General features: G+C 67.7%; 38 protein-coding genes and 1 tRNA gene. 18 read left to right on the forward strand and 21 right to left on the reverse strand.

All coding sequences use genetic code 11. The features are described from left to right. Nucleotides 1–253 precede the first annotated feature (253 nt). From NHN26_RS14765 to pdxH, 5 genes are all read right to left on the reverse strand, one after another. On the reverse strand, nucleotides 254–3,910 hold the full coding sequence (locus tag NHN26_RS14765) for a vitamin B12-dependent ribonucleotide reductase (RefSeq protein ID WP_253090135.1): 3,657 nt from the start codon (nucleotides 3,908–3,910) through the stop codon (nucleotides 254–256). 492 nt (nucleotides 3,911–4,402) lie between these two features. Then, a tRNA-Pro gene (locus tag NHN26_RS14770) sits at nucleotides 4,403–4,479 on the reverse strand. Nucleotides 4,480–4,521: 42 nt separating this feature from the next. Further along, complete coding sequence (locus tag NHN26_RS14775; RefSeq protein ID WP_253090136.1) at nucleotides 4,522–5,010, reverse strand: DUF192 domain-containing protein; 489 nt, start codon at nucleotides 5,008–5,010, stop codon at nucleotides 4,522–4,524. Next, the gene (locus NHN26_RS14780; protein WP_253090137.1) at nucleotides 4,974–5,516 is read right to left on the reverse strand and encodes a cold-shock protein; all 543 of its coding nucleotides are present in this window, start codon (nucleotides 5,514–5,516) and stop codon (nucleotides 4,974–4,976) included. The genes NHN26_RS14775 and NHN26_RS14780 overlap by 37 nt, the downstream gene beginning before the upstream one ends. A gap of 119 nt (nucleotides 5,517–5,635) precedes the next feature. Then, nucleotides 5,636–6,241, reverse strand: coding sequence for a pyridoxamine 5'-phosphate oxidase (pdxH, locus tag NHN26_RS14785; protein ID WP_253090138.1), 606 nt, complete (start codon nucleotides 6,239–6,241; stop codon nucleotides 5,636–5,638). A gap of 100 nt (nucleotides 6,242–6,341) precedes the next feature. Here pdxH and fabI point away from each other — a divergent pair, with 100 nt between their 5' ends. The 5 genes from fabI to trpE all read left to right on the forward strand — a co-directional run bounded on the left by fabI (nucleotide 6,342) and on the right by trpE (nucleotide 12,306). Further along, on the forward strand, nucleotides 6,342–7,160 hold the full coding sequence (gene fabI / locus NHN26_RS14790) for an enoyl-ACP reductase FabI (protein WP_253090139.1): 819 nt from the start codon (nucleotides 6,342–6,344) through the stop codon (nucleotides 7,158–7,160). A 22-nt stretch (nucleotides 7,161–7,182) separates the two neighbouring features. Then, entirely contained in the window at nucleotides 7,183–7,689 is a 507-nt protein-coding gene (gpt, locus tag NHN26_RS14795; RefSeq protein ID WP_253090140.1) for a xanthine phosphoribosyltransferase, read from the forward strand. A 3-nt stretch (nucleotides 7,690–7,692) separates the two neighbouring features. Further along, complete coding sequence (locus tag NHN26_RS14800) at nucleotides 7,693–8,871, forward strand: aminotransferase (RefSeq protein WP_253090141.1); 1,179 nt, start codon at nucleotides 7,693–7,695, stop codon at nucleotides 8,869–8,871. A gap of 68 nt (nucleotides 8,872–8,939) precedes the next feature. Then, nucleotides 8,940–10,787, forward strand: coding sequence for a peptidylprolyl isomerase (locus NHN26_RS14805; protein ID WP_253090142.1), 1,848 nt, complete (start codon nucleotides 8,940–8,942; stop codon nucleotides 10,785–10,787). A gap of 4 nt (nucleotides 10,788–10,791) precedes the next feature. Then, a complete protein-coding gene (gene trpE / locus NHN26_RS14810; protein WP_253090143.1) occupies nucleotides 10,792–12,306 on the forward strand; it encodes an anthranilate synthase component I in 1,515 nt (504 codons plus the stop codon). 17 nt (nucleotides 12,307–12,323) lie between these two features. Here the strand turns inward: trpE and NHN26_RS14815 are convergent, their stop codons facing one another. The 5 genes from NHN26_RS14815 to pufB form a co-directional block, all read right to left on the reverse strand. After that, the gene (locus tag NHN26_RS14815) at nucleotides 12,324–16,028 is read right to left on the reverse strand and encodes a translocation/assembly module TamB domain-containing protein (RefSeq protein WP_253090144.1); all 3,705 of its coding nucleotides are present in this window, start codon (nucleotides 16,026–16,028) and stop codon (nucleotides 12,324–12,326) included. After that, on the reverse strand, nucleotides 16,028–17,791 hold the full coding sequence (locus tag NHN26_RS14820) for an autotransporter assembly complex protein TamA (protein ID WP_354595942.1): 1,764 nt from the start codon (nucleotides 17,789–17,791) through the stop codon (nucleotides 16,028–16,030). Before NHN26_RS14820 ends, NHN26_RS14815 begins: the two co-directional genes overlap by 1 nt. A 108-nt stretch (nucleotides 17,792–17,899) precedes the next feature. Then, nucleotides 17,900–19,312: a PucC family protein gene (locus tag NHN26_RS14825; protein ID WP_253090146.1), complete on the reverse strand. Its 1,413-nt coding sequence runs from the start codon at nucleotides 19,310–19,312 to the stop codon at nucleotides 17,900–17,902. A 157-nt stretch (nucleotides 19,313–19,469) separates the two neighbouring features. Beyond that, entirely contained in the window at nucleotides 19,470–19,652 is a 183-nt protein-coding gene (locus NHN26_RS14830; protein WP_132693876.1) for a light-harvesting protein, read from the reverse strand. 15 nt (nucleotides 19,653–19,667) lie between these two features. After that, nucleotides 19,668–19,823 (reverse strand): light-harvesting antenna LH1, beta subunit, encoded by a 156-nt coding sequence (gene pufB / locus NHN26_RS14835; protein WP_132693877.1) that lies wholly within the window; start codon nucleotides 19,821–19,823, stop codon nucleotides 19,668–19,670. A gap of 389 nt (nucleotides 19,824–20,212) precedes the next feature. Here pufB and NHN26_RS14840 point away from each other — a divergent pair, with 389 nt between their 5' ends. Then, nucleotides 20,213–20,539 carry a hypothetical protein gene (locus NHN26_RS14840; protein WP_253090147.1) on the forward strand — a complete coding sequence of 109 codons (327 nt, stop codon included), beginning with the start codon at nucleotides 20,213–20,215 and terminating at the stop codon, nucleotides 20,537–20,539. Between the two features lie 167 nt (nucleotides 20,540–20,706). Here the strand turns inward: NHN26_RS14840 and ndk are convergent, their stop codons facing one another. Further along, nucleotides 20,707–21,129 (reverse strand): nucleoside-diphosphate kinase, encoded by a 423-nt coding sequence (ndk, locus tag NHN26_RS14845; RefSeq protein WP_132693879.1) that lies wholly within the window; start codon nucleotides 21,127–21,129, stop codon nucleotides 20,707–20,709. A 130-nt stretch (nucleotides 21,130–21,259) separates the two neighbouring features. Here ndk and NHN26_RS14850 point away from each other — a divergent pair, with 130 nt between their 5' ends. Genes NHN26_RS14850 through NHN26_RS14860 form a run of 3 tightly spaced genes read left to right on the forward strand, consistent with a single transcriptional unit; the run spans nucleotide 21,260 to nucleotide 24,384 of the window. Then, nucleotides 21,260–23,119 carry an ABC-F family ATP-binding cassette domain-containing protein gene (locus NHN26_RS14850; RefSeq protein WP_253090148.1) on the forward strand — a complete coding sequence of 620 codons (1,860 nt, stop codon included), beginning with the start codon at nucleotides 21,260–21,262 and terminating at the stop codon, nucleotides 23,117–23,119. A 3-nt stretch (nucleotides 23,120–23,122) separates the two neighbouring features. Next, nucleotides 23,123–23,743: a MarC family protein gene (locus NHN26_RS14855; RefSeq protein WP_253090149.1), complete on the forward strand. Its 621-nt coding sequence runs from the start codon at nucleotides 23,123–23,125 to the stop codon at nucleotides 23,741–23,743. A 59-nt stretch (nucleotides 23,744–23,802) separates the two neighbouring features. Continuing rightward, nucleotides 23,803–24,384 carry a retropepsin-like aspartic protease family protein gene (locus tag NHN26_RS14860; protein ID WP_253090150.1) on the forward strand — a complete coding sequence of 194 codons (582 nt, stop codon included), beginning with the start codon at nucleotides 23,803–23,805 and terminating at the stop codon, nucleotides 24,382–24,384. A gap of 6 nt (nucleotides 24,385–24,390) precedes the next feature. Here NHN26_RS14860 and NHN26_RS14865 read toward each other — a convergent pair whose 3' ends face one another. Next, on the reverse strand, nucleotides 24,391–24,849 hold the full coding sequence (locus NHN26_RS14865) for a DNA polymerase III subunit chi (RefSeq protein WP_253090151.1): 459 nt from the start codon (nucleotides 24,847–24,849) through the stop codon (nucleotides 24,391–24,393). Nucleotides 24,850–24,969: 120 nt separating this feature from the next. Here NHN26_RS14865 and NHN26_RS14870 point away from each other — a divergent pair, with 120 nt between their 5' ends. From NHN26_RS14870 to NHN26_RS14885, 4 genes are read left to right on the forward strand one after another with little or no spacing between them, the layout of a single operon-like run. Further along, nucleotides 24,970–25,914 (forward strand): MBL fold metallo-hydrolase, encoded by a 945-nt coding sequence (locus NHN26_RS14870; RefSeq protein WP_253090152.1) that lies wholly within the window; start codon nucleotides 24,970–24,972, stop codon nucleotides 25,912–25,914. Further along, nucleotides 25,914–26,471 (forward strand): thioredoxin family protein, encoded by a 558-nt coding sequence (locus NHN26_RS14875; protein WP_253090153.1) that lies wholly within the window; start codon nucleotides 25,914–25,916, stop codon nucleotides 26,469–26,471. The genes NHN26_RS14870 and NHN26_RS14875 overlap by 1 nt, the downstream gene beginning before the upstream one ends. Next, nucleotides 26,468–27,130, forward strand: a complete 663-nt coding sequence (gene gph / locus NHN26_RS14880; RefSeq protein WP_253090154.1) for a phosphoglycolate phosphatase — start codon at nucleotides 26,468–26,470, stop codon at nucleotides 27,128–27,130. Before NHN26_RS14875 ends, gph begins: the two co-directional genes overlap by 4 nt. Further along, a complete protein-coding gene (locus NHN26_RS14885; RefSeq protein ID WP_253090155.1) occupies nucleotides 27,127–27,825 on the forward strand; it encodes an HAD family hydrolase in 699 nt (232 codons plus the stop codon). Before gph ends, NHN26_RS14885 begins: the two co-directional genes overlap by 4 nt. A gap of 4 nt (nucleotides 27,826–27,829) precedes the next feature. Here NHN26_RS14885 and NHN26_RS14890 read toward each other — a convergent pair whose 3' ends face one another. Then, nucleotides 27,830–28,099 (reverse strand): hypothetical protein, encoded by a 270-nt coding sequence (locus tag NHN26_RS14890; protein WP_253090156.1) that lies wholly within the window; start codon nucleotides 28,097–28,099, stop codon nucleotides 27,830–27,832. Nucleotides 28,100–28,187: 88 nt separating this feature from the next. After that, nucleotides 28,188–29,354, reverse strand: coding sequence for a M20 aminoacylase family protein (locus NHN26_RS14895; protein WP_253090157.1), 1,167 nt, complete (start codon nucleotides 29,352–29,354; stop codon nucleotides 28,188–28,190). A gap of 298 nt (nucleotides 29,355–29,652) precedes the next feature. Here NHN26_RS14895 and NHN26_RS14900 point away from each other — a divergent pair, with 298 nt between their 5' ends. After that, the gene (locus tag NHN26_RS14900; RefSeq protein WP_253090158.1) at nucleotides 29,653–30,732 is read left to right on the forward strand and encodes a YeeE/YedE family protein; all 1,080 of its coding nucleotides are present in this window, start codon (nucleotides 29,653–29,655) and stop codon (nucleotides 30,730–30,732) included. Here NHN26_RS14900 and NHN26_RS14905 read toward each other — a convergent pair. From NHN26_RS14905 to NHN26_RS14920, 4 genes are all read right to left on the reverse strand, one after another. Then, nucleotides 30,665–31,951, reverse strand: coding sequence for a DUF3422 family protein (locus NHN26_RS14905; protein ID WP_253090159.1), 1,287 nt, complete (start codon nucleotides 31,949–31,951; stop codon nucleotides 30,665–30,667). The genes NHN26_RS14900 and NHN26_RS14905 overlap by 68 nt on opposite strands. Before the next feature lie 265 nt (nucleotides 31,952–32,216). After that, a complete protein-coding gene (locus NHN26_RS14910; protein ID WP_253090160.1) occupies nucleotides 32,217–33,653 on the reverse strand; it encodes an NAD(P)(+) transhydrogenase (Re/Si-specific) subunit beta in 1,437 nt (478 codons plus the stop codon). A gap of 15 nt (nucleotides 33,654–33,668) precedes the next feature. Next, nucleotides 33,669–35,243 (reverse strand): Re/Si-specific NAD(P)(+) transhydrogenase subunit alpha, encoded by a 1,575-nt coding sequence (locus NHN26_RS14915; protein ID WP_253090161.1) that lies wholly within the window; start codon nucleotides 35,241–35,243, stop codon nucleotides 33,669–33,671. 135 nt (nucleotides 35,244–35,378) lie between these two features. Then, on the reverse strand, nucleotides 35,379–35,834 hold the full coding sequence (locus tag NHN26_RS14920; RefSeq protein WP_253090162.1) for a methyltransferase family protein: 456 nt from the start codon (nucleotides 35,832–35,834) through the stop codon (nucleotides 35,379–35,381). Between the two features lie 172 nt (nucleotides 35,835–36,006). Here NHN26_RS14920 and kynU point away from each other — a divergent pair, with 172 nt between their 5' ends. Next, the gene (gene kynU / locus NHN26_RS14925; RefSeq protein WP_253090163.1) at nucleotides 36,007–37,200 is read left to right on the forward strand and encodes a kynureninase; all 1,194 of its coding nucleotides are present in this window, start codon (nucleotides 36,007–36,009) and stop codon (nucleotides 37,198–37,200) included. Then, nucleotides 37,158–37,685, forward strand: a complete 528-nt coding sequence (locus tag NHN26_RS17620) for a GNAT family N-acetyltransferase (RefSeq protein ID WP_253090164.1) — start codon at nucleotides 37,158–37,160, stop codon at nucleotides 37,683–37,685. The genes kynU and NHN26_RS17620 overlap by 43 nt, the downstream gene beginning before the upstream one ends. Nucleotides 37,686–37,816: 131 nt before the next feature. Here NHN26_RS17620 and NHN26_RS14935 read toward each other — a convergent pair whose 3' ends face one another. Genes NHN26_RS14935 through NHN26_RS14945 form a run of 3 tightly spaced genes read right to left on the reverse strand, consistent with a single transcriptional unit; the run spans nucleotide 37,817 to nucleotide 40,333 of the window. Further along, nucleotides 37,817–38,593, reverse strand: a complete 777-nt coding sequence (locus NHN26_RS14935) for a gamma-glutamyl-gamma-aminobutyrate hydrolase family protein (RefSeq protein WP_253090165.1) — start codon at nucleotides 38,591–38,593, stop codon at nucleotides 37,817–37,819. A gap of 25 nt (nucleotides 38,594–38,618) precedes the next feature. Next, the gene (locus tag NHN26_RS14940) at nucleotides 38,619–38,795 is read right to left on the reverse strand and encodes a DUF2256 domain-containing protein (protein ID WP_132693898.1); all 177 of its coding nucleotides are present in this window, start codon (nucleotides 38,793–38,795) and stop codon (nucleotides 38,619–38,621) included. Nucleotides 38,796–38,803: 8 nt separating this feature from the next. Then, entirely contained in the window at nucleotides 38,804–40,333 is a 1,530-nt protein-coding gene (locus NHN26_RS14945; RefSeq protein WP_253090166.1) for an FAD-binding domain-containing protein, read from the reverse strand. Nucleotides 40,334–40,430: 97 nt separating this feature from the next. Between NHN26_RS14945 and pepN the strand changes: the two genes are divergently transcribed. Beyond that, nucleotides 40,431–42,989, forward strand: coding sequence for an aminopeptidase N (pepN, locus tag NHN26_RS14950; RefSeq protein ID WP_253090167.1), 2,559 nt, complete (start codon nucleotides 40,431–40,433; stop codon nucleotides 42,987–42,989). 91 nt (nucleotides 42,990–43,080) lie between these two features. Further along, nucleotides 43,081–43,956, forward strand: coding sequence for a 1-acyl-sn-glycerol-3-phosphate acyltransferase (locus NHN26_RS14955; RefSeq protein ID WP_253090168.1), 876 nt, complete (start codon nucleotides 43,081–43,083; stop codon nucleotides 43,954–43,956). Nucleotides 43,957–44,213: the final 257 nt, after the last annotated feature.

Below are 44,213 nucleotides of genomic sequence, written 5' to 3' on the forward strand. Positions count from 1 at the left end.
TGGCTTCAAGCGCCACCTTCGCCTTGAAGTCCGCGCTGTAGTTCTTCCGTTTGCCAGCCACGCTGTTCGTCCTCGTCTTCCTCGGCGGCAAGCTTAGCAAACTGTCCAGTTTCTGGGGACCACCTCAAAGCCAAGAGCGTTCATCTGATCCTTTTCTGATTTATGCCCCGGAGAAATTTTGCCCCGAATGGGAGGATTTATCCCCCCATTCGGGAGAAACTATCCCCCAGGGACACTGCGCCCCCCCCTATACTCAACTGCATCCGCTCGTTGCCCCGCAGGTGTTGCATTTCAGGCAGGTGCCGTTGCGGACCAGCGTGTAGTTGCCGCATTCGCCGCAGGGATCGCCCTCGTAGCCCTGCATGCGCGCCTTGGCGCGGGGGTCGAGCGCGGCGACGGCCGTGGCGGTGCCGGTCTGGGGCGCGAACCCCCCAACCGCGGCCAGCGGGTCGGCGGCGTCGAACGCGCTGGCGGCGATCCCGCCCTGGAGCACGACCAGCTCCTGCGGCAGCCGCTTGCGCAGATAGCCGGTCGAACTGATCTGGCGCAGCACCTCCAGCGATTTCGAGGCCGCGCTTTCCGAAACGGGGGCCACGTTCGGCTTGCCCTCGGCATCGCCGCCGCCCAGATCGTCGAAGGCCGCGCCCGTGGGTTTCACATGTGCAAGGTCTGTCCGGTCGAGATAGCTGACCGCGAGTTCGCGGAAGATGTAGTCGAGGATCGAGGTCGCGTTCTTGATCGTCTCGTTGCCCTGCACGATGCCGGCCGGTTCGAACCGGGTGAAGGTGAAGGCCTCGACGAACTCTTCCAGCGGCACGCCGTATTGCAGGCCGACCGAGACCGCGATGGCGAAGTTGTTCATCATCGCCCGGAAGCCCGCGCCTTCCTTGTGCATGTCGATGAATATCTCGCCCAGACTGCCGTCCTCGTATTCGCCGGTGCGCAGATAGACCTTGTGGCCGCCGACGATGGCCTTCTGGGTATAGCCCTTGCGCCGTTCGGGCAGCTTTTCGCGGTTCGAGCGGACGATCTCCTTGACGATGACCTTCTCGACGATCTTCTCGGCGATGACCTGGGCCTTTTCCTGCGGCGTGCCGGTGGCGAGGATCTCCTCGGCCTCCTCGTCGTCCTCGACAAGGGAGGCGGCCAGCGGCTGGCTGAGCTTCGAGCCGTCGCGGTACAGCGCGTTGGCCTTCACCCCCAGCGACCACGACAGTTCATAGGCCGACAGGCAATCCTCGATGGTCGCGTCGTTGGGCATGTTGATCGTCTTCGAGATCGCGCCCGAGATGAAGCTTTGCGCCGCCGCCATCATGTAGATGTGGCTGTTGACCGACAGGAACCGACGCCCCTTCTTGCCGCAGGGATTGGCGCAGTCGAAGACGTGGTAATGCGCCGGGTCCAGATGCGGCGCGCCTTCCAGCGTCATGGTTCCGCAGACATGGTCGTTCGCGGCCTCGATCTCGGCCTTCGAGAAGCCCAGGTGGCGCAGCAGGTCGAAGGACGGATCGGTCAGCTTGGCCTCGGGGATGCCGAGCACGTCCTTGCAGAACGCCTCGCCCAGGGTCCACTGGTTGAAGACGAAGCGGATGTCGAAGGCCGACGGCAGCGCCGCCTCGATCTTGTCCAACTCCGCCCGGCCGAAGCCATGGCCGATCAGCGCGGTGTGGTTGATGCCCGGGCAGTTGCCCAGGCTGCCGTGGCCCACGGCGTAGGCGACGATCTCCTCGATCTGGGCCGGCCCGTACCCCAGCGTTTCCAGCGCCGCCGGAACCGAGTGGTTGATGATCTTGAAGTAGCCGCCGCCGGCGAGCTTCTTGAACTTCACCAGCGCGAAGTCGGGCTCGATCCCGGTGGTGTCGCAGTCCATCACCAGGCCGATCGTGCCGGTGGGCGCGATCACGCTGACCTGCGCGTTGCGGAAACCATGCTTTTCGCCCAGCGCCAGCGCCTCGTCCCAGGCGCCCATGGCGAGATCCACCAGCCGCCGGTCGGGGCAATGGGCATGGTCCAGCGGTACGGGGCGGACAGCGAGACCCTCGTAACCTTCGGTCGCGCCCTTGGCCGCGCGGCGGTGGTTGCGGATGACGCGCAGCATGTGCTCGGCGTTGCGGGCGTGGCCCGGGAACGGCCCCAGTTCGCCCGCGATCTCGGCCGAGGTGGCATAGGCGATGCCGGTCAGGATCGCGGTCAGCGCACCGCACAGCGCGCGGCCCTCGTCGCTGTCATAGCCCAGCCCCATGTTCATCAGGAGCCCGCCGATATTGGCATAGCCGAGGCCCAGCGTGCGGAAGTCGTAGCTGAGCTGCGCGATTTCCTTCGACGGAAACTGCGCCATCATCACGCTGATTTCCAGCGTCAGCGTCCAGAGCCGCGTGGCGTGGACATAATCCTCGGCCTGGAACGCGCCGTCGCGGTAGAAGGTCAGCAGGTTCATAGAGGCGAGGTTGCAGGCCGTGTCGTCGAGGAACATGTATTCCGAGCACGGGTTAGACGCCCGGATCGCACCATCGGCCGGGCAGGTGTGCCAGGCGTTGATCGTGTCGTGGAACTGGATTCCCGGATCGGCGCAGGACCAGGCCGCATGTCCGATCTGGTCCCACAGCTCGCGGGCCTTGACGGTCTTGGCGACCTTGCCGTCGGTGCGCCGGATCAGTTCCCAGTCGGCATTTTCCTTGACCGCGCGCAGGAAGGCGTCGGTGACGCGGACCGAGTTGTTCGAGTTCTGGCCCGACACGGTCGCATAGGCCTCGCTGTCCCAGTCGGTGTCGTAGGTCGGGAACTCGATCGATGAATAGCCCTGCCGGGCATAATCGAGCACGCGCTTGACATAGGCCTCGGGGATCAGCGCCTTTTTTGCGGCGCGGATCGCGGCCTTGAGCCCGTCGTTCACGGCGGGGTCATAGGCGTCGGTCTCCTTGCCGTCCCAGGCGCGGATCGCGGCGAAGATCGCGTTCAGGTGCTTTTCGTGGATCTTGGAGCCGGCAACGAGGCTTGCTACCTTCTGTTCCTCGATAACCTTCCAGTTGATGAACTGCTCGATGTCGGGGTGATCCATGTCGCAGATCACCATCTTGGCCGCGCGCCGGGTGGTGCCGCCCGACTTGATCGCGCCCGCCGCCCGGTCGCCGATGCGCAGGAAGCCCATCAGCCCCGACGACTTGCCGCCGCCCGACAGCTTTTCGCCCTCGGCGCGCAGGCTGGAAAAGTTGGTGCCCGTGCCCGAGCCATACTTGAACAGCCGCGCCTCGCGGACCCACAGGTCCATGATGCCGCCCTCGTTCACCAGGTCGTCCTTGATCGACTGGATGAAGCAGGCGTGCGGCTGGGGGTGCTCATAGGCCGATGTCGACCGGGTCAGCTTGCCGGTCTTCCAGTCGACGTAGAAATGCCCCTGCCCCGGACCGTCGATTCCATAGGCCCAGTGCAGCCCTGTGTTGAACCACTGGGGCGAGTTCGGCGCGGCCATCTGCGCGGCCAGCATGTAGCGCATGTCATCGTAATAGGCACGGGCATCCGCCTCGGTGGTGAAATAGCCGCCCTTCCAGCCCCAATAGGCCCAGGCGCCCGCCATCCGGTCGAAGACCTGCTTGGCCGAGGTTTCGCCGCCATAACGCTGATCCTCGGGCAATTCGGCCAGCGCCGCCTCGTCGGGCACCGAGCGCCAGAGGAATTCGGGCACGTCCTTTTCACGCACGCGCTTGAGCCGCGCGGGAACGCCCGCCTTGCGGAAATATTTCTGCGCGATCACGTCCGAGGCGACCTGGCTCCAGCCCGCGGGCACCTCGACGGCATCCAGTCGGAAAACCACCGTGCCGTCGGGATTGCGGATCTCCGAGGTCGTGGTGGCGAACTCGATCGCGCCATAGGCGGCGCTTTCCTCGGTGGTGAATCTGCGTTCGATCTTCATTCGTCTGCCCCGTCTGTCCTGTCCCGGGCTCGACCGCCTCAGCGGCGTCGCGACCCCGAATTCCATACCCTCGGACAACAACCCGTCCCCGGCCATTGGCCGCCGGTCTGCGTCCCCACGATGGGAGAGCACCATTTGCCTGCTGTCCTGCCCGGCCCACCCCACAACATCTTGTGTTCAGATGGCCGATTTACACAAGCTGACGTATCTCCCCCCCAGACGTCAACGCAATTTTCAAAGTTCTCTACAAGTTTTTGGGGTTGACCCGATGCCGCCCTTTCGACCGGACGATTCACGTTGCGCGGGCAGTCCGCGCCCCGCTGCGCAGCCTTGGGCAGAAAACCTTGGGCAAAGAGGGAGTTACACGCTCAGGTTGAGTCGCATGGCCGCTGAATGAAGCGGGGCCGGTAAGAGAAATTAACGCAGGCTCAAAGGGTTAATTTATCCGGCACCAACAGAATCAGGGATCGCAAGGGTGTCTGATCAGGGAACTGGTCGGGGCGGCGGGATTCGAACCCACGGCCTTCGGTACCCAAAACCGACGCGCTACCAGGCTGCGCTACGCCCCGTGGCCGCCTCCATAGCGCCCGGCGCGGCCCAAGGGAAGCGATTTAGGGACAGGGCCAGGCCGCGCCCGGGCCAAATGCGGGATGTCGCAGTTCGCTGCCCGGACCGATCCCCAACCGCCCGGCAAGCCCGCCGTTGATTTCCAGCACGGCCAGAACCCCCTCGCCCCCGTCGATCGGCGTGCGGTCCAGCGGTCGGGCGTTCAGGTGAACTTTCAGCACCAGCCCCTCGGGGCCGACGAAGATCATGTCGAGCGGGATAAGGGTGTTCTCCATCCAGAAGGCCACATGCTGCGGGCGGTCATAAACGAACAGCATCCCCGCCGAGGCGGGCAGCGTCTCGCGATGCATCAGACCGCGCGCCCGCTCGGCATCGTCGTCTGCGATCTCGACGGAAAACCGCGCGGTTCCCCATTCGCCGCGCAGATCCACATGGCTCTCATCGCATTGCGCAGCCGCCAGACCGGCCGCGCCCCACACCAGAAGAAATGCAGGGATCAGCCCTGCGAACCGCCCGAAACCGCGCTTTCCCATGGCCCCACCATCACCGCCAGTTGTCCGCGCTGGCCTTCGGTCACGCGGATCGCGATCGCCTCGCCCGGTTGCAGGTCGGCCAACCCCGACCGCCGCAAGACCTCGATATGGACGAACACGTCCTGCTGGCGGCCGAACACATTGGCAAAGCCGAAGCCCTTGGACTTGTCGAACCACTTCACCCGGGCGGGTTCAAGCGGCAGCGCCGCCAGTTCCGCGGCATCGAGCCTAAGCGCGTCCTCAAGGACCGGACTGTCGCCGGGCGCGGGCGGGTCGATGCGCAGGACCTCGGTCGCCTGCAACCCGCGCGCCGTCTCCTGGACCAGGAGTTCGACGCCGGAGCCGTCGGAAACAGAGCTTTGCCCGAAATTGCGCAGGACATTGGCGTGAAGCAGGATGTCCGGCCCGCCGGACTCGGACACGACGAACCCGAAGCCCTTGGTCGGATCGAACCATTTCACTTGCCCCTCGACGCGCCGGGGTGGCGTCTCGTTGTCCCTGGTCATGTTCCCCTAACCGGATGCACCGATCCCCTCCCCGGCACTTCCATTTCACAGACCCTGACCGCGATGCAAGCCGATTCCGGGGTCTCACACAGCCCGCCGCCATTCACGAAGCGCGAATGTCAGGGGTAGAGCCGGACGACCTCCCATGCACCGTCCACGTTGTCGCGCCGCCAGCGGAACCGGTCGTGAAGACGGAAGGCGCCGTCCGCCCAGAACTCGATTTCCAGCGGCCGCAGACGGACACCGCCCCAGAAAGGCGGCCGGTCCGGCGACACGCCCTTCTGCGCAGTTACCAGCGCCACCTCGGCCATCAGGCTGCGCCGTGACTCCAGCGGTCGCGACTGGCGGGAGGCCCAGGCACCAAGCCGACTCTGCAGGGCTCGCGATGCAAAATAGGCATCCGCCTTCACGCCGTCCTCCCGTTCCGTGACGCCCCGCACCCGCACCTGTCGTCTGAGCGTCTTCCAGTGTAGCACGAATGCAGCCTTCCCGGTTGCGGAAATCTCGGCCCCCTTCGCGCTGTCGTAATTGGTGTAGAAGACGAAGGCATCCGCCTCGATTTCACGCAGCAGCACCATGCGTACATTGGGCAAACCCTCGGGATCGACGGTCGCCAGCGCGATGGCGTCGGGGTCGTTGGGCTCGGTCCGGGTCGCCTCGGCCAGCCACGCGCGCGTTATCGCGAACGGATCGTCCCCGGCGAATATTCCCTGCCTGTCGGTCATTTGGTCTGCGCTCCTGCCCCCGGGTCCGGCGGTCTTGATAGGTCCGGGCAATTGCCCTACACCCGCGTCAACTTCTTGCAAGGTGGACGAGGGACGCCGGATGTCAACGAAACTCTTGGAAGGCAAGCGCGGCCTTATCATGGGGCTTGCCAATGACAAATCCATCGCCTGGGGCATCGCGCAGCATTGCGCCGCCAACGGTGCGGAACTGGCGTTCTCCTATCAGGGCGAAGCGCTCAAGAAGCGCGTCGAACCGTTGGCGGCGAGCCTAGGCAGCGACATCGTGCTGGAATGCGACGTCGCCGAAGAGGCATCGCTGGACGCCCTGTTCGACGGGCTGGCGAAACGCTGGGACCGGCTGGATTTCATCGTCCACGCCATCGGCTTTTCAGACAAGGAACAGCTGCGCGGCCGCTATGTCGACACCACGCGCGACAATTTCGCGATGACGATGGACATCTCGGTGTTCTCCTTCACCGCGGTCGTGCAACGCGCCGCGCGGATGATGACCGAGGGCGGCGCGGCGCTGACGCTGACCTATTACGGCGCGGAACGGGTGATGCCGCATTACAACGTGATGGGCGTGGCCAAGGCCGCGCTGGAGGCATCGGTGCGCTATCTGGCCGAGGATCTGGGCAAGGACGGCATCCGCGTTAACGCGATCAGCGCCGGGCCGATCAAGACGCTGGCGGCCTCGGGTATCGGGGATTTCCGCTACATCATGAAGTGGAACGAACTGAACTCGCCCTTGCGGCGCAATGTCAGCCAGGACGAGGTGGGCAAATCGGCGCTGTACTTGCTGTCCGATCTGGGCAGCGGCGTGACCGGCGAGGTGCACCATGTCGATGCGGGCTATCACGTCGTGGGCATGAAGGCCGTGGACGCACCCGATATCGACGCGGTCACCGGGCGCAAGTGACGCCAGCCAGAGAGGAACGCCCATGTCGCCATCCGACCGCCTGCCCCACGAGAAGGGCTTTCACGTCAGCTGGGACCAGATCCATCGCGACTCGCGCGCGCTTGCCTGGCGGCTGGACGGGCACGGGCCCGATGCCGGTGCCTGGCGGGCGGTGGTGGCGATCACGCGGGGCGGCATGGCGCCCGCGATGATCGTGGCGCGAGAGCTGGATATCCGGATCGTCGACACGATCAGCGTGAAATCCTACAACCACCAGACCCAGACCGCACCGCGCGTCATCAAGACCCCCGACATGGACGTGATTGGCGACGGTACTGGCGTTCTGGTTGTCGACGATCTCGTCGATACCGGCCGCACGCTGGAGGTCGTGCGCCAGTTGATGCCCAAGGCGCATGTGGCGACCGTCTATGCCAAGCCCATGGGCAAACCGATGGTCGACACCTTTATCACCGAGGTCAGTCAGGACACCTGGATCTTCTTCCCCTGGGACATGGCGCTGCAATATGTGGAACCCTACCGGGGCACCTGAGCCATGCCGCGCCCGCTGAACCCGCGCATGGCAGCCACCTTTGCGCCCCCGGTGATGGAGGCGCGGCGCTGGTTGCAGGGGGTCGCCTTTCCCGCCGGGCGACCGCTGATAAATGTCAGCCAGGCCGCCCCGATGGAGTCCCCGCCCGAGGCCCTGCGCCAGGCCATTGCCGAGGCCGCGCTGACCGATCCGGCGGCGCATCTTTACGGCCCCGTCCTTGGCCTGCCCGAGTTGCGCGAAGAGATCGCGGCGCAGTGGTCGGCCAGCTATGGCGGCCGGATCGGTGCGGAACAGGTGGCGATCACCCAGGGCTGCAACCAGGCGTTCTGCGCCGCGATGGCGACGCTTGCGGGTGACGGGGACGAGGTGATCCTGCCAACGCCGTGGTATTTCAACCACAAGATGTGGCTCGACATGGCCGGGATCCGCACCGTGCCGCTGCCCACCGGCGACAGCCTGATCCCCGAGGTGCAGCGCGCCGCGCAACTGATCACCGGGCGCACCCGCGCCATCGTGCTGGTCACGCCGAACAATCCGGCGGGTGTCGAATACCCGCGCGACCTGATCGCCGATTTCCTGGAGCTGTGCCGCCGACACGGCATCGCGCTGATCCTTGACGAGACCTATCGCGATTTCCATTCCGGCACCGGCGCGCCGCATGCGCTGTTCGCCGATCCCGACTGGGCCGACACGCTGATCCAGCTTTATTCCTTCTCCAAGGCGTATCGGCTGACAGGCCACCGCGTCGGCGCGATGGTGGCGCATGAGGACAGGCTGGCCGAGGTCGAGAAGTTCCTCGACACCGTGGCGATCTGTCCGAACCAGCTGGGCCAGCGCGCGGCACTCTGGGGGATGCGCAATCTCGGGCAATGGCTGGCGGGGGAACGGGCCGAGATCCTGGAACGACGCGCGGCGATCGAGGCAGGGTTTGCAGCGCTGGAAGGCTGGGCCCTGATGGGGGCCGGTGCCTATTTCGCCTATGCCGCCCATCCCTGGCCGGTGCCGTCTGACGACCTTGCCCGTCGGCTGGTGGCCGGGGCGGGCGTTCTTCTGCTGCCCGGCACGATGTTTCAGCCCGACACCGATACGGGCGCGCGCCAGCAGGTGCGGATCGCCTTCGCAAATATCGACCTGCAGGGCATCGGGCGGCTCTTCGAGCGGCTCTCGGCCTTCCGCCCCTGACGCTTGCGGGGATGGCCGCAAACCCCTACACAGCGTCGGAACCGCGCAAGTTCAGGGAGGCGAGCCCCATGTCCAAATCCGTCGGAAAACAGGCATCCCGGGCCGCTGTCTGGGTCCTGATGGGGCTCCTGATCCTTGGGCTGGGCGGCTTCGGCATCTCGAATTTCGGCGGCTCGATCGACTCCATCGGCGAAGTCGGCGATGAGAAGATCGCCGTGGACTCCTATGCCCGTGCGCTTCGGCGTGAGTTGAACGCACAGCAGGCGGAAACGGGACGGGTCGTCACCTTCGCCGAGGCCGAGGCGGGCGGGCTGGTCGAACAGGTGCGCGCGCGCCTGATCGGCGATGCCGCGCTGGACGACGAGACGCGCCGGATCGGCATTTCGATCGGCGACGAGCGCATTGCCCGGGAAATCCTCGAGGTGCCCGCCTTTCAGGGCACGGATGGCCAGTTCAACCGCGAGAATTATCGCTTCGTGTTGCAGCAGAACGGGCTTACCGTCGCCCAGTTCGAGGAGCAGATCCGCAAGGACACCGCGCGCTCGCTGTTGCAGGCGGGCGTGATGGCGGGGCTTGGGGGACCCGACACCTATGCCGACACGCTTTACAATTTCATCGCCGAACGGCGCAGCGCCAGCCTGATCCGGCTGGACGCCGCCGCGCTGGACGCCCCCCTGCCCGACCCGACCGAGGCCGAGATCGCCGCCTACTACAATGCGAACCCCGCCGCCTACACGGCGCCGCGCACCCGCCAGATCAGCTATGCTTGGCTGACGCCCGAGATGATGCTGGACCGGATCGAACCTGACGAGGCGCTGATGCGCGAGCTTTACGAAGACCGCATCGACGAGTTGGTGCAGCCCGAGCGCCGTCTGGTCGAGCGGCTGGTCTTCCCCTCCGAGGACGAAGCCGCCGCAGCCATGGTCGCGATCGAGGCGGGGGAAACCACGTTCGATGCGGCGGTCGAGGCGCGCGGGCTGCGACTGTCGGATGTCGATCTGGGCGACGTGACCCAGCTTGGCATCGGCGGCGCAGCGGGCGCGGCAGTCTTCGCGCTGGACGGCCCCGGCGTGACCGGACCGCACATGTCCGACCTTGGCCCCGCGATCTTTCGCGTGAACGGCATCCTCGCCGCGCGCGAGACCAGCTTCGAAGACGCCCGCGAGGGACTTGTCGACGAGGCCATCCGCGACCGCGCCGCCCGGATGATCGGCGATCTGGTCAGCGATTACGACGACCGTCTGGCCGCCGGAGCGACGCTGGAGGATTTGGCCGCCGAGACCGAGATGGAGCTTGGCAGGATCGACTTCACCGGCGAGCCCGCGGACGGCATCGCGGCCTATGAATCCTTCCGGCTGGCCGCCGCCGATCTGGCCGAAGGCGATTTCCCCGAGCTTCTTGAACTTGAGGATGGCGGCATCTTTGCGCTGCGGCTCGATGCCGATCTGCCACCCGCGCTGCGCCCGCTGGACGAGGTCCGCGCCGAGGTCGCCGCCGACTGGCGCGCGGCCGAGACGCGCGCGCGTCTTGGCCAGCAGGCCGCCGCGCTTGCCGGCCGTGTCGCGGCGGGCGAAGCGTTCGACGCGCTGGGCCATCCGGTGGAGACCGAGGCGGCGCTGTCGCGGGGCGGGCTGACGCCCCCGGCACTGGGCGATGCGCTGTTCGCCATGGCGACGCCCGGGGACACTCGCATCGTCACGGCGGGCGAAGCGGCCTGGCTGGTCCGGCTCGACGCGATCCTGCCGCCCGATCCCGAGGACCCGGCCGCGGGCTTCCTGCGCGACACCATCGCCGCGCAGGCCGGTCAGGGCATGGCGCAGGACCTGTATGGCTATTTCGCGCAGGAACTGGTGAACGCCGCTGGCCTGTCGCTTGACCAGTCGGCGCTGAACGCCGTTCATGCCCAGTTCCGGTAGGCCCATGGCAAAGATCATCCCCGATTTCGCGGCCTTCGAGGCCGCCTATGAGGCCGGAAATGCGCAACTGGTCCATGCAAGACTGGCCGCCGATCTGGACACGCCGGTTTCGCTGATGCTGAAACTTGCAGGCGCACGGACCGACAGCTTCATGCTTGAATCGGTCACCGGCGGCGAGGTGCGCGGGCGCTATTCGGTCGTGGGCCTGAAGCCCGACCTGATCTGGGAATGCCGGGGCGAAACCAGCCGCGTGAACCGACATGCCCGCTTCGACGCCGACGCGTGGGAGGCCATGTCGGGCAGCCCGCTCGACACCCTGCGCGCGGTTCTGGCCGAAAGCGCGATCGACATTCCCGACGATCTGCCGCCCATCGCGGCGGGGCTGTTCGGCTATCTGGGCTATGACATGATCCGGCTGGTCGAACGGCTGCCGAACGTCAATCCCGATCCCCTCGGCCTGCCCGATGCGGTGATGCTGCGCCCGTCCGTCGTTGCCGTGCTTGACGGGGTCAAGGGCGAGGTGACGGTGGTCTCGCCCGCGCGGCCCGAACCGGGGCTTTCGGCGCGCGCGGCCTATGCCCAGGCCGCCGAGCGGGTGATGGACGCGCTGCGCGACCTCGACCGTGCCGTGCCCGCCGAGACCCGCGATTTCGGCGAGGCGCGCGAGGTGGGCGAGCCGGTCTCGAACTTCACCAAGGCGGGCTACATGGCCGCCGTGGAAAAGGCCAAGGAATATATCCGCGCGGGCGACATCTTTCAGGTCGTGCCCGCCCAGCGCTGGACGCAGGATTTCCCGCTGCCGCCCTTTGCGCTTTATCGCTCGCTCCGGCGCACGAACCCCTCGCCCTTCATGTTCTTCTTCAATTTCGGCGGTTTCCAGGTGATCGGCGCCAGCCCCGAAATCCTCGTGCGGCTGCGCGCCGGGCAGGTGACGATCCGGCCCATCGCCGGAACCCGCCCCCGCGGCGCCACCCCCGAGGAAGACAAGGCTTTCGAGGCCGACCTCCTGGCCGACCAGAAGGAACTGGCCGAACATCTGATGCTGCTCGATCTGGGCCGCAACGATGTGGGGCGCGTGGCCAGGATCGGCACCGTGCGACCGACCGAGGAATTCGTGATCGAGCGCTATTCCCACGTCATGCACATCGTCTCGAACGTGGTGGGCGAGATCCGCGAAGGCGAGGATGCGTTGTCGGCGCTTCTGGCCGGGCTGCCAGCGGGCACGGTGTCCGGCGCGCCCAAGGTCCGCGCGATGGAGATCATCGACGAGTTGGAGCCCGAAAAGCGCGGCGTCTATGGCGGGGGCGTCGGCTATTTCTCGGCCGGTGGCGAAATGGACATGTGCATCGCGCTGCGCACCGCCGTCGTCAAGGATGACAAGCTTTATATCCAGGCGGGCGGCGGCGTGGTCTATGACAGCGACCCCGAAGCCGAGTGGCAGGAGACGGTGAACAAGGCCCGCGCGCTGCGCACCGCCGCCGCCGAAGCCGCGCGCTTCGTGCGGCGCGGAAACGGCTGAGGCGCTGCGCCGTCAGGTCAGTAATCGCGCTCGTAGAAGACCCCGATGCCTGTATCGCCTTCGGCCCCCAGCCGCCCGCGCACCGTGACCTGGGGCGAAAGATCGAAGTTCAGCTCGATTCGGGTCTGGCCCGCGCCATCGACCGTGACCTCGGAGTAAAGATCCTCCGACAGATACTTGCCCACGCTGACCTCGGTTTCGCCATCGGCGGTCTGGCGCAGGTCCAGATCGTCCAGTCCGGTGCCCTCGCGGATCCGGCCCAGCAGTCCGCCGCCATTTCCGCCCGCCAGCCCCGCGACCGCAGTGGCGAGTTGCACCGCCTGGAAGGCCGAAAGCTGCTCGATGCCGCGCCCGAACAGAAGCCGCGCCAGCACCTCGTCCTCGGGCAAGTCGGGATCCGACAGGAAGCGGATTTCCGGCGCGCTGGCCCGGCCCTCAAGCTGGATCCGCGCGGTGATGTCGCCGGTCTGCGTCGCGGCCACGAAACGCAGATAGGGGTCGAGCGCGCCCTGCAAAGAGACCTGCCCCTCGGTCAGGTCGAAACGCCGCGACAGGATGTCTAGCCGCCCACGGATAAGGTCGAACCGGCCATCGGGGATCAAGTCGGCCGTGGTGCCGCGCAGCCGCAGCGTGCCGCCCACCTCGGCATCGAGCCCGCGACCTCGCACGAATACCTGCCCCGGCGCACGGATCGTCAGATCCAGCGGATAGGGCCGCCCGCCCCCGTCCCGAGCTGCCCCGCCCAGCAACCCGGCACGCGCGCGAGTGGCGCGCGAGGCCGCGCTTTCGCCGATGTGGACGACGTCAGGTATCGGACCACTCGCGGTGGCCCCGCCGGAGGGCACCGCGATCTCGGTGCGGCCAAGGTCGATCCGGCCCGCGATCACCGCCCCGCCCGCCAGCGCCCCGCGCATGGTCAGCTGCCCATCGAGCCGGGTTTCGAACAGCGGTTCGTCGCGCAGCGGCGCACGGTCGAGCGCGATCGCCAGATCGCCATCGAAAGGGGCGGCCAGCGTCACCGGCCCGGTCACGCTGACCCTGCCGCTACCATCCAGCGCCCCGGCAAGGTCGATCTGCGCGCGCCTGTCCGACAGCGTTACCGACCCGGCGATCCCGGTCACGGCCAGACCCTGTGCGGGCAGCGCAAGCCGCGCACCCTCGGTCACCGCGCGGCCCGATAGCGAGGACAGCGCCAGCGGCCCGCGCAGCGCAAGATCATAGCGCGCCTGCCCGTCCAGGCTGCGCGGCGCGATGAAGCCGTTGGCCAGCGCAAGCGGCGCCGTGCCCGATGCGGTCAGATCGGCCCGCGCGCCGTCCAGCGCCAGCGACCCCGCCAACCGCGCGGTTGTGCCCCCCGGCCCCGTCGCGTCAAGCGCAAGCCGGACATCGCCATTGCCGGGCTGCGCCCGGCCCGTGACCGTCAGCGGGCCGGGAAAGCCGGGGGCCAGCAGCGCAAGATCGGACAACCGCCCCGACAGGTTCAGCGCGCCGCCCCCGGCTTCGGTCGCGCTCAGGCGCAGGACCGGCGAGGACAGCTCCAGCGCCTCGATCATCGGCGCCCCGTCGCGGCGCGCGCCGCGGGCCGATATCCGGCTTTCGCCGCCGATCAGCCGGTCGATGCTGCCCAGCCCCAGCGCCAGCCCCTGCCCGCGCGCGTCAAGCTCGGCGCTCAGATCGCCGCGAAGCGCACCCATCCCGGTCAGAGTGGCATCAAGCGACCCGCGCAACGGCCGCCCGGCAAGCCCCGAGAAGGGTGCAAGATCGCGCGCGGCAAGCGTGACGCGCCCCTCGGCGGGCAGCGCCGGATCGTCGGGGCTGACCGCACCCGTGGCCGTCAGCCGCGCGCCCGCGCCCGTCGCCTCAAGCCGGTCGATGCGGATGCGGCCGCCCTCCTCCCAGCCAAGGCCCGCCTCGATGCTGCCCGGCCCGGACAGCCGTCCATCGACCCGCGCCAGATCACGGACCTCGCCCGACAGACGCAGACCCGCCGCGGCGGTGGACAACTCACCCTCGGCCGTCAGGCGCAGCGCGGACGTTTCGATGGCCAGCGCGCGCAGCGCGGTCCCCGCAGGCCCCCGCGCGGCCGCAAGCGACAGCCTGCCCACCCCGGCCAGCAGCGGATCGAGTCGCGGCGTCCCGGTCGCCAGATCGCGCGTGTCGGCGGCCAGCGTCAGGTCAAAGACCCCGTCAAGCAGGCCATAGCGCCCCTGAATCCGCGCCTCGGCCGCGCCGCCCAGCGCAGCACCTGCAAGCGGCGCGATCCGGGCAAGATCGTCCAGCGCCAGTTCGGCCCGTCCGTCCAGCGGCAGGCCCGCGCTCAGCGCGCCAAGCGTGCCGCTGGCCGTGGCGCGCAGCCCGCCCGCGTCCAGCCGAAGGGCATCCAGCCGCAGATCCGCCCCTTCGGCATGGACGATCCGCGCTGTGCCGCGCAGCGCATCACCCAGCGCCCGGGCAAGGGCGGGATCGTCATGGGCAAGCCCGGTTGCAGAAAAGATCAGATCGGCTGTCAGGGCCGTGGGGCTGACGGGCCGGATCGTGCCGCTGCCCGCAATCCCGGCCTGGCCAAGCGCCAGCCCCTCGCGCGCAAGCCCGTCCAGCACCGCCTCGGCCTGCCATTCCTCGCCACGCGCGGCATCGAAACGGGCGGTCAGCCGCGCGCCATCGACGCGAGTTTCCGGCCCCGCAAGCGGCAGCGCGACGGGGCCTGTCAGCGTGCCGTCCAGCGCCAGCCGCTCGGGCAGGCCCGACGGGGCCAGCGTCAGGCTGCCGCCCAGCGTCAGCGCGCCGGTTTCCAGATCGAGTCGCGAGAGTTCGGTGCCGCCATCGGCCCGCCTTGTGCCCGCAAGCTGCACGCGCGCCGTATCGCCAAAGAAGGGACGGGCCTGTTCGGCCACAAGCGGCGCGACATCGCCCGCGATGTCGAGCGCGAACCGCGCGATGCCGGGGCTATCCGCGAGCTCGTCCAGGGTGAAGCGGCCGGTCACGCGCTGCTCCCCGTCAGTCGCCAGCGCAAGATCGGCGCCGAAATCCGTCAGCGGCCCAGCCCCCGCCAGCGTCAGCGCAACCGGCGGGCCGCCCGGCAACCCCAGAAGGCCCGAGACCAGCCCGCCCGCCCCCTCGGTCAGCGCGATGTCGAGCGCAAGGTCGCGGCTGTCATTGGCATAGGAAGCCACCACCGCAAAGCGCCCCTCGGCATCGCTGCGCGTGGCGCTCAGATCGACCGCGCCCGCCCCGCCCGCCAGCCGCAGCGCGGCCGTGATCGCAAGCTCGGCCGACTGGCCCAGCACTGCCTCGCCCAGCGCCAGCCGGGGCGTCGCGACCTCGCCGATCTGGATCGCAACGGGCAGGTCCGGCAGCTGGAAGGGCTGCGCCTCGGCATCCTCGATCCGGGCGCCCTGATCGCCCACGGGGAGCCGGGTCAACTCGATCTCCTCGGCGCGCAGGCGGTTCACCTCGACCCGGCCGCGCAGGAGCGCAGCGCGTGACCAGTCAAGCTCGGCCCCGCGGATCGTCAGCCAGACCCCTTCGGAATCGGCGATGGTCAGCGTGTCAAGCGTGGCCTGCGACGAGAGCGCGCCGCGAAAGCCGGTGATGTCGATCTCGCGCCCGGCCGAGGACAGCCGGTCGGCCAGGAACCGTTCCAGCAGGCTGCGGTCATCCTCCTGCGCGGCCAGCGGCTGGGCGGCGGCGATCATCACGGCAAGGGCAAGCCGCACGCGCATCAGAAGGCCTGCCCGATGCCGATATAGATCTGCACGCCGTCCCCGGTATCCCCGCCCACGGGTGCGGCGATATCCACCCGGATCGGGCCGATGCCGGTATCATAGCGCAGCCCCAGACCGGCGCCGGAATGCCAGTCGCCCTCGCCAAGCCACGACTCCGCGCCGACGAATCCCGCATCGGCAAAGGCCACCAGACCGATATTGCCGCGCACCCCCACCCGCGCCTCGGCCGACAGCCCGACGAAGGACCGCCCGCCGATCCGCTCGCCGCCGGGCAAATCGACGGCCAGCGACTGGTAGGGCTGGCCCCGCACCGTGCCGCCGCCGCCCGAGAAGAACAGCAGCGCAGGCGGCACGCCCTCGGCCCCCGCGCCGAGGATCGAGCCGACCTGCAGCCGCCCCGCCAGCACCACCCTGTCGCCCATGCCGCGATAGAGCCGCGCATCGGCCGTCAGCCGCGCGCCGCTTTCGGCCTCGCCCCCCAGCGCGAGGAAGGGCATCACGCCAAGGCCCAGATAAGTCCCGCCCGTGGGGTTCAGCAGGTCGTCACGGTCGTCCCTTGTGGCCGAGACCGGCAGCATCGCATGGGTCATGCTGCGGCTTCCCAGATCGTCGCGCACATCGGAATAGCTGAACAACAGGGCCGCCTCGCCCGCCAGCCGTTTCGACAGCGTGCGCGTCAACCCGACACCGAACCGGGCGGTATTCTCACGGGAATCGGGTTCGTCCAGACGCTCGATGGCGGCCAGCGCGAAAAGGCCGGTATCAGGGCCGATGAAGGCGGGCCGATCGAATCGCAGGGCCAGCCGGTAATCCTCGCCGCCGCTTTCGGTCCCGCCGATCCCCGAGATCGCCGCGTCGAAGCGCAGCCGCTCGGCCCCGCCCATCAGGTTGCGATGCAGCCAGAAGGCCGAAAGCGCAACGCCTTCGAGAGAGGACAACTCGGCGCCGAACCCGAGCCGACGCGGCTTGTCGTCGGTGACATTGAGCGTGATGTCCATGCGCCTGTCCGGGCCCAGCGCCTCAGCCTCGGCCAGGCTGACCGAGCGGAAGGTGCCGGTGCGGCGCAGCCGGTCGGCGCTTCGCTCCAGCGCTTCGGGATCGAAGCGCTTGCCCGTGGGCAGCCCGGCAATGGCGCGCAACCGCCCGGGCCGGACCGCCGAGCGCCCAGAGATAACCAGATCGCCGAAGCGCACCACCGGACCGGGCACCAGCCCCAGCCGAGCATCAAGCGTGGCATCGGGATGGTGCGCGGTGATGCGCTGATCGTTCACGCGCGCCTTGGCATGGCCTGCCGCGCGCCAACCCGTGACGCCCGCCGTCGCGGCATCGCGGATCGCGGTGCTGCGCGCGCGCTTGCCGGGGGCGAAGCCCTCGGGCAATTCGGTGCCCGGGGCCAGTGGGGCGATCTGCGCCGTGGAAAAGGCGAAGGGGCGCCCGGTTTCGATGTCGATCTCGACGCGCGCAATGCGGTCGGGCAAGGCCAGCGGCGAGATTTCTGCCGCCTCGCGACCGTCCAACCGGATGCGGATGATCGGTGCGTAATAGCCGCGCGCGTAAAGCGCCCCGATGAGACGGGCGTAATCGGCCCGGGCCGCAGCAAGGATGTCCTGCGCGCTGGCATCCGGGCCTGCGGCGGCCTCCAGGCTGAGCGCAGAGGCTCTGAGCGCGTCACGCAACCCGTCCGATGCGCCGGGCGCGGACAGCCGCACCTCTGCCGCCGATGCGGGCGACCCCAAGAGCGCCAGCACCAAAAGCGCCACGAGAGATCCGGTTCGGTTCGATTCGGCCAAGACGAGCCCCCTGTCGCCGCCCATACTGGTCCAAGCGGCGCAGGGATTGAAGGCCGAAGCGCGGAAACGTGACCCGGTTCAGGTCGAACGGCGCTCGGCGCCGAAGACCTTTTGCGCGACAAGCGGATAGGCCACCACGACCGTCACCACCAGAAACAGCAACTCGGCCCCGTAGACGAAGAAATAGGGCGTGGCCGGGCCGAACAGCCCCGAGAAGGGCGACAGCAGGATCAGATCGCGCGCGATCCCGCCCAGCGCGATCGCCACGCCCGCCGAAGTGGCCTGCACCGCACCCCAGGCACCAAGCGCAAGGCCGACCTGTTCCTTCGGCGCGGCGCGCATCGTGGCGGTCAGGGTGCCGTGGCTGAACAGACCCGCGCCGAACCCCGCCATCCCCGTGCCTATGATGAAGATGACCGGGCTTTGCAGAGTGGCCGAGAAGGTGATCAGCGCAAAGGCCGGCACTCCGACCAGCGCCCCTGCCCCCGCCATCACCATCGGATCGGCACCACGGCTGAGCACGCGCGAGGCCAGCGCAAAGCCGATCAGCCCGCCCATCGCCAGCGTCGCCGTCAGCCGCGTGGTCGAGGCGACGGACATTCCCAGCACCTCGCCGCCATAAGGCTCCAGCAGCACCTCGGCCAGGCCGAAGCCCATCGTGCCCAGCCCGATGATCCACAACAACCGGCGCGGGTTGGCACCGCGCATGAACAGCCCCCAGGCATCCGAGAAACTGGGGTCCGGCTCGGGGTTGACGCGCTGGCGATGGGCGCGCTCGCGGTCGCGCGCCTCCATCTTCCAGATGGCCAGCACATTGAAGACCATCGTCATCACCGCCGCGCCCTGGATCACCTGGATCAGCTTGGGATGGCTGAAATCCTCCAGCAACCTGCCGAAGATAAGGGCGCTCGCGATCATGCCGACCAGCATCATCACATACATCAGCCCGACCACGTTGGGCTGATCCTCGCGGGGCGCCAGATCGGTGGCCAGCGCAAGCCCGACGGTCTGGACGATATGCACGCCCGCGCCCACCAGCAGGAAGGCGAGCGCCGCGCTGACAAGACCGACCCAAAGCGGCGCATCGGCCGCGAATTGCTGCTGCGACAGCACGATCAAGGCCAGCGGCATGATCGCGAAGCCGCCCCATGCCAGCAGCGTGCCCTTCCAGATATAAGGCACACGGCGCCATCCAAGGGCAGATTTGTGGGTGTCGGACTTGAACCCGATAAGCGCCCGGAATGGCGCGAACAACAGCGGCAACGCGATCATCACGCCTACGATGGTGGCGGGCACCTCAAGTTCGACGATCATCACACGGTTCAGTGTGCCGACCAGCAGCACCATGGCCATGCCGACCGAAACCTGGAACAGGGCAAGGCGCAACAGGCGCGACAGAGGAAGGTCGTCGCTGGCCGCCTCGGCAAAGGGCATCACACGCATGCCTGCGCTAGCGATGCCCTGGATCGCCATCCGGCTAAGTCGATTCATGCGGTCGCTCTCCGCACGGCGCGACGCGTCGCGGCCGTATTCCGATTGCCCGCGGGCGCGCGTTTCCATGTGTCAGGCCCCGACGGAAGGGCCGAGATGCGAAGGCCGAGGACTTATCCCCGGCCTTCGCCGTGTTCGTTACACGGATCGCAGGCCCTTAGGCCGCGTCGGCTTCCGTGGTGGTGACCACGGCGGCGTCTTGCTTGTAGTAGTCGGCGAAGAAGCCGGACTGCGTCACGAGGCCCAGGTGGACCAGGAACGAGCTGATGGCAACGGCGCTCAGGAAGAGCGGGATGCCGACGGTCGGCTTAACGACGAGCCAGAGTTTCGCGTTGTTCATGAGTTGGTACTCCTCTTAGCCGAGCCACGGCGTGCCGACGGCAGCCAGGAAGTGCGCGACGAGCGCGATGGCGCCGAACACGCGGGTGCCATCGATCACTTGCTTGTGGACTTCTTCGGCTTCGGCAAGCGTCAGGCCGGTCGGCCAGACTTTGTTGGGATCGTCAGTCATATTGTCGTCTCCCCAATATGGTTTCGACTGCGTTGGCGTGCAGAACCTGCACCTCTTCGACAACACCAGACCGGTCAACCGCTTCCACTTTCATGTCCGCGACGTTGCCGGTCCAGCCTCGTCACTTAGAAACGATGTCACAAGCGATTGACGTTGGCAATGTCAACGTAGGCTTACAGAGGCCCCGGATCGTGCGGCATATTGAGCAGCCCTGACAGCCTGTCGCAGGCGTCGCAGCCCCCCGGCCTGCGACCCTGCGGACCCTTGATCTTGGCGCCTGCGGATGGGGTAATCGGGGCGCCGAACCGCAACTGTCGTTCTTGTTGGACCGGAACCAAGCTTTCGCATCCGACGGCGACACAGACCCTGGAAAGAACTCTGGAGGAACGATGAACAGCTATCCCTGGGACGCCTGGATGCCGAAGCTCGCAGCCAACCAGCACATGACCGATGTCAAGATCGACCGCACCAAGAGCACGACGATGTTCTCGGACGCGCTGGGCTTCGCTCTGCTGTCGGACAAGAAACCGAACATCGAGCTGAAGACGTCGAACCCGACGCCGCTGTCCAGCAAGATGGGCTGGGATCTTCTGGGCGGTAAGGGCGAAGGCAATGTCGAACTGACCACCAGCGAGCCCTACCCGCTGTCCGCGCGCATGGGCTGGAAGCTGCTGTCCGAGCGCAAGTACTACGCCATCGCCGCGCACCAGCAATAAGCCTGAACGACACCCCGACGCCCGCGCTGACCCAAGGTCCTGCGCGGGCGTCTTGCGTGTGCCCCCCGGACAAGCCGCCAGAACCGGGGATCGACCATGAGAAAGGGCCGGCCCAGGCGGACCGGCCCTTCAAATTTTCAGGCCTGTTTCCGAAGGCGGCCGCGCCCTCAGCCGACCAGTTCGAGACCCGAGAAGAAATAGGCGATCTCGACCGCTGCGGTATCCTCGCCATCCGAGCCATGGACCGAGTTCTCGCCGATGGACAGCGCGAATTCCTTGCGGATCGTGCCCTCGGCCGCCTCGGCGGGGTTGGTCGCGCCCATCACTTCGCGATTCTTCGCAACCGCGTTCTCGCCTTCCAGCACCTGCACGACGATCGGCTCGGAGGCCATGAACTCGCACAGTTCGTCATAGAAGGGACGTTCCTTGTGGACGGCATAGAAGACGCCGGCCTGCGCCTTGGTCAGGTGGATGCGCTTCTGCGCGACGATGCGCAGGCCCGCGGCTTCGAGTTTGGCGTTGATCGCGCCGGTCAGGTTGCGACGCGTCGCGTCGGGCTTGATGATCGAAAAGGTGCGCTGGATCGCCATGTCGGATGTCCTTGTGTGCTGCGGCACCCCCGGGCGGGGGCACGGGAAAATTCGCGGCCCTGCTAGCATGGGGCCTTCGCGGAGAAAAGCCGCGATTGACGCCAAGGTGCGGCGCTGGCACTAGCCCGACATGCTGCGGATCGACGACATATCCTTTGCCATGGAGGGCCGCCCGCTGTTCGAGCGCGCCTCGGCGGTGATTCCCGATGGCCACAAGGTCGGGCTGGTGGGCCGCAACGGCGCGGGTAAGACCACGCTGTTCCGGCTGATCCGGGGCGAACTGGCGCTGGAATCGGGCGAGATCGCCCTGCCCGCCCGCGCCCGCATCGGATCGGTCGCGCAGGAGGTGCCGGGCTCCGGTGTCTCGCTGCTCGATACGGTGCTGGCCGCCGATACCGAACGCGCCGCGCTTCTGGCCGAGGCCGAGACCGCGACCGACCCCCACCGCATCGCCGAGATCCAGACCCGGCTGGCCGATATCGACGCCTGGTCGGCCGAGGCCCGCGCCTCGGCGATTCTCAAGGGGCTGGGCTTCACCGAGGCCGAACAGGCGATGCCCTGCTCGGCCTTTTCGGGCGGTTGGCGGATGCGGGTGGCGTTGGCGGGCGTGCTGTTCGCGCGCCCCGACCTGCTGCTGCTGGACGAGCCCACCAACTATCTCGACCTCGAAGGCGCGCTGTGGCTCGAATCCTACCTCGCGCGCTATCCCTACACGGTGATTCTGATCTCGCACGACCGCGGGCTTCTGAACCGGGCGGTCGGCCATATCCTCCATCTGGAGAATCGCAAGCTGACGCTTTACGCGGGCGGCTACGATGCCTTTGCCCGCGCCCGCGCCGCCGCCCGCGCCGCGCAGACCGCCGAAGCGAAGAAACAGGAACTGCGCCGCGCCCATCTTCAAGGATTCGTCGACCGTTTCCGCTACAAGGCGTCCAAGGCCCGTCAGGCCCAGGCCCGGCTCAAGATGCTGGAACGGATGGAGCCGATCGCCGCCCCCGAGGATGCCGCGCGGACCGTCTTCACCTTTCCCGAACCGGAAGAACTGTCGCCCCCCATCGTCGCGCTGGAAGGCGCCGCGGTCGGCTATCACGGCAAGCCGGTCCTGTCGCGTCTCAGCCTGCGAATCGATCAGGACGACCGGATCGCGCTTCTGGGCCGGAACGGCGAGGGCAAATCGACCTTTTCCAAGCTGCTGGCAGGGAAACTCGATCTTCTTTCCGGGCAGATGACCAAGGCCGCCAAGCTGCGAGTCGGCTATTTCGCCCAGCATCAGGTGGATGAACTGCACCTCGACGAGACGCCGCTGGACCACATCCGTCGCGAACGGCCCGAAGAGACCCCGGCAAGGCTGCGCGCCCGGTTGGCCGGGTTCGGGCTTGGGGCCGATCAGGCCGGGACGGAGGTCGCGCGCCTTTCGGGCGGGCAGAAGGCACGGCTGTCGCTGTTGCTGGCCACGCTCGACGCGCCGCATCTGTTGATTCTCGACGAGCCCACCAACCACCTGGACATCGAAAGCCGCGAGGCATTGACCGAGGCGCTGAACGCCTATTCCGGCGCGGTGATCCTGGTCAGCCACGACATGCACCTTCTCGGCCTCGTGGCCGACCGGCTTTGGCTGGTCAGGGACGGCCGCGTGACGCCGTATGACGAGGATCTCGAGGCCTATCGCCGGAAGCTGCTGTCGCAGGACGCCCCGGACGGCCCGCAACCGGCAAGGCCCGCCGCGAAACCGGCCGCAAGGAAACCCTCGCGCGAGGCGGTTCAGGCGGCGCGCGCCGAGGCGCGGAAATGCGAATCCCGCGTCAACAAGCTGACCGAGATGCGCGAAAAGCTGACAAGGAAACTTGCCGACCCGGCCCTGTATGAGGCCAATCGCGAGGGCGAGCGACAGCTTTGGCAGGACAAGTTCGGCGAGGTGGAAGAGGCACTGGAACGCGCCGAGGCGATGTGGATGGCCGCACTCGAAACGCTTGAGGATTCGGGGGGCTGAGGGGTGGAGCCGACCTTCTACATCTCGGCCTTCGTCACGCTGTTCGTGGTGATCGACCCGATCGGTCTGGCGCCGCTCTTCGTGGCGCTGACGCAAGGCATGGCCGCGCGCGAGCGGCGTGCCATCGCTTTTCGTGCCGCTGTCATCGCCATCGGCCTGCTGACCCTGTTCGGAATCTTCGGCGAGCAGGTGCTGGGCTTTGTCGGGATCTCGATGCCCGCCTTCCGCATCGCGGGCGGGATCCTGCTGTTCCTCACCGCCCTCGACATGCTGTTCGAACGGCGCAGCAAGCGGCGCGAGGATCAGGCCCATGACGACCGGCCGGACCCGTCGGTCTTTCCGCTGGCCACGCCGCTGATCGCGGGCCCCGGCGCAATGGCGACGATGATCCTGCTGATCGGTACGGTCGGGCGCGAGCCGGTGGCCATGATCCTGATCCATCTGGTGATGCTGGCGGTGATCGGGGTGGTGCTGCTGATGTTCCTGGCCGCCGGGCTGATCGAGCGCGCGCTGGGGCGGACCGGGATCAACGTGGTCACGCGGCTTCTGGGGATGCTGCTTGCGGCGCTGTCGGTGCAGTTCGTGCTGGACGGGCTGCGCGATTTCGGGCTTGCGCCGGTCTGACACCCTCGCGATTCCGGGGCCGGTCCCTATATCCGGAAAAGGAACCAGAAAGGAAGGCCATGGACGGCGACAGCCTTGCAAGACTGCTTTACCTGGTGCTGCTCGGCTCGGCGATTGCCGGGTATTTCTTCGTCGCGAACCGCCACCGTCTGGGCCAGGTCGCGCAACAGGCGGCGATCTGGGGGCTGATCTTCGTCGGCGTGATCGCGGGATTCGGGCTGTGGTCGGACATCCGCCGCGATGTCGCCCCGCGCCAGGAGGTGTTCGCCGACCAGGCCCGCATCGAGGTGCCCCGCGCGCCGGAAGGGCATTACTACCTGACGGTGCGGATCAACGGCACACCCGTGCGATTCGTGGTCGATACCGGCGCGACGCAGGTCGTCCTGACCCGGCGCGACGCGCAGCGGGTGGGGCTAAACCCCGATGCGCTGGACTATATCGCCGAGGCGCGCACTGCGAACGGTGTGGTGCGCACCGCGCCGGTGCGGCTGGATCTGGTGGAACTGGGACCGATCGAGGATCGCGGCGTCCGCGCCTTCGTCAATTCGGGCGAGATGCGGGAATCGCTTCTGGGCATGGGCTATCTCAACCGCTTCGCAAAGATCGAGCTTGTGCGCGACCGGATGATCCTGACCCGCTGAGGCCCTTCAGGCGCCGCTGTCGCGCCGGATCTCCCAGCGTCCCGATTCCTCGGACCAGTATTGCGCGCGCAGTCCTGCTCCCGTCAGCGACCGCCATTGCCCGCGTGCCCCCTCGACCGCCACAGGATCGTTGCCGTCGAACAGGATGCAGACCCGTTCCATCGCAGCGGCCTCGTGCGGCGAGACCTGCGCGCCGTCCACAGCCATCAGGCAGACCGCCCCGTTCGGGATGTCGGCGCCCGTGGTCAGCAGAACCGGCTGATCGGCGTCGAACTCGCCCCCCGCCTGGCCGTGCGGCAAGAACCCGTCGCCCTGCCACAACCGCTCGTCCAGCCAGTCAAGCCGCCCGGCATCGCCCCCCCGCACCACGACACGCCATCCCTGCGCCAGCGCCTTGTCCAGAAGGGCGGGCAGCGTCGCCTCTATCGGGCGGCGGGTGAGGTGATAGAACATCGCGATGCCCATGACCCGATGAAAGACCGGCCCAGGCAAACGATTGCAAGCGGGAATCGCACGGGGCGCATCCCGCACTGGCCAGACACATTCAAATCTGTCTATGCTTGCGTCAAAAGGGAGGAGACAACCATGATCCGCAAGGCACTACTCTGCGCCCTGCTGGCAGCACCCGCCTTCGCCAGCGAGGACATCCCCGACAAGTACCCCCAGTCGGTGCTCTATTCAAAGCCCGTCGAAGTGATCCCCAATGTCTTCTCGGCCATCGGCGCCACCGCCCCGCCGACCTATGAAAACGCGGGCCACAACAACAACCTGTCCTTCCTCGTCACCGGCGACGGGGTGATCGTCGTCAACGGGGGCGCAAACGCGAAACTCGCCGAGGCGCTGCATGCCGAGATCAGGGCCGTCACGGACCAGCCCGTGCGACTGGTCATCAACGAGAACGGCCAGGGCCATGCGATGCTGGGCAACAGCTACTGGGCGGCGCAAGGGGTCGATATCGTGGCCCATGTCGAGGCCAAGAAAGTGTTCGAGGACAATTCCTTCCAGATCCTCGAAGGCATGAAGCGTTACGCCCTCGAAAACGCCGAAGGCACCAAAGCGGTCGGCCCCAACATCACCTTCGAGGATCGCTATGACATAGAAATGGGCGACATGCGCATCGAGGTTCTCTATCTCGGCCCCGCCCATTCCGAGGGCGACGTCTCGGTCTGGTTGCCCGACGAACGGCTGGTGATCGCGGGCGACATCGCGTTCCACGAGCGCATGCCGCCGATTTTTGCCGAGACCTGCACAAGCTGCTGGATCGAGACCTGGGATACCGCCTTCGAACCCCTGGGCGCGCTTTACGTCATCCCCGGGCACGGCCATCCCACCAACATGGCCCAGGTCCGCCGCTATACCCGCGATTATCTGGTCTATCTGCGCGAGCGGATCGCCGAACATATCGATGCTGGAGGAACACTCGACGACGCCTATTATGTCGACCAGAGCCCGTTTGCGCATCTCGACACGTTCGAGGAACTGGCGACAAAGAATGCAGGCATCGTCTACACGGAAATGGAGTTCGAATGATGGCCGTCTCGACCCCCATCTGCGATCTCGGCTGGAAAGCTCCCGCTTTCTCGCTGCCCGGCACCGACGGGCGGACCTGGACGCTGGAGGATGTGCGCGGACCCAAGGGCACGCTGATCATGTTCATCTGCAATCACTGTCCCTATGTGATCGCGGTGCGCGACCGGATCATCCGCGATGCGCGAGACCTTCAGACGCTCGGGATCGGGGTGGCCGCGATCTCGTCGAACGACGCCGCCGCCTATCCCGACGACAGCTTCGAGAACATGCAGCGGCTTGCGCAGGAACTGGCGCTTCCGTTTCCGTATCTTTATGACGAGGATCAGTCGGTCGCGACGGCCTATGACGCCGTCTGCACCCCGGATTTCTTCGGCTTCGATGCCGAGCTGGGGCTGCAATATCGCGGGCGGCTGGATGCCTCGCGCAAGGAGGCGGGTCCCCCAGACCTGCGCCGCGACCTTTACGAGGCGATGAAACAGGTGGCCGAGACCGGCCAGGGACCGACAGAGCAGATCCCGTCGATGGGCTGTTCGATCAAATGGAAGGACGCCGCGTGAAGGCCATCATCTTCGACCTCGACGGAACGCTGATCGACAGCGCGCCCGACATCCATGCCGCCGTGAACCGGACGCTGGCCGAAACCGGCGATGGCGAGTTGCCGCTGGACACCGTCCGCGGCTTCATCGGCAATGGCGTGCCCGTGCTGATCGAGCGGGTGATCGCGGCGCGCGGGCTGGACCCGGCGCGGCAGGCGGCGATGGTGGAAACCTTCATGCGCCATTACGAGGCCGACCCGGCCACGCTGACCACGCTGTTTCCCGGCGTGAAGGACGCGGTCGAACAGTTCCGCGACGAGGGTTGGGCGATGGGGGTCTGCACCAACAAGCCCGAGGCCGTCTCGCGCGCGATTCTCGACCGGCTGGGGATCGGCCCCTATTTCGGCACGGTGGTCGGCGGCGATACGCTGGACGTGAAGAAACCCGACCCCGCCGTGGCGCTGGCCGTCAAGGAACGGCTGGGCGCGACGGTCGCGGTCTATGTCGGCGACAGCGAGGTCGACGCCGAATGCGCCTGGAAGGCGGGGATGCGCTTTGCCCTGTTCACCGAGGGCTATCACCGCGCCGAGGATGTGGACGACATCCCGCAGGATGCGCGCTTCTCGGATTTCGACGTGGCGGTGGCCATCGTCGCCCGCCTGGCCGACGAGTTGCGATGAGCCTGCGGGCGCTGATCTTCGACGTTGACGGAACGCTTGCCGAAACCGAAGAGGCGCATCGGCGGGCGTTCAACGACAGCTTCGCGTCCTGGGGCCTTGACTGGTCCTGGGACCGCGAGGCGTATCGCCGCCTGCTGCGCACAACCGGCGGCAAGGAACGGATGCTGGCCTTTCAGGCCGACCTGCCCGACGGGGCGCCGCGGCTGACCGACGACCAGATCGCGCAATTGCACCGCGAAAAGACCGCCCGCTATGGCGAGATCCTCGCCGCGGGCGATCTGGCGCTGCGCCCCGGCGTGGCCGACCTGATCGCCACGGCGCGCGATGCGGGGCTGCGTCTGGCGGTTGCAACCACCACGAACCTGCCCAATGTCGAGGCGCTGGCGCGGTGTTGCTGGGGCCGGGAGGCCTGCGAAATCTTTGACGTGATCGCCGCGGGCGACGAGGTGGCGGCCAAGAAGCCCGCGTCCGACGTGTTCGAACTGGCGCTGGCGCGGCTGGGTCTCGGCCCCGAAGCCTGCCTCGCCTTCGAGGACAGCCGCAACGGGTTGCGCTCGGCCATGGGCGCGGGGCTTACGGTGATCGTCACCCCCAGCGCCTATACCGACCACGAGGACTTCACTGGCGCGGCGCATGTCCTGCCCACGCTCGAGCGCGCACATTGGCCCGCGCCGCTCTTGGCCATCGCGGGCTGAGGGCTCAGCGCAGCGACAGGAACCGCTTGCCCGTCCTGAGCCGCATCCCCGATTTCCGGCGCGAGATCATCGGGAAATAGAAGAACGACGACAAGGGCGTCGGCCAGTCGGTGTTCAGCCGCGTCGTCGATGCCTTGCGCGACACTATCGGCAGCCCGAAGAAATCCGAGAAGGGCGTGGCGCTGTTCCGGTCCAGATGCCAAGTGTAATCGCTCATCACGTAGTCGAAGGGGGCCACGCTCTTGATGAAGGTGGAATCCTGCTTGCCTGCCATGGGGTTTCCTTTCGTCTGAACCCTGCCCGACCGGGGATCAGACTACCTCAGCGTGCGCCCCGCCGAAAGATGCACGATCCGCACAGGCTCAGGTCGCGGGCAGCCGCGCCTCGACCATGCCCACGAACCAGGACGACCCAAACGGAATCGCCGCATCAGAGAACTCGTATTCGGGGTGATGCACCATCGCCGTGTCGCCGTTGCCGACAAAGATATAGGCACCGGGCCGTGCGTTCAGCATGTAACTGAAATCCTCGCCCCCCATCATCGGCGCCACGTCGCGCTGTACCCGGCCCGAGACGCCCTCAGCCACCTCTGCGGCGAACCCGGTCTGGTCGGGGGCATTGTCGGTCACGGGATAACCGCGCCGCCAGGAAATGTCGGCCCGCGCGCCGAAGGCGGCCGCCGTATACTCGACGATGCGGCGGAACTGCGCCTCGGCCCGGTCGCGCACGGCCTCGTCCAGGGTCCGCACCGTCCCGCGCAGCCGCACATGCTGGGAGATCACGTTGCTTGCCTTGCTGTCGGTCTCGACCGTGCAGACCGAGACGACGACCTGTTTCAGCGGGTCGATGCCACGCGAGGCGATGGATTGCAGCGCCACGACGATCTGGCTGGCCACCAGCACCGTGTCGATACATTCATGCGGCTTGGCGGCATGCCCGCCCTTGCCGGTAACGGCGATCTCGAAATCGTCGGTCGCGGCCATGATCGGCCCGGTGCGGATCGCGAACTCGCCCACCGGCAGGCCGGGCATGTTGTGCATGCCGTAAACCTCGTGGATGCCGAACCGCTCCATCAGCCCGTCCTCGACCATCGCCTTGCCGCCTGCGCCGCCCTCCTCGGCGGGCTGGAAGATCACCACCGCGGTTCCGTCGAAATTGCGCGTCTCGGCCAGGTATTTCGCCGCCCCCAGCAGCATCGCGGTATGCCCGTCATGGCCGCAGGCATGCATCTTGCCCGGATGCTTCGAGGCATGGGGCAGCCCCGTCGCCTCGATGATGGGCAGCGCATCCATGTCCGCGCGCAGCCCGATCGCCCGCCCCCTTCTGTCGCTGCGCCCCCGGATCACGCCCACCACGCCCGAGCGGCCGATCCCCTCCACCACCTCGTCGCAGCCGAATTCGCGCAGCTTGGCGGCCACCAGTCCAGAGGTGCGCGGCAGGTCGTACATCAGTTCGGGATGGGCATGGATGTCGCGCCGCCATCCGGCGATCTCGTCCTGCAATTCGGCGAGGCGGTTCTTGACGGGCATCTGGCTCTCCTGAGGGCGCGGCGTTTCCGGCATCACGGGCGACAAGGTGAGCCGTGCCCCGCCCAAGGTCAAGCCGGGCCGCGTTCCGGGCACCGGATGAAATAAGAACGCCCGTCCCGCCCCCGCCACCCGCGCCGCACCATGGTTCGCGCGCAGCCCCGCCCCGCGACCGCCCTTCCCCTCCGGCCCCGCGGGCACGAACACCGTTCCGGCCCCGCGCGGCGCCGGGCCGACGCCCAGGCTTGATCGACGCGACCGGCCGGCGCATCTGCGTTCTTGCCCATCCGGAGTAGCTGCCATGTTCGAGACCTTCGGCTTCGAGACCCTCACCGCCCCGCAGGCGGCCCTGTTCCTCGGCCTCGCGCTGGGGCTGATCTTCGGCGTGCTGGCCGAGGTCACGGGTTTCTGCTTCCGCCGCGCCGTCGCCGGCCCGGCCGAGACGCGGCGCCCCGCGCTGGGCGTCTGGATGGCCGCCCTTGCCGCCGCGATCATTGGCACGCAGGGGGCCGTCGCGGCCGGACTGATCTCGTTTGACGGCCACCGCTTCCTTTCCCCCGAACTGCCGGTGCTGGCGATCCTTGCGGGCGGGCTGATGTTCGGGGCGGGCATGGCGCTGACGCGGGGCTGCATCGGGCGGCTGACGGTGCTGAGCGGCACCGGCAACCTGCGCGCGGCGCTGGTGCTGGTGATCGTGGCGATCATGGCCCATGCGACGTTGAAGGGCGTCCTTGCGCCGCTGCGCACCGGCCTGGGCGAGGTGACGCTGCCCGTGGGTGCCTGGGGCCTAGCCGCGCTGCCGGGCGGCGCGCTGGTCTGGGCTTTGATCCTTGCCACGGGCGCGGCGGCGCTGGCCTGCTGCTCGGGCGCGCCGCGGGGCAAGCTGACGCTGGCAGTGCTGCTGGGCCTTCTGGTCCCGGCGGGCTGGGTGGGGACCGGCTTCGTGCTGCTCGACGCGTTCGACCCGATCGCGCTGGAAAGCCTGTCCTTCACCGCGCCTGTGGCCGATGCGCTGTTCTGGTCGGTCGCCGCGACCGCCGTTGCGCCCGGCTTTGGCGTCGGGCTGATCGGCGGCGTGCTGGCCGGTGCACTGGCGGCATCGCTGGTCGCGGGCCGTTTCCGCTGGCAAAGCTTCGAGGGACCGTCCCAGACCGGCCGCTATCTTGCGGGCGCGGCGCTGATGGGCGTGGGCGGCGTGCTTGCGGGCGGCTGCACGATCGGCGCGGGGCTCGCGGGCCTGCCCACGCTTGGCCTCTCGGCCTTTCTGGCGCTGGGCACCATCGCCCTGGGTGCGCGCGCGACCGAGGCCGCGCTCAGCGCTCCATCCCGCGACGGATCGAGCGCACCATCGCCCACACGCCCGCAACGACAAGGGGCGTGAGCAGCGCCGTCAGAAGCCCGGTCGAGACCCCCAGCGCATCGGCCAGCGGATAGACCAGGTAGGACACAAGGCTGACGGCGTAATAGCTGATCGCCACGACCGACAGCCCCTCGACCGTGCGTTGCAGGCGCAGTTGCAGGTCTGCCCGCTTGTCCATGCTTTCCAGAAGCTTCTGGTTCTGCGCCGAGCGCTCCACGTCGACCTGCGTCCGCAGCAGATTCGCCGCCCGCACCGCGCGCCTTGTCATGTTGTTCAGCTGCGCCTCGGTCGCCTTGACGGTGCGCATCGAAGGTTCGTAGCGGCGCATCATGAATTCGCGGAATGTCTGGCGATAGCCGAACCGTTCCTCTCGCAGCACCTCGATGCGCTGGTTTACAAGCGCCTCGTAGGCAGTGGTGGCCGAGAACCGGAACGCGGTCTGCGCCAGCAGGCTTTCCAGTTCCGCCGAAACCGCCAGAAGGTTGCGCAGCGTCTCCTCGGGCTGACGGTGGCCCTCGCGCATTTCGCCCACGAGTTCGGTCAGTTGCGGGTCGAGTTCGGCCAGCCGGGAGGACAATTGCCGCGCGCGCGGCAGACCCAGCATCGACATCGCCTTGTAGGTCTCGATCTCGGTCAGCCGCTGCACGATCCGGCCGACCCGCCGCTCGCCCGTGCCCGGCCGCGCAAAGACCGCGAACCGCATGTGCCCACCCGGGTCGATCCGGAAATCGGTCGCCATGATTCCGGCATCGTCGAGGATCGACGAGGCACAAAGGCTTTCGGCCACGAACCAGTCCGACAACCGATCGTCGATATCGTCACGCCCCTCGCGCAACTGTTCGACCCGGATCAGAGCCGAGGTCAGCCGCGCGCCCGGCGCCTTTTCCAGCCAGTCCTCGGGAAACACTTCCCACGCGGCGGGGTCGAAGGGCCGCTCGGCCACGCCGGGGGCGAAGATCGTGTAGGTCACGAATTCCGCGTGGCTTTCCCACTTGATCTTGTAGCGACCCATCGGCCCGAAGAAATGCGTGTCGCCCGGCTTGGGATGCTGGGCGCCGAACCGGTCGAGCAGATCGATCAGATGGGTCCGGTCCGCGTCCCGGTCGCGGCTGATCGCGTCCCTGGGTTGCTTGATTGCGAGGAAGGCCGCGTGGCAGGGCGGCTGCAGTGACGGAAAGGGCCGCGCATGCAGCTCGTTCGTCAGCATGTAGCGCAGCGGGTGGTCTTCGATCGGGGCCATGGCGGGCTCTCGGCTGACTCGGGGCTCAACCAAGCTCTAGCGCATGGATGGGGATTGTAAACGTGACAGGGACGCGCCCCGAGGACATGGCAGGGCCTTGCGCCGGGAAAGGACCGCTCTGCCTGGCTCTTCTTCTTGGTTCAAATACCCATAACCGCACGAAGTGCAAACAGGCTTGCGCCGAAGGCGCTCAATTGGAAACCTCGACGACAATGCGAAACGCCCCGCCAACCGGGCGGGGCGTCCGGACCGCGCTGTGGCGCATTCAGCGCAACTGCGCCAGCAACTTGTCCAGGCTGTCCTTGGCGTCGCCATAGAACATCCGCGTGTTCTCCTTGTAGAAGAGCGGGTTCTCGATGCCTGAATAGCCCGTGCCCTGACCGCGTTTCGAGACGAAGACCTGCTTGGCCTTCCAGACTTCCAGTACCGGCATCCCTGCGATGGGCGAGTTCGGATCGTCCTGCGCCGCCGGGTTCACGATGTCGTTCGAGCCGATCACGATGACCACGTCGGTCGAGGGGAAGTCCTCGTTGATCTCGTCCATCTCCAGCACGATGTCATAGGGCACCTTGGCCTCGGCCAGCAGCACGTTCATGTGCCCGGGCAGACGGCCCGCGACCGGGTGAATGGCAAAGCGCACGGTCTTGCCCTGCTTGCGCAGGTGTTCCGTCAGAACCGACACCGCGTTCTGCGCCTGCGCCACGGCCATGCCATAGCCCGGCACGATGATGACGCTGTCGGCGTCGTCCAGCGCGGCGGCCACGCCCTCGGCGTCGATGGCGATCATCTCGCCCTCGACCGCCGCCGCGGGCCCGCCGGTGCCGCCGAAACCGCCCAGGATCACGCTGACGAAATGCCGGTTCATCGCGCGGCACATGATGTAGGACAGGATCGCCCCCGACGAGCCCACCAGCGCGCCCACCACGATCAGCAGGTCATTGCCGAGGCTGAAGCCGATCGCCGCCGCCGCCCAGCCCGAGTAGGAGTTGAGCATCGAGACAACCACCGGCATGTCGGCGCCGCCGATGCCCATGATCAGGTGATAGCCGATGAACAGCGCCAGCAGCGTCATCAGGAACAGCGCCAGGAAGCCACCGCCCTGGAAGTACCAGACCGCCGTCACCACCGACAGGATCGCCGCGGTGGCGTTCAGAAGATGCCCGCCGGGCAGTTTCTTGGCCGCCGTGTTCACCTTGCCCGCCAGCTTGCCATAGGCAACGACCGACCCGGTGAAGGTTACCGCCCCGATCCAGATCCCCAGCACCAGTTCGACGCGCAGGATGTTGATCTCGACGGGCGTCTTCTTGGCGACGATCGCGGCGAAGCCGTTGACCAGCGCCGCGCGGCCCTCCTCGGTCATCGCCAGAACACGGGTCGTCTCGAAATCCGCGTTGAAACCGACGAAGACCGCCGCAAGGCCGACCAGAGAGTGCATGATCGCCACAAGCTCGGGCATCTGCGTCATCTGGACCCTGGTGGCCAGTTGGTAGCCGATCGCCGCGCCGCCCGCGATCAGGATCAGCGACATCAGCCAAAGCCCCTGCCCCGGCCCGACCAGCGTCGAGACGACCGCGATGGCCATGCCGACGATGCCGTACCAGATCGCGCGTTTGGCGCTTTCCTGCCCGCTCAGCCCGCCCAGCGCGAGGATGAAGAGGACCGCCGCGACCACATAGGCCGCTGTCGTGAAGCCGAAATCCATTGTCCCCATCCCTCTTTACGATTTCTGGAACATGGCGAGCATGCGCCGTGTCACGAGGAAGCCACCGAAGATGTTGATCGACGCCATGAAGATCGCGAGGACCGACAGCAGGATCACCAGCACCGAGCCCGAGCCGATCTGCATGAGCGCGCCAAGGATGATGATCGAGGAGATCGCGTTGGTGATCGCCATCAGCGGCGTGTGCAGCGAGTGCGAGACGTTCCAGATCACCTGGAAGCCGACGAAGACCGCCAGCACGAAGACGATGAAATGCTGCATGAAGCTGGCCGGTGCCACCAGGCCCACGGCCAGCAGCAGCGCACCGCCCCCGGCCAGCAGGCCGACCTGGGTCAGCGTCTGCTTCCTGAACGCGGCCACTTCCTTGGCCCGCTTCTCCTCGGGCGTCAGTTCCTTGGGCTTTTCCTTCCTGGGCGCTGCGGCGATCGCCTTCACCTTGGGCGGCGGCGGCGGGAAGGTGATCTCGCCCTCATAGGTCACCGTCGCGCCACGGATCACGTCATCCTCCATGTTGTGCACGACCTTGCCGTCCTTGCCGGGCGTCAGGTCGGTCATCATGTGGCGGATATTGTTGGAATAAAGCGTCGAGGATTGCGTCGCCATCCGGCTGGGGAAGTCGGTATAGCCGACGATCGTGACGCCGTTGCCGGACACGATCTTCTTGTCGGCCACCGTCAGGTCGCAGTTGCCGCCCTTTTCGGCGGCCAGGTCGATCACGACCGAGCCGGGCTTCATCGCCGCGACCATGTCCTCGGTCCAGAGCTTGGGCGCGGGACGGCCGGGGATCAGGGCGGTGGTGATGACGATGTCCATGTCGGGGGCAAGCTCGCGGAACTTTTCCAGCTGCTTTTCCCGGAACTCGGGGCTCGAGGGCGCGGCGTAGCCACCGGTGGCGGCACCGTCCTGAGTGGCGTCCTCGAAATCGAGATAGACGAACTCGGCGCCCATCGATTCGATCTGCTCGGCCACTTCGGGGCGCACGTCGAAGGCATAGACGATGGCCCCCAGAGAGGTCGCCGTGCCGATCGCGGCAAGGCCAGCAACACCGGCGCCGACGATCAGCACCTTGGCCGGGGGCACCTTGCCCGCGGCGGTCACCTGGCCGGTGAAGAAGCGGCCGAAATTGTTGCCAGCTTCGATCACCGCGCGATAGCCCGCGATATTCGCCATCGAGGACAGCGCGTCCATCTTCTGGGCGCGGGAAATGCGCGGCACCATGTCCATGGCCAGGACATTCGCGCCCCGGTCCTTGCAGCGCTGCAACAGCGCCTCGTTCTGGGCCGGCCAGAAAAAGCTGATCAGCGTCTGGCCCTTGCGCAGGTTGTCGGCCTCGGCCTCGGACGGCTCGCGAACCTTGACCACGATATCGGCCGCCTGCCACAGCGCGGCGGCCGAATGAACGACCTCGACCCCGGCCTTCTGATAGGCGGAATCGGAGAACCCCGCCTTTTCGCCCGCGCCGGTCTCGATCAGGCAGCTATAGCCCAGCTTTTGCAACTGGAGCGCGCTGTCCGGGGTCATGGCCACGCGGGCCTCGCCCTCGAATATCTCGTTGGGTGCGCCGATCTTCACGTTGTCTGTCCCCTCTCTCAGGCGACGGGACCCGAAGGCCCCGCGTCAAGTCGCAGTCTCTTACCATCGCGCAATTAAGTTTCACAAGCGCATCGCCAAGGATTCCGGAACGCATCCTTTGGTCGCAACGCCGCATCACAACCAGCGGCGCACCCGTTCGCAATAGGCGTCGAAGGCCGGGCCGAAATGCGCGCGGATCAGCGCCTCCTCCCGGCGGATGAACCGCGCCTCGATCACCTTCATGAACAGCGGCACCAGGATCAGGCTGGGCAGCGCATCCCAGATCAGGATCAGCCCCAGCAGGATCGCGGTATCCGCAAGATAGATCGGGTTGCGCGAGACCCTGAAAAGCCCGGTGGTAACAAGCTTGTCGGGCCGTTCGCGCGGGATCAGCGAGGTCCGCTCCAGCAGGAAATGCAGCGCCGCCCAGCCCGACACCGCCAGCCCCGCCGCGACCAGCCCGGTGCCGATCAGATCGCCCGCGCGCCCGGTGGCATCCATAGGGAACAGCCGCGCCTGAAGCCAGGCCAGCGCGGCGAACAAGGCCAGCCACACCGGCGGCAATTCGACGTAGTGCAGGATCCGTTTCATCGCACCTTCCCGCCGCCTCAGCGCAGACAAACCGCGGCTGGCCACCCCGCCAAAGGGCGGCCGCGCGCGCCGCACCCCCCTTAAACCGCGGCGCCCCGCCCCGATCAAGGACAGATCGCCCCCTTGCGCGCCAGCCCGCCCGCGGGCAAGGCTGAACGTCAAGGAGAGCCAGATGACCGATTTCGCCGCAACCCGCGCGCTGTTCCACCTGCCCGAAGGTGTGATCTATCTCGACGGCAACTCGCTGGGACCGATGCCCCGGGCCGCCACCGACCGGGTCGCGCGCACGCTGCGCGACGAATGGGGCGAAATGCTGATCGGCGGCTGGAACCGGGCGGGCTGGATGGCGCAGCCGCGCGCGCTGGGCGACCGGTTGGGCCGGCTGATCGGGGCCGAACCGGGCAGCTTGGTGCTGGGCGACACGCTGTCGATCAAGGTCTACCAAGCGCTTGCCGCGGCGCTTGAGATGCAGCCCGACAGGCGCGTGATCCTCAGCGATTCCGGTAACTTTCCGACCGATCTTTACATGGCCGAAGGGCTGATCGCCGCGCTTGGCCGCGGCCATCAACTGGTCACCGTCGCGCCCGAGGCGGTCGAGGACCGGATCGGGCCGGATCTCGCGGTGCTGATGTTGACCGAGGTGGATTACCGCACGGGCCGACGCCATGACATGGCGCGGCTGACCCGCGCGGCACACGACGCGGGCGCGCTGGTGCTCTGGGACCTGGCCCATTCCGCCGGGGCCTTTGCGGTCGATCTGGCGGGCACGGGGGCCGATTTCGCCGCGGGCTGCACCTACAAGTACCTCAATGCAGGCCCCGGTGCGCCCGCCTTCATCTATGTCGCGCCCCGCCATCAGGACGCCGCGCGCCCCGCACTGTCGGGCTGGCTGGGCCATGCCGCGCCCTTCGCCTTCGAACCGGCCTACCGTCCCGGCGCGGGCATCGAACGGATGCGCGTGGGCACGCCGCCGGTGTTGCAGATGGCCGCGCTGGAGGCCGCGCTCGACATCTGGGACGGCGTCGACATGGGCAAGCTGCGCGCCCGCTCGGTCGAACTCACCGAGCTGTTCATCGCGCTGGTCGAGCCGCGCTGCCCCGATCTGCATCTCGTCACCCCGCGCGACCCCGGCCAGCGCGGCAGCCAGGTTTCGTTCCGCTTCCCCGACGGATACGCGGCCATGCAGGCCCTGATCGCGCGCGGCGTGATCGGCGATTTCCGTGCGCCCGACATCATGCGCTTCGGCTTTGCCCCGCTCTATATCGGCCAGGACGAGGTGCGCAGCGCTGCCGACATCCTGGCCGAGGTGATGGAGAACAGGCTGTGGGACGACCCCGCCTATCATATCCGCGCGGCCGTGACCTGATCGCGCCCCGGCTGCGGCTGCGGCTGCGGCTGCGCCCCGCCCGGCCGGGCGACGGCCCCGCCGCGCATGCGGTCTTCTATGCCGCCGTCCACCAGGGCAGCGCCGCCGCCTATGGCCCCGAGGAACGCGCCGCCTGGGCCCCCTCGCCCGACCCCGTCCCGGGCTGGGAGGAACGGCTGCTGGCCGGAACCACGCTTCTTGCCGAAGCAGGGCGAAAGATCGTGGGCTTCATGACGCTGGACGCCGACGGCCACCTGGAATTCGCCTATGTCGCGCCCGACCGCATGGGCCAGGGCATCGGCGCGGCGCTGCATGACGCGATCGTGGCGACCGCGCGCAAGGCGGGGCTGGGGCTATTGACCACCGAGGCCAGCCTTATCGCGCGGCCCTTCTACGCCCGCCACGGCTGGCGCGAGACCGGCCGCCAGAGCGTCATCCGCCACGGCGTCGCGCTGACGAATTTCCGCATGGAACTGGCACTTTAGCGCCGCACAGCGGATGCCGTTCGCGCGCTGAACCTCGTGCAACAGGGCGATGGTCGCAGCGATCCGGCCATCGCAGACACCCGGCACGCGCGACCTGGTCTTCTTCCTGGAAAAAAACCCAATTCCCCGGCTCAGGCCAGCCGCCGCACCGTTGGGCATTGCCCCGCTGCCCAGGCCGCGACCGCCCGCCCGAACGCCTCGAATAACGGGCGCGAGACCGGGTCGCAGGCGGCGTTGTATTCGGGATGCCATTGCACCGCGAGCGCAAAGCCCGCTGCGCCCTCGACATGCAGCGCCTCGGGCGTGCCGTCAGGCGCCCAGCCTTCGATCACGATGCGCGCGCCGGGCGTCTTGATGCCCTGCCCGTGCAGCGTGTTGGTCATCACCTCGGTCGCGCCGAGCAGCCGGTGAAAGATGCCGCCCTCGGTAAAGGTTACCTTGTGGCGCAGGGCGAATTTCTCTTCCAGCGTGCCATCGGGCGGCATCCGGTGGTTCATCCGCCCCGGCAGATCGCGGATCTCGGGATGCAGGGAACCGCCCAGTGCCACGTTCACTTCCTGAAAGCCGCGGCAGATCGCGAAGAACGGCTGGCCGCGCTCGACCAGCGCCCGGATCAGCGGAAGCGAGATCGTGTCGCGCGCCCGGTCGAACGCGCCATGCGCCTCGGTCGCGGCCTCGCCATATTCCTCGGGATGCACGTTCGGCCGCCCCCCGGTGAACAGGAACCCGTCAAAGCTTTCCAGCAGTTCAGGCACCGAGACAAAGCGCGGATCGGCCGGGATCAGGAGCGGCAGCGCGCCCGCCACCTCGGCCACAGCCTCGGAATTCATCGTGCCGCCGGCATGGGCAGGATACTCATCGTTGATCAGATAGCTGTTGCCGATGATGCCGACCCGAGGGCGCGCCATGTTGTCCTCATGTACGGAAGTTGCCTCACGATATAGGGCTTTTGGGCCGAGGTGAAGAGCCAGCGTCCCTGGCACCCCTCGTCCTGCAGCGGTCCGAGCAATAGCGCACCTCCGCCCAGTCCTTCGCCCATTTGCGCCGCCAGGCGAAGGGCCGCCCGCAGGCGGCGCAGGTCTTGGTGGGCAGGTCGCCCTTGCGGCGCATCTTCCCGCTCACAGATCGAGGCTCAGCTGCCGCGCGTCGCCCCGGGGCCGCATCGGCGCGCGGTCGTTGACGAAAACCCCCGTTCGATCCGTGCGCGAGGCGTGGCGCGCGACGATCCGCGCCGCCTCGTCGTGAAAGCCCACCCGCGCCCGCACCGCCCAGACCGCCGTCCGCGCCGCCCGCCCCGCCGCGGCCACGTCCACGACCGGCGCCGGATAGCGCCGGGCCAGAAGCCGCCCCGCTCCCTCCCAGCGCCAGGGCTCCTGCAGGAAGGGGTCGGGCACTTCGGCCAGCTCGGGCAGCCATTCCCGGGTGAAGGCGCCGGTCGGGTCCTGCTCCAGCCCCTGCTTCACAGGGTTGTAGATGCGGATCGTGTTGATCCCCGTGGTGCCCGCCTGCATCTGCATCCGCGGCCAGTGGATGCCCGGCTCGTAATCGGTGAACATCCGGGCCAGGTGCGGCCCCGTCGCGCGCCAGTCGAGCCAGAGGTGATAGGACGCGACCGAGACCAGCATCGCGCGCATCCGGAAATTCAGCCAGCCCGTGGCGATCAGCGCGCGCATGCAGGCATCGACGAAGGGCAGCCCGGTCTCGCCCCGTTCCCATGCCGCTAGCCGCGCAGGGTCGGGCGCGCGCGGGCGCAGCCCTTCGTAGGCGGGGTGCAGGCACTCTTGCTCCAGCCCAGGCTGGTCCTCGAGCTTCTGCATGAAATGGTCGCGCCAGGCCAGCCGCGACGCAAAGCTCTTCAGGCTCGCCTCCCATCCGTCGCCCTGCCCGCGGACCTCGGCCCGGCGGACGGCGGCGGCCCGCCCGATCTCGCGCAGCGACAGCGTGCCGAGCGCCACATGGGGCGAGAGCCGCGAACAGGCGGTCGCGGCGGTCAGCGGCGCGGACATCGCACGGCGATAGTCCCGGCCCCGCTCCGCGAGGAAGGTTTCCAGCAGCCGCAGCCCCTCGACCCGCCCGCCCCGCTGCCGCCCCTGGCAGGGATCGAAGCCGAGGCCCAGGTAGCGCGCCTCGGGCAGGACACCGGGCGTCAGGCCGGGCAGGCCGCGCAGCGCGGCCGGCGTCTCGACCGGCGGCGCGCGCATCCGCCGGTCACGCGCCGCGCCCCAGCCGTCGCGCCGCCTCAGCCGCCGCACGACGCCCGATTGCGGCACTTCCTCCCAGGGCAGGCCGCGGCCCCGTGCCCAGGCCGCCACGCGCCGGTCGCGGGCATAGGTCCAGCCGTTGCCGGTTTCCTCGTGGCTGACCAGCCGCGTCACGGGCAGGCGCGCGGCCAGCCCCTCCAGCACCTCGACCGCCTCGCCGGTCACGACCTGCAAGGGCGCGCCCAGCCCGGCCAGCGCCTGCCCCAGATCGCGCAGCGACTCCGCTGCAAAGCGCCATTGCCGGGCCGAGACGTCGGGCTGGCGCCAATAGTCCGGCTCGACGATGTAAAGCGGCAGCACCGCGCCCTCGCCCGCCGCGGCCAGTGCCAGCGCGGCGTGGTCGGCGACCCGAAGATCGCGCTTGAACCAGAGAATCGTCACGTCCATGGCAAGAACATAAATCGAACATCCGGACCCGCACCACGGGCATCTTGCACGCGCCGTCCCAGAGGATAGGTCTTGGGCAACCGAAGTGGAGAGAGTGATGAAGGACGCAAGCCCGCAGGCGCTTTACCTCGCCGACTACACGCCCCCCGCCTATCTGGTCGACCGGGTGGAGCTGACCTTCCGCCTGCATCCGACCGCAACGCGGGTCGTCTCGCGCATCGCCTTCCGCCCGAACCCGGCCACGGCCGACCGGCGGTTCTTTCTGCATGGCGAGGGGCTGACGCTGATCTCGGCCGCCATCGACGACCGGCCCGCCAGCCCGGAGATCACGCCCGAGGGGCTGACCGCAGAGGTGCCCGACGCCCCCTTCACCTGGGCGGCCGAGGTCGAGATCGCGCCGGAAGAAAATACCGCGCTGGAAGGGCTTTACATGTCGAACGGCATGTATTGCACGCAGTGCGAAGCCGAGGGCTTTCGCAAGATCACCTTTTATCCCGACCGCCCCGACGTGATGGCGCCGTTCAAGGTGCGGATCGAAAGCGACCTGCCCGTGCTGCTGTCGAACGGCAACCCGGTGGCGCAGGGGCCGGGCTGGGCGGAATGGGACGATCCCTGGCCCAAGCCCGCCTACCTGTTCGCCCTTGTCGCCGGTGACCTTGTGGCGACCTCCGACAGCTTCACCACCTGCGAGGGGCGCAAGGTGGACCTGAACATCTGGGTCCGCCCCGCCGACCAGGGCAAGGCCGATTACGCGCTGGACAGCCTGATCCGGTCGATGAAGTGGGACGAGCAGGTCTATGGCCGGGCCTATGACCTCGACGTGTTCAACATCGTCGCGGTGGACGACTTCAACATGGGCGCGATGGAGAACAAGGGGCTGAACATCTTCAACTCCCGCTACGTCCTGGCCTCGCCCGAAACGGCGACCGATCGCGATTACGAGAATATCGAGCGGATCATCGCGCACGAGTACTTTCACAACTGGACGGGCAACCGCATCACCTGCCGCGACTGGTTCCAGCTCTGCCTGAAAGAGGGGCTGACGGTGTTCCGCGATCAGCAATTCGCGGGCGACGCGCGGTCCCATGCGGTCAAGCGGATCGAGGACGTCATCACGCTGCGCGCGCGCCAGTTCCGCGAGGATGGCGGGCCGCTGGCGCATCCCGTAAGGCCCGAAAGCTATACCGAGATCAACAACTTCTACACCACGACGGTCTATGAAAAGGGCGCCGAGGTGATCGGGATGCTGCGTCGGCTGGCGGGGCCTCAGGGCTATGACACGGCTCTGTCGCTCTATTTCGACCGGCATGACGGCGAGGCGGCCACAATCGAGGACTGGCTGAAGGTCTTCGAGGACGCGACCGGGCGCGATCTGACCCAGTTCAAGCGGTGGTATGCGCAGGCAGGCACACCGCTCCTGACGGTGACGGACGACTTCAAGGACGGGACCTACAGTCTTCACGTCGAACAGAAAACGCCGCCGACGCCCGGCCAGCCCGACAAGCGCCCGCAGGTGATCCCGCTGGCCGTCGGTCTGCTCTCGCCCAATGGCGACGAGGTGGTGCCAACGACCGTGCTGGAGGTGACGGAGGACCGTCAGAGCTTCACCTTCGAGGGGCTGGCGACCCGGCCGATCCCCTCGCTCCTGCGGGGCTTCTCGGCGCCGGTGATCCTCGACCGCGAGGCCTCGGCCGAGGAACGCGCCTTCCTGCTGGCGCACGACACCGACCCGTTCAACAAGTGGGAGGCGGGGCGCGCGCTGGCCCGAGACGTGCTGCTGGCGATGGTCACGCAAGGCGCAGCCCCCGCGCCCGCCTATCTGGACGCGCTGGCCGCCATGGCGCGGGACGAGGCGCTGGACCCGGCCTTCCGCGCACTGGCGCTCGGCCTGCCGGGCGAGGACCAGTTGGCCGAGGACTTGCACGGGCGCGGGATCACCCCCGACCCGCTGGCGATTCACGCCGCGCGCGAGCGGCTGAAATCGGCGGTGGCGGCGCATCTGAAACCTCTATGGCCGCCACTCTACGACCAGATGACCTGCCCCGGCCCCTACAGCCCCGGCGCGGCGGATGCGGGAGGGCGGGCACTGCGCCTCGCGGCGCTGGGGCACATGGCGCGGCTCGATGGCGGGGCGAAGGCGCGCGGCCACTTCGCGCAGGCCAACAACATGACCGACGAACTGGGCGCGCTGGCGATCCTGCTGGAGATCGGCACCGGCGAGGACGAACTGGCCCGCTTTGCCCGGCGCTGGGACCATGACCGGCTGGTGATGGACAAGTGGTTCGCGCTGCAGACCTCGCTGGCCGCACCCGAGCGCGCCGTCTCACGCACGAATGAACTGACGGAGCACCCCGATTTCAATTGGAAAAACCCCAATCGCTTCCGTGCCGTGATCGGCGGGTTCACGATGAATGCGGCGGGCTTCCACGACCCCTCCGGGGCGGGCTACGACCTGGTCGCGGACTGGCTGATCCGGCTGGATGCGGTCAACCCGCAGACGGCGGCGCGCATGTCGACCGCGTTCGAGACCTGGACCCGCTACGACGCCGCCCGGAAGGGGAAGATGCGCGCCGCGCTGGAACGGATCGCCGGGCGCGAGGATCTCAGCCGCGACATGGGCGAGATGGTCGGACGCCTACTGGCCGCCGGGCCATAAGTCGCCACCGGGGCGCGAATCGTTTTGACCGCATGAGGGCGAATCGGCTCTGCTGTCACTGCAACGTCATTCGGGTATGGTGAGAAGCATCATGCAGGATCGAATCGACCCTCTCATCGAGGAACGCGCGCCGTGGCTCTTTGCCAGCCACCCGTGGAGCGCGCCCGCGCGCCGGATTCTCAACAACGTTCTGGGCTACCCGCGCACGGTGGCGCTGGGCGAGGTTCTGCAACACCACCCAGCCCCGGTCATCATGGACGAGATGGCCCGCCTTCTGGCGCGTGACCTGCGCGCCAGCGGTCTCGACAATATCCCCGCCTCGGGTCCGGCGCTGATCGTGGCAAACCACCCCACCGGTATCGCCGACGGCATCATGCTCTGGAGCCTGTTGCGCGAGCGGCGGCCCGACCTGTTCTTCTACGCCAATCGCGACATCCTGCGCGTGCTGCCGCAGATGGAAGACATCATCGCCCCCGTCGAATGGCGCGAGGAAAAGCGCAGCCACGCCAAGATGCGCGAGACCATGGCCTATACGCGTGATGCGATCGAAAAGGGCCGGATCGGCGTCATCTTCCCCTCGGGGCGGCTCGCGAAGCGGCGCGGGCTTTCGCTGCATGAACGGCCCTGGATGGCGTCGGCGGCGACGATCGCGCGAAAGTTCGACCTGCCGGTGATTCCGATCAACATCCGGTCGCGCAACTCGGCGGTGTTCTACCTGTTCGACCTGATCCACCCGACGCTTCGGGACATCACGCTGTTCCACGAGACGCTGAACAAGGACCGCCAGCCCTACCGGATGACGGTCGGCGCGCCGATCTCGCCGGGCGCGTTGCCGATGCGGTCCGAGGACGGGATCGAGTTGTTGCGCGCCGCGACACTGGCGCTTGGCGGCCGCCACGCGCCCTGTGTCAGCCTGTTGCAGGTCACCCGTCGTCCCCGCTGGGCGAAGTCGACAGCGCTGGTCTAGACCATCGCTTCCCCGGTTCGAGTTCACTGTATCTGACGCCGGGAGTCGCGCGAGTTCCACGATTCGGAAGCCGCTGCACTCTGGGGGAGAGTCGGGTAAGCAGCGGCGCAAGAATCAGGCCAAGGACCACTGAGGTGGTCCCCAGAAACTGGACAGTTTGCTAAGCTTGCCGCCGAGGAAGACGAGGACGAACAGCGTGGCTGGCAAACGGAAGAACTACAGCGCGGACTTCAAGGCGAAGGTGGCGCTTGAAGCCA

Origin of the sequence: Rhodovulum tesquicola, from assembly GCF_024128855.1 — a bacterium.
In the GTDB taxonomy this organism is placed as follows: domain Bacteria; phylum Pseudomonadota; class Alphaproteobacteria; order Rhodobacterales; family Rhodobacteraceae; genus Rhodovulum; species Rhodovulum tesquicola.

Bases quoted from the DNA above. Each gene is read 5' to 3' on its own strand.
- trpE (WP_253090143.1), top strand. From the start codon at position 10,792: ATGGCAAAGATCATCCCCGATTTCGCGGCCTTCGAGGCCGCCTATGAG.
- NHN26_RS14765 (WP_253090135.1), bottom strand. From the start codon at position 3,910: ATGAAGATCGAACGCAGATTCACCACCGAGGAAAGCGCCGCCTATGGC.
- kynU (WP_253090163.1), top strand. From the start codon at position 36,007: ATGACCGATTTCGCCGCAACCCGCGCGCTGTTCCACCTGCCCGAAGGT.
- NHN26_RS14910 (WP_253090160.1), bottom strand. From the start codon at position 33,653: ATGGATTTCGGCTTCACGACAGCGGCCTATGTGGTCGCGGCGGTCCTC.
- NHN26_RS14780 (WP_253090137.1), bottom strand. From the start codon at position 5,516: ATGACCAGGGACAACGAGACGCCACCCCGGCGCGTCGAGGGGCAAGTG.
- NHN26_RS14935 (WP_253090165.1), bottom strand. From the start codon at position 38,593: ATGGCGCGCCCTCGGGTCGGCATCATCGGCAACAGCTATCTGATCAAC.
- NHN26_RS14875 (WP_253090153.1), top strand. From the start codon at position 25,914: ATGGCCGTCTCGACCCCCATCTGCGATCTCGGCTGGAAAGCTCCCGCT.
- NHN26_RS14905 (WP_253090159.1), bottom strand. From the start codon at position 31,951: ATGGCCCCGATCGAAGACCACCCGCTGCGCTACATGCTGACGAACGAG.
- NHN26_RS14900 (WP_253090158.1), top strand. From the start codon at position 29,653: ATGTTCGAGACCTTCGGCTTCGAGACCCTCACCGCCCCGCAGGCGGCC.
- NHN26_RS14865 (WP_253090151.1), bottom strand. From the start codon at position 24,849: ATGGGCATCGCGATGTTCTATCACCTCACCCGCCGCCCGATAGAGGCG.
- NHN26_RS14870 (WP_253090152.1), top strand. From the start codon at position 24,970: ATGATCCGCAAGGCACTACTCTGCGCCCTGCTGGCAGCACCCGCCTTC.
- NHN26_RS14850 (WP_253090148.1), top strand. From the start codon at position 21,260: ATGCTGCGGATCGACGACATATCCTTTGCCATGGAGGGCCGCCCGCTG.
- NHN26_RS14920 (WP_253090162.1), bottom strand. From the start codon at position 35,834: ATGAAACGGATCCTGCACTACGTCGAATTGCCGCCGGTGTGGCTGGCC.
- pdxH (WP_253090138.1), bottom strand. From the start codon at position 6,241: ATGACCGACAGGCAGGGAATATTCGCCGGGGACGATCCGTTCGCGATA.
- NHN26_RS14955 (WP_253090168.1), top strand. From the start codon at position 43,081: ATGCAGGATCGAATCGACCCTCTCATCGAGGAACGCGCGCCGTGGCTC.
- NHN26_RS14885 (WP_253090155.1), top strand. From the start codon at position 27,127: ATGAGCCTGCGGGCGCTGATCTTCGACGTTGACGGAACGCTTGCCGAA.
- NHN26_RS14805 (WP_253090142.1), top strand. From the start codon at position 8,940: ATGTCCAAATCCGTCGGAAAACAGGCATCCCGGGCCGCTGTCTGGGTC.
- NHN26_RS14940 (WP_132693898.1), bottom strand. From the start codon at position 38,795: ATGCGCCGCAAGGGCGACCTGCCCACCAAGACCTGCGCCGCCTGCGGG.
- NHN26_RS14840 (WP_253090147.1), top strand. From the start codon at position 20,213: ATGAACAGCTATCCCTGGGACGCCTGGATGCCGAAGCTCGCAGCCAAC.
- NHN26_RS14775 (WP_253090136.1), bottom strand. From the start codon at position 5,010: ATGGGAAAGCGCGGTTTCGGGCGGTTCGCAGGGCTGATCCCTGCATTT.
- NHN26_RS14895 (WP_253090157.1), bottom strand. From the start codon at position 29,354: ATGCCCGTCAAGAACCGCCTCGCCGAATTGCAGGACGAGATCGCCGGA.
- NHN26_RS14945 (WP_253090166.1), bottom strand. From the start codon at position 40,333: ATGGACGTGACGATTCTCTGGTTCAAGCGCGATCTTCGGGTCGCCGAC.
- NHN26_RS14890 (WP_253090156.1), bottom strand. From the start codon at position 28,099: ATGGCAGGCAAGCAGGATTCCACCTTCATCAAGAGCGTGGCCCCCTTC.
- NHN26_RS14800 (WP_253090141.1), top strand. From the start codon at position 7,693: ATGCCGCGCCCGCTGAACCCGCGCATGGCAGCCACCTTTGCGCCCCCG.
- NHN26_RS14825 (WP_253090146.1), bottom strand. From the start codon at position 19,312: ATGAATCGACTTAGCCGGATGGCGATCCAGGGCATCGCTAGCGCAGGC.
- fabI (WP_253090139.1), top strand. From the start codon at position 6,342: ATGTCAACGAAACTCTTGGAAGGCAAGCGCGGCCTTATCATGGGGCTT.
- NHN26_RS14830 (WP_132693876.1), bottom strand. From the start codon at position 19,652: ATGAACAACGCGAAACTCTGGCTCGTCGTTAAGCCGACCGTCGGCATC.
- NHN26_RS14815 (WP_253090144.1), bottom strand. From the start codon at position 16,028: ATGCGCGTGCGGCTTGCCCTTGCCGTGATGATCGCCGCCGCCCAGCCG.
- NHN26_RS14860 (WP_253090150.1), top strand. From the start codon at position 23,803: ATGGACGGCGACAGCCTTGCAAGACTGCTTTACCTGGTGCTGCTCGGC.
- pufB (WP_132693877.1), bottom strand. From the start codon at position 19,823: ATGACTGACGATCCCAACAAAGTCTGGCCGACCGGCCTGACGCTTGCC.
- pepN (WP_253090167.1), top strand. From the start codon at position 40,431: ATGAAGGACGCAAGCCCGCAGGCGCTTTACCTCGCCGACTACACGCCC.
- ndk (WP_132693879.1), bottom strand. From the start codon at position 21,129: ATGGCGATCCAGCGCACCTTTTCGATCATCAAGCCCGACGCGACGCGT.
- gpt (WP_253090140.1), top strand. From the start codon at position 7,183: ATGTCGCCATCCGACCGCCTGCCCCACGAGAAGGGCTTTCACGTCAGC.